The organism is Streptomyces sp. NPDC041940 (assembly GCF_055589465.1).
This window is the reverse complement of the sequence record NZ_JBVJBP010000002.1, coordinates 534,269-588,926: the sequence shown is the minus strand read 5'-3', so window position 1 is coordinate 588,926 and position 54,658 is coordinate 534,269. Positions and strand designations below refer to the sequence as shown.

The following is a 54,658-nucleotide window of genomic DNA, read 5'->3' as shown; positions in this document are numbered from 1 at the left end:
CCCTCCCCCCCCCCCCCCCCCCCCCCCCCCCCCCCCCACCCCCCCCCCCGCCCCCCCCCCCCCCCCCCCCCCCCCCCCCGGCGCCGTTTTTCCGAAATCACTTCAGCGTGTTCGTCAGCCGAACCGAATATCTTTGCCCGCGCACGTACGCTGCCGATGGTCCTTGCGCATGGGAAGCCTATAGCCGCAGAGGGCCGAATCTGCTCCACCGACCGACGAGTACCGTTCTCCTCATTTCGGAGGAGCGCCTCCTCGATCGGCTCAGCACTTAGTACCCTCTTACGGTCTGCGCCGCGTTTCAATGCCGAGCACCCCATACATTTTGCCCGACCCCTTCCACCACGAAAGGAGTTGGGCACATCATGTTCACTACGGCGGATCATCTCCCACGTGGTGAGGCGGAAGTCTTCCCGGCATGGCAGACCTGTAGCTCATTCGTTCCGGACGGCTTGTGGGACCTGGCTAAGCCACTGATTCCGGAACAACAGACGCGGCCGCAGGGAGGTGGTACGGCGAATACCCCGGATGAGACCTTGTTCGCGGCCATTGTCTACGTACTCGTCAGCGGTTGCGCCTGGCGGGCCCTGCCGCCGTGTTTCGGCATCTCGAAGTCAACGGCTCACCGTCGGTTTGTGATCTGGTCCAAAGCCGGATTGTGGGGCCGGCTGCACGGCGCCGTTCTGCGCAGACGCGCCGACGCGCGCCTGATCCATATCTCTCGCCTCGTTCTCAACTCCGCTCGTGTCCGGGCTGAGAAGGGGGCGAACACACAGGTCCGAACCCCGTGGGCAGGGGTGAGAGGGATTCCGCGATGCGCCTTCTGCGGGACGCGGCCGGACTGCCCCTCGTCGGCAGGACGACCGGAGTGAGGAGCGCCGGAGGGGCCTCCTCTTTAGCTGGGCCTTCACTCCTCGCCGTATGCGGCTCCTCCGGGGATTCTCAGGAGATCGGTGGCCCGGAGGTCGCCCGCTGCATCTGTGCCCGGATCCTGGCGCTCGGCCTTCTGGGCGTGGGGCTCATCCCACCGCGGCTCGGCGGCGGCACGGGATTCGTCACCCGCCGCCTTGCCGAGGTGGCCCCGCGCCGTGGCGGAGCCCTCAGCGCGGCTGCCTGTCGATCAGTCCCGCCCGGCTGGCGATGAGTGCCGCTTGGACCCGGGTGCGGGCGTTCAGCTTCGTGAGCAGCTTCTGGACGTGGGACTTGACGGTGCTCTCTTCGATGTGAAGGTGGTGCGCGATCTGCGTGTTGCTCAGGGCGTGGCCGAGGAGAGCGAGGACGTCACGCTCTCGCGGTGTCAGCTCGGCAGGCAGTTCGTAGGGGACGCTGTCTCCGCTGGATATGCGCGCGATCAGCCTTCCCGTGGGCCCGGGTGAGACGAAGCCGTCTCCCCTGGCGGTCGCCCGGATGCCGTCGAGCAGGGTGGCGGCGCTGTCTTTCTTCAACACGAAGCCGGCGGCTCCCGCTTGCAGGGTGCCGTACAGGTACTCGTCGAGGTCGAAGGTCGTGAGCGCGAGTACGGCCGGCGGGTTCGGGGCGCTCATGATGCGGCGCGTGGCCACCACCCCGTCCATCTTGGGCATCCGGATGTCCATGACGACCACATCCGGGTGGAGCCGGGCGGTCATCGACACCGCCGCTTCCCCGTCGGCGGCTTCCCCGACGACCTTGAGGTCGGGTTCGACGTCGATCATGATGCGCATGCTGGAGCGCACCATGTCCTGGTCGTCGGCCAACAGTACGGAAAAGGTCACGGGACATCCTTGTGCAGGGGCAGGGCCGCCTCGACCGTCCAACCACCCTCTGGTCTAGGCCCCGCTGCGGCCCAGCCGCCACACTGCGCCGCGCGTTCACGGATTCCGATGATCCCATGGCCGGACGAGGTCATGTGCGAACTGGCGCGCAGGACGCCGTCGTCATCGATGCGCACATGCAGGTGATCACTGCCGAAGGCCAGGTGGACGGTCGCGTGCGGCGGGAAGGCGTGACGGGTCACATTTGTCAACGCCTCCTGAACGATGCGGTAGGAGGCGTGATCGACCAGGCTGGACAGCGGGGAGGAGTCGCCGCTGATGACGATGTCCACATCTGCGCCGGCCCGGCGGGCTTCCTCGGCCAGCAGTTCGATGTCTCTCAGCGACGGCGGGGTGGCGGTACCGATGTCGCCGTCGTCGTCCCGCAGGGTGCCGAGCATGCTGCGCAGTTCACTCAGCGCGGTACTGATCTCCTGGCCGATCTCAGCGAGAGCCTCACTTTCGGGGGTGGTGCATCCGTGCTTGCGGACATGGCCTTCGGCCGTGATCCGCATGGTGACCGCGCTGAGCCGGTTGGCCACCACGTCATGGAGCTCCCGGGCGAGGCGCAGCCTCTCGTCGCGGACTGCGGCGCGGGCGTCCAACTGGCGCAGGTGTTCGGCCTGTTCGGCCTGCGTGGTGGCGAGCTGGACGCGGCCGCGTACTGCCTCGGCGACTGCCACCACCACGACGGGTACGAAGCTGACGCTCACCGTGCTGTAGATGAGGAACGCAGGATCGAAGGCATCCGCATCGCTCATACGGATGCTCTGATACGCATCCAGGGCGACACACGTCCCGAGCGTGACGATGGCGGTCAGCCGCAGGCGGCCCGTTCCCGTGGCGATCGCGCTGAACACGGCCACCCACAGGGCGGCCTGCGCCGTGGTCGGAAGGGGGCGGTCGGAGAACAGGATGGCAGACGCGACGGCGTAGCCCAGACCCGCGATGGCGAGCGCCGTCGCCGGGCGGGTGCGGCGCAGGGTCACGGACGCACCGAGCGCGACGGCGGTGATCAGGATGGCCAGTAGCCATCCCGTGGTGTAGCCGATCCACAGCAGGTCACCCACGTCGATCACCGCAGTGACCACGCCCAGGCAGGCGACCGTGGCGAGGTGGGAACGGGACATGCTCGGCGGTCCGCCCGGTATGCCGGATCCGGGCTCCCCGCTACGTGGTGCTGACAAGGGTCTCCTTCGGGCATGTGCGGCCGGACCGGCGGAACGGAGCATCCACCGCGGCCCGCCACACCAGCTCGAACGGCCCCTGACGGAACCGTCGCAGCCACAACGACGCCGCGAGCATCAGCACGGCGCTGATCGCTGCCCACGCGACAATGGTGCCGACGCCGCCCAACGGTCCCATACGAAGGCCCCATTCGCTGAAAACCACCATCGCGATGACGTTCTGGAGCATGTAGCACGACAGCGCGGTACGGCCGACGGCGGCGAAGCACCCGGCGACGAACCCCGTACCGCCGCGCCACCGCAGCAGCACGAGAATGAGTCCCAGGTAGCCGAAGGCCACGATCGGGGCGATGGTGTACCGGGAGAACGCGCCGGCCACCTCCTGTCCGGCCAGGGGCAGAAACTCCCACAGCGTCAGCGGTACGCCCACGCCCAGGCCGATCAGAGCGAGCCGTCGGCTGATCGTTCGCGCCCGCGCGTCGCCCTTGAAGAGCCCGGCGCGCCACAACAGAGCCCCGGATAGGAACAGAAGCGCCGAAAGCGGCGGCGCTATGACGAACGCCTCGTACCGTGCGTCCCAGAAGACGTCCAGGCGTCCGAGCACCTCGCCGGCATATGTGCTCGGCGGCAGGTCCGGGAGCGGGGCCGCATCGGCGGCGGAGGCATCAGCGGATCCGAAGTCGTCCGAGGTGTAGCTCCGGTACCGACGCAGTTCCATGAACAGGTGCAGTGCTCCGGCGAGCACGGCTGCAACGACGAGCCAGCGAGTGCGCAGCAGCATCAGGGGGGCGACCACCATGGCCACGAGGGCGTACCCCATGAGGATGTCGAAGTCGATGACGAGCGCGAAATGCACGAACCCGTCGGCCAGCAGGAGCAGCGAACGCCATTCGTAACGCCAGATCCAACGGTGTCCATTGCGGAGCGCGGATTCGAACTGGATGGCCATCCCGACGCCGAACAATATCGACAGCAGCCCGAGGAACTTCCCGTTCGACAGTGCCGAGGATATCTGGTCAATGTACGCCGTCCAGCCCTCTGTCGGCCCATCGGTGGCGGCGTGAGAGTTCCAGTTCTCTCCTATGGAAGTGAATATCCAAATATTGGTCAACAGTGTTCCGACAATCGCGATTCCTCGGAGAACGTCAAGCGATTGGACCCGCCCAGCAGTACTCGTCTTTGACATCTTGTGATGCTAGGTCGGCGAAATCCCTGACCGCTTCGGCCAGGCGACGGGTTTCCAGCTCATCATTTCGGTGGAGAACTGCCATGGGCATAGAGCTCCCGGCCCGGGAGAACCGGGACCGGGAGCCTCAAGAGCGCCGTCGGACGCGTCAGTGAACTGTGGCAAGTCGGTAGGCCCGTATGACGGTCTGGGTGACGGTGTTGCCCGCCTTGTCCGCTGCGCTGATCCGCAGGGAGACGTATCCGGCGCGACTCGGGTGGTGGAGCAGGACACTGCCATCACTGCCGTGGCGGGTGACATGGACGGTCTTCCAGGTGTGGCCGTCATCGTAGGAGACCTGGAGGGCCAGCCGCTTCACCGCCGACCGTTGGGCACCCGTGGGGCGCTGCACAGTGAGTGGGACGCGGAAGGTACGGCCGGCACGGGCAGTGCTGTTGAGGTCGACGTCTCCCCCGGTGCGTACGGTCAGCAGCGGCAGCGCCGAGGACGTCGAGCCGCGGGGCCGTGCCGAGGTGAAGCCCCAGGTCACCGTGGAGCGAGTGCCGAGCGCCGTCCAGTCGGCCGTGCGCGTGGTGCGGGTGGTCAGGGTGTAGCGGCGCTTGGCGGCGCTGGGGACGGTGAAGCCGATGTTCGAGAGGTCGCCCGTTCGGTCGATGACCCGTCCACCGGAGGACAGCGCGACGTCGCCGTAGACCCCGGGGTTGGAGGAGCCGTCGAGGCGCTGCCCCGTGCCTGTGGCGGCATACGGCGCCAGGTCCAGGGACACGTGGTTGCCCTTGCGGGTGGAGCTGTAGACGGCTGGGCCGACGGGGGCCCGGTTCCAGTCGACGGTGTACGTGCGTCCTGCCTGGTAGCGACGGACCGCGGTCGTCTCGTCATGGTCCGGGAGAGTGCCGTCGGGCCTGTTGTCCGTAGTCCCGAAGAGGTCGAGGTAGTGCTTCCAGGTGAGTCCGGGGGCGACTGAGTAGTACTCGGTCACTCGGCTCGGCAGTGCGGTGGGCAGCGTCGGGATGAACGGCATCAACTCCGCCTCGTTCGTCGGCAGATCGGAGCGCACGGCTGCTACCCGCTTGCCGCCCTGGGAGGCGTAACTGGCATGCACGGTGGCTAGTTGCCGGTCGTGGACGACGGGGTTGGTGTCGGCAGGAATGCCGCCCTTGTGTGTCTGCCGCAAGGAGTAGCGGTAGGCGCCGCCCGAGTCCTTGCCCGTGAAAGTGGCGGAGGCGGCGTAGCGGACGCCCGGGGCCTGCGCGGTGGGCGTGGCGTACAGGGTGGCCTTGCTGCCGACGACGGCGGTGAGTGAGTAGCCGTCGATCCCCTGCCCCCCGGCCAGCGCGAGGGTGGCCGAGGTGGACATTGCTCTGGCGTCGCGGTGGTCGACGCGGGCCGAGACCTTGCCGGCCTTGCGGCCGTCGAGTGTCACGGTGCGGTCCTGGTCGGTGCGGATGCCGGTGGCGGCGAGCAGGGTCCGGGTGCCGGTCCGGGTGGCGGAACCGTCGAGCTTGGCAAGGCTGTCGTCGACGCCGAGGATGGTGTAGTCGTCCTTCGGCAGGCGCAGCCGGAACGTGCCGTCGCTCCCCAGCCGGATCTCCTGCTGGATGCCGGTGCGCGGGCCGAAGACTGTCAGCAGTGCGCCTGCGGCCGGCCTACCCTGAGGGTTGAGGCCGGTGACGGTCAGTGTGTGGCGTTCGGGTTCGGCGAACAGGCCGAACGCGGTACGCACCGTGGTGTCTCCGGCGGTGGCGAGGACGGCGCCGCCGTAGCGGCCGACCTGGGCCTTGGTGGTACGGCCGGTGACGTTCGCGGTGGCGGTGCCGTGCGCGGGGACGGTCACGCTGGTGGCGCCCAGGGAGAACATGCCGGCCGGGGCCCGCTTGCCGCCCGGGCCGTAGGTGTCCAGGGCGAGCTTGAGAGTGACCGCCTGGTCGCCGTCGTTGCGGTAGGTGATCTGCCGAGTGGCGGTGGCGTCGGCGTGCGGCCAGGCGAACAGGCCCAGGTTGGCGGCGCCGGAGGTGGCGTGGACCTTCTGCTTCAGGGCGCGCACGATGTCGAGGCGGCCGGAGCCCTGTTGGAAGGCGGTCAGGTTCTTCAGGCCGTGCGCCGAGGAGGTCAGGGCCCGCTTGAAGTCGGCGGCCTTCCAGGTGGGGTGGGCCTGAGCGAGGAGGGCCACGGCACCGGTGACGTGCGGAGCGGCCATGGATGTGCCGGACGCCTGCTCGTAGCGCAGGTTGGGCATGGGCGTGTCCATGTTGGTGCCGTCGGCGCGGGCGCCGATGATGTCCGAGCCGGGTGCCACCAGGTCGGGTTTGACGGCGGCGTCGCCGAGTCGAGGGCCCTGGCTGGAGAAGTCGCTGAGGGTGTCGCGCTTGGTGGTGCTGCCGACGGTGAGCGCGGCGTCCGCGCTGCCGGGGCTGCCGATCGTGCCGTCCACGCCGTTGCCCTTGGGCCCGCCCTCGTTGCCGGCGGCCACCACGAACAGAGTGCCCGTCTGTGCGGTGAGCCGGTTCAGGGCGGTGGCCACCGGGTCGGTTCCGTCGGTGACGGTGTCGCCGAGGCTCATGTTGACGGCGACCGCGTGCTGGGCCGCGGCCCACTCCATGCCCGCGATGATCGCACTGTCCGGGCAGGTGCCGTTGTCGTCGCAGACCTTACCGATGAGCAGTTTGGCACCCGGCGCGACGCCCGCGTACTTGCCTTGGGACGCTGCGCCCGTGCCGGCGATGGTGGAGGCGGTGTGGGTACCGTGCCCGTATCCGTCCTTGAGGCCGGCGCCAGTGAAGACCTTCGAGGCGGCGATGCGGCCCTTGAAGTCGGGGTGGTTGGCGTCGATGCCGGTGTCCAGATCGGCGATCAGCACGTTCTTGCCGGTGATGCCGGACTTCCATGTGGCGGGGGCACCGACGATCTTGTTGCTCTCGTCGTCCAGGACCCTGGCCTTGCCGTCCAGCCAGAGCTTGCTGACACTGCTGGACAATTGTCCCTTGAGCAGTGACTGCCACAGACCACTGGTGCTCCTCTTGGGCTGGGTGAGGGTGCCGCCGTTCAGAGCGCGCAGGGTGCGTCCGAGGTCGGCTCCGTGTGCGGTGAGTGCGGGCCGGGCGGCCGCCTTGCCAGCCCGTGCCATGACGATCAACGGCAGTGAGCGCGAGCGCGCGTCGTCCCGACCGATACGGATCAGCTCCGTGACGTCGAACAGCCGCGCGTCCAACTTCCCGGTGGACAGGGGGTACTCGGCGTCCTGGGGAATCACGCTGATGTGCTGTGTCCCGGCTCGGAGGGTGCGTACGAGGCGGAAGCCCATGTCCTCCCGGCCCTTGTCGGGCAGCACGGACACGGCGGGAGCCTTTCTGCCGGGCTGGGGGCGCAGAATGACCCGGTCCCCGGTGATGAGAGTGACGGTTCTGGCGGTCTCCGTGCGCTGCCCCACCGACGCTGCTTCGGGGGCGACCGCCTGCGCGACCGGTCCCTGCACGGCGACCGAGACGGCCACCACACCTGCGAGGGCGGGGAACATCCCCCATCTGACTGGCTTGGGCAGCAATGCGTACTCCTTCGGTGTCCGGCTCCACGCCGGAATCTGACGGTTCAACAACTGGGTGGCCGACAAGCGGACTCGGGCCGCCGTTGGCCACTCGAGGCAGGAGCTCGATCACGCCGTACGCGACGCCGGAGCTGAGATAGGCGGTGGCGCCGGCTCCGCTGCCGAGGTCGAGGGCGGGTGCTCAGAGGCTGGCGCGCAGGTGGCTGACCGTGACGAAGTGGTAGCCGCGGGCGGTGAGGGTGCGCAGGATCTGCGGGAGCGCGGCGACGGAGGTGGCGTGGATGTCGTGCATGAGGACGACGCTGTTGCGCTGCGCCTTGTCGATGACGGTCTGGGCGACCTTGGCGGCGTCGGGATACCTCCAGTCCTCGGTGTCCACATCCCAGAGCACCGGCGAGAGGCTGGTGGCCGACCGGACCGTCGAGTTGACGGCGCCGTAGGGCGGGCGGAAGAGGGTGGGCCCCTTGCCTGTGGCGGCCTTGATTGCGGCGCTGGTGCGGTTGAGTTGGGAGGCGATCTGCTCGGGGGTGAGCTTGGTGAGGTCGGGGTGGTTCCAGGAGTGGTTCCCGACCTCGTGTCCGGCGCGGGCCTCGGCGCGCACCAAGTCGGGGTGGGCGGCGACGTTCTGTCCGGTGGTGAAGAAGGTGGCGCGTGCCTTGTACTGCGCCAGGTGATCCAGCAGGGTCGCGGTCTCGGGTGCCGCCGGCCCGTCGTCGAAGGTCAGCGCGATGCACTGGACCTGCTTGCAGTCGGTGTCGTCGTCGCCGGAGGCGGTGTGGGTGGGGACGGCCGGGCCGGGGGTGTTCGGCGCGCCCAGGTCGAGCGAACGGCCGGGGGTCATGGTCTGCCGCTGGGCGCGCTTGCCGAACGCGGACAGCCAGGGGGTGACCGTCTTCTTGGAGAGGGTCACCAGGAAGGTTCCGGCGGGCGGCGCGCCCACCTCGCCGCTGTCGAAGCTCACCTGCAGCCCGCCGTCAGCGGTGAAGGCCATGTTGTCCAGAGCGGTGGCGCGGGAGGCCGGATCGGAGAGCGTGCCGTCGAAGGTGGTCGGGTCGAAGCCTTCGCGCCCCTTGAGCTCGTCCTTCAAGGTGGAGATGAAGGCGTTCCGGGAGTCGTCGGCGATGAGTCCGAGAGCAGTGCGGTAGTCGCCCGCGTCGCCGTCGTACCAGTACGCCCTGGCCGACAGCCCGGACCCGGCGCCGCTGCCGTCCTGTGTGGTGAGCCGGACGCCGAGTACATCGCCGGAAGCCACCAGGAACCTGTGGCTGACGTTGAGCTCGCCGACTGAGCCGTTACACGCCCCGTCCCCCTCACGGAATGTGGCCAGGCGCTGCTCCACGTCCTTCTTCATCGCGACCGTCATCGCCTCCGCGCCGGGTACGTCCGGGTAGCTCGTGGCGAAGGGACAGGAGCGCTGCTCGCTGCTGTTGCCGACGATCTGCAGGCCCTTGATCTTCGACGGGTCGACGCTGCGGACGGGTGAGGGGGATTCGGCAGCGGCATGTGGCGGGCCGGCGGATCCCGGCTCCGAGGAACCGGAGGAACAGGCCGTTGTTGTCGAGAGTGTGCCGAGCAGCAGAAGCGAGGGCAGCAGGGTGCGAGTGCGCATGTGTGACCAGAACCTGGGAGAGGGGAGGGCGGACGCCGTCGGCGGGCGCCGCGGTCGTTCTGGTCACGAGCGTCCAGGTCAGAGGCGTTTTTCAGCGACCCTCGACGCCACTCTGAAAAATCCGGTCCTTGTAACCCGCCGCGTCAGCTGCTTGTGGAGCAGACGCTCTCGTACGGCGCGTCGGGGACGTAGGTCCGCCATTCCGCTGCGGTCAGTCCGCCACCGGCGCGCGCGCAGACGGTATCCACGACCTGGTCCGGGCCGACAGGGAAACGCAGGAGCGGCACGTGAGGGCTGCTGGCAAAGACTGTGCTGCCGTCCTCGGCGAAGGCAAGGGAGTGGATCTCGTCGCCGGGCGTGGGCAGGTCCGTCCCGAGAAGCTGATGTCCCTCGGTGTCCCACAGTCTCAGCGTCCCGTTCGCGCCGCCCACGGCGAGGGTGCCGCCGTCGGAGGAGAAGGCGAGCGCCCCCACTGCCTCCGGTTCGCCCCGGGTAACCGTGTCGGAGGTGCCGGTCAGTGCGCCGGTGCGGTCTCGGATCGCGCCGTCCCAAAGGGTGACGTGCCCGGTGGAATCGCCGACGGCGAGCTGGGTGCCGTCGGGGCTGAAAGCGAGCGAGGTGACCTGGCGGCCGTCGGCAAGCGCGCGTCCACTGACCCTTTCGGCCCCTGGATCGACGTACTGATCGTCGGAGCTCACGAGCAGACCTCCGTCCGGTCGCCCGGCCAGTGCGTTCCCGGAGAAGCCACGCACGGTCCTCGATCGCCGGTGGTCGCGGGTGTTCCAGACCTCCGTAGTGGAGGTGCCGGCGGCGGAGCGGACGGCCAGCAGGGTGCGGCCGCCGGGTCCCAGGGCGAGGGCCGTGGCAGGGCGGTCGGCCGCGCCGGAGGTGTCGAAGAGCGTACGAATCCTGTGTGTCCGTACGTCCCACACGGTGAAGCGCAGCCGCAATGAGCCGTGAGAGGACGCGGTGTCGGCGAGGGCCAGGGCGCGGCTGTCCGGGCTGAAGGCCGGCAGGGGAACGTCCTCGTCTGAGGTGCTCGGCAGCGGGCCGAGCTTCGCGTGCGCGAGGACCCTGCCCGTGCGCGTGGCCCGCAGCTCGAAGCGGTAGCCGGCGCCAGAACGGGTGACGGTGGCCAGGGTGGTGCCGTCCGGGCTGAGCACGCTCGCCTCGGTCGGTGTGTTGTGCCACCGCGGGGTGAGACGGGCGGTCAGGTCAAGGGTGTGGACCGTGGCGCCGTCGAGGTAGCGCAGGAGGTCAGGCTTTCCCGGATCCCACGTCAGCCCAGTGGCCGCGTCCTTGGACATCGGCCGGTCGAAGACCTGGGTCCCGCCGGTGGCCAGTCGCCAGACAGCCAATTCGTGGTCGTCCGCCGTGGCCAGGAACTCGCCGTTGGCGGAGAGCGCCGCCTGTGTGAAGCCGGTGCTCCCGTCACTGGCGAAGTCGGCGAGCGTGCGTCCGCTGCGGACGTCCCAGACAAGGGCCCGCGTGCCGTAGACGGCGGCCAGCCGCCTGCCGTCCGCGCTGAACCGCAGCAGGCGGGAGCCGTCGTCCGCACCGGAACCAGTTCCGCAGACGGTCCTGTCCGCCTTCTCCCAGGCTCCCGGCAGCCGATTGCGGCCGGCGGTGTCCCACAGCTGGAGTGGCCCATCGGCGGGACAGAGGGCGAGCAGACGTCCGCCTGGGCCGACCGCCGCCGAGGAGAGCGTGCGCGCGAGGTCGGTGGTGAACAGGACCTGGCCGTCGTCCGTCCGGTGCAAGGCGGCTGCGCCCGGGCCGTCCGGCGGTCCAGTGAGGTACGTTTTCCCGTCCGACGAGCCGCCCCACCGTGACGCATTGCCCAGCTCGGCCTCGGATCTTCCCTCCGGAAGGTTCCACAGCCTGCCTCCCCCGTCAGACCCGATGACGTCGAGGAACCGGGAGTCGGGCCCGACATCGCCCACCTCCGTACCGCTCGGCAGGCGGTAGGTGGCGGTGACCTTGTGGTCGGTCACATTCCGGGTGGTTACCGTCGTGCCCTCTACGCTGAGCAGCGTCCGGCCGCTGTCGGAAAGGAAGCGCCGCACATCCTTTCCGGCCAGAGGGTCGGTGAAAGCGTCGCGTTCCGGCTGTGCCAGGGACCCCAGGAGCGCCGAGCGGGACTCGGTGAGCGGGGCCATCTTCCATGCCGCCACCCCGAGCAGGGCGGCGGCGTGCGGATCGGTGGAACGTAGACTGCCGGCCACGGTGGCCAGGCGGCGAGCAGTGGCCTTGGCGGATTCCTCCCGGCTGACCTCATTGCGCTGCCAGGCGACCAGCCCGGCGGCGAGCGCCAAGACGAGGAACACGGACAGACCGACGGCCAGGGATCGTGTCCGACGCGCGGCGCGGGTCTCGGCCTCCCGTTCGGCGTTCTGAGCGGCGAGGGAGGCCGTGAGGAAGTCCCTTTCCAGATCGGTGAGCTCGTCGTTTTCCAGATGGGTGAGCTCGTCTTTCGGCTGACCTGCGAACAGTTCCGCGGCACGAGCCAGCCTCGTGCCCCGGTACAGAGCTCCGGGATCACGCGCCAACTCCTCCCAGGCGCGCGCCGCCTCACCGAGTCGGCGCTGTGCGCGCAGCCTTTCCCGGCTCTCCTCGATCCAACCGGCCAGACGCGGCCAGCCGGTGATCAGCGCCTCGTGCGACAGCTCCACCATCTCGCCGTCCAGGGTGACCAGACGGGCGGCTACAAGGCGCTCCAGCACCTCCTGCGTACCGCTGCCGAGTTCGGCGCGCGACGCAGGACGACGCGTGTCGGCCGTGCCGTCACCAGGAGCGATCAGCCTCAGCAGGATGCGCCGCGCGATACGGCTCTGCTCCGCCGACACCTGGCCGTATGCCTCCTCGGCGGTGGCGGCGATCGCGCCTCGCACTCCGCCCGCCTCCTCGTACGCCGCCAGAGTCAGCAGGCGGCCACGCCGACGGTGCCAGGTCTCCAGCAAGGCATGAGAGAGCATGGGCAGCGCGCCCGGCTGGTCGACCACCTCGTCGATGATGCCGGCGGTAAGGGTGCGCTCCACGTTCAGTCCGGCGGCGGCAGCCGGGCCGGTGATCGCTTCGCGCAGCTCGTCCCGGCTCATCGGCCCGACCAGCAGGCTGGCCCGGCTGACGGCCGTGGCCAGCTCACGGTGTTCGGCGCAGTGGCCGTAGAAGTCGCCGCGGACCGCGACCACTACCCGCAGTCCGCTCTCCGGACGCCGGGCCGCGAGCAGCAGGCCGAGGAACCGGTCGCGTTCAGCACGGTCGTGGCACAGGGTGAACAGTTCCTCGAACTGGTCGACGATCACCCAGGTCTCCCCGTCACCGTGGCGCGGCACGAGTGCCTGCGCGTGCGTGCGCGCGGGCAGTTCCCCCGGGGCGAGCACGCGAATGACCGCAGGCCGCTCAGCCCCCGCCGCCTGCCGCAGGCTCGGAATCAGTCCCGCTCGCAGCAGTGACGACTTTCCGCTGCCGGACGGCCCGAACACCGCGGCGAACCGGTGCTCGCGCACCAGCTCCACCAGTTCGGCGAGGAGCGTCCCCCGGCCGAAGAACAGCTCACTGTCGTCCGGCTCGAACCGCGCCAGCCCCCGGTACGGCGGCTTCTCGTTCGGTATGGATGTGCGGACCTCAGCGTCCGCCTCCCGCCACTGGCGCTCCAATTCGTCCGGGTCTGCGTCCAGCGCTTCGGCATACGCCCGCACTACCGCCAGGGACGGCAGCTGATCACCGGCTGCGGCCTGGGACATCGCGGTAATGGAGTAGCCCGCCCGCGTGGCCATCTCCCGGTACGGCGGCTTTCCTGCCTTCTCACGGAGGAGCCGCAGTTCGTGCGCGAGCCGCTGCACGGGACCGGCGTCAGGATCGACCGGCTTCTCACGTCGTCCCACCGGGAGCACCTTTCACACACTTCACGCGGTCAAGCTACTCTTTCCACTTGGTCCCCCGGGTTGACGCCCAGGGCGTGTCCCCGGACCCGGACGTCGCCGGGGGTGGGACTGGGTGGTTCCCGGACCCGAAGCACTTCGCCGACAGCAGCCTTGGGGTGTCGTACGAAGCTGCCTTCATGTCATGCCTCTTCGGCGGACTTGTCGCCCAACGCCTCGCGCAGCCAGGCGAGTTCGGATCCGGTGATGGCGCGGGCGATGAGCAGCATGCCGCGCCGGTAGGGGTCGCCGGTCTGCTCGGCGCGGACGGGCTTCTCGTCCTCGTAGAAGAAGCTCGACGGGGCTTCGAGGAAGGCCAGGCGGCGGCGCAGGACCGCGTGCTGCTCGGCGGTGTCGGGCAGCAGGGAGAGGAACGCCAGGATGGTGAACCAGCGGGCGAGGTCGGTGATCTCGTGGTCCGCGGGTTCGCGCAGGCGTCGCAGCATGTCCTCGCGACCTGCGGCGGTCAGGTTCAGCACGTAGCGGCCGCCGCCCGCCTCCGGTGCGGGGTGCCGTTCGATCAGTCCGGCCTTGGTGAGCCGGTTCAGCGCCGGGTAGAGCGTGCCGTCGCTGACCGGACGGCTGTAACCGGTCAGCGCCGTGACCTGGCGGCGCAGCTCATGGCCGGGCAGAGGGCCTTCGGCGAGGGAGCCGAGGATCGCGAGTTCCAGCATGCCTCCAGCATCTCACATCGATTCGAGGCCCACATCGAAACGATGTTACGTTGGTGAGGGCCCGGACGCTTGTCCGAAGCGTCACCGCCCCTCTGGCATCACTATTCGTTGAAGGCAGTTCCATGGATTCCGCTGCGCCCACCCCGAGGACAGCCGCCCTTCCCCGTTCCTCGATCGCGGTGGCGACGCTGTCCACCGTCGTGGAGTGGTACGACTTCACGCTGTACCTCTACATGACCACGGTGCTTTCCCGGGTCTTCTTCGGCTCCGGTTCCTCCTCTCTACTGGTCACCCTCGCGGTCTTCGCCGTCGCCTACCTGATGCGTCCGCTCGGCGCGATGGTCTTCGGACATGTCGGGGACCGGATCGGCCGGCGCAAGGTGCTGCTCGTGTCGATGGCTGTGATGACCGCAGCGATGCTGGCCACCGCGCTGCTGCCCACCGATGCGCAGATCGGCGCCACCGCCGGAGCCCTGGTGCTGCTGCGCTGCGTGATGGGCCTCGCGGTCGGCGGTGAGTACACCGGGGTCACCGCCTACCTGGTCGAAGGCGCCGAACCCCGGCGACGCGGCCTGGTCGCCTCGCTCGCCTCCGCCGCCAGCCAGATCGGAGCGCTGCTCGCCGCCGCCGTGGCCGCCCTCACTGTCACCCTCACCTCCGCGTCCGCGCTGGACGCGTGGGGCTGGCGCATCCCGTTCCTGTTCGGCGCGCTCCTGGCCGGCACCGTCCTGATCGCCCGTTCCACCATGAGGGAGTCGCCCGAGTTCGAGAAGCATCGGGAAAATCCGCGGGAGCAGAGCACGCTGCGCACCCAGCGCCCCGCGCTCTACCGCACGTTCGCGATCTCGGCCCTCGGCTCGGTCACGTACTACGTCGGCATCAGCTACGTCCCCACCTACCTCGGCTCCGTCGGCGGCTTCCGCGAGTCCGACTCGCTGTGGCTGTCCACCCTCGCCGCGATCGCGGTCGTTCTCGTCACGCCGCTCGCCGGCACCTTGTCCGACCGCATCGGACGCCGCCCCGTGTTGCTGCTCTTCGGCGCCCTGGCGATGGTGCTGCCGCTGGCCATGTTCGGCCTGATGGCCCATGGCAGCTTCGCCGCCGCACTGACCGGGGCGATCGTCATGGCCTGCGTCGCGGGCGGTGTCAGCGCGGTCGCCTGCTCCGCGGTCGCCGAGCAGTTCCCGGTCGTGCAGCGCCTGAGCGGCCTTGCCCTGGGCGCCACCGCCGCCACCGCGATCTTCGGTGGCCTCACCCCGTACGCCTCACAGGCCCTGGTGAACTCCACCGGCTGGGCCCTCGTCCCCGGCGCACTGGTCGCTGCTGTCGCGCTCGCCGTCGTGCCCGTCCTGCGCGGCCTGCCGGAGACCGCACCGGCCGCGCGCCCGCTCCGATCCCGGGGCCGCACTCCCCAACCCCAGCCCCGCTGAGCTCGTCCCTGCCGCCTCGCTCGCTCTTCTGCATTCCCGGCAGTCCGTGCGGATCGTGCCGCGCAGGACGCTTCCGGCAACCGGCCGAAGACCGACGTGACGACGAGGACCGACTGACGCCGAACTCCGAACTCCGAACTCCGAACTCCGACCGCCGCCATTCGCTCGTACGCCGCGGGCGGGGCTCCCTCACCGGAACCGCCCGGCGACCACGGAACTGGGAGCCGAACTCGTCGACCAGTCCGACCACCTCATCCCGGGGCACCGCCGCGTGCGACTCCAGCCCCGGATGACAGGACCAATCGCAGAAAGGGACCACCCATGCACATCATGCCGACCGCGGAATGGCACACCTTTGTCACCCACAGCACGGCCACCGGCCGGTTCGCAACCGTCGGGGCCGACGGCCTCCCCAACATCAGCCCCGTCTGGTACGTCTTCGACGGCCAGGACTTCCTGTTCACCACCGGCGGGGGCACGGCCAAGGTGCGCAACCTGCGGCGCGACCCCCGGGCGTCGCTGTGTGTGTGGCCGAAGACGCCCCGCCGTTCGCCTATGCCGAGGTCCGTGGCGACGTAACGCTCAGCGACAACCTCGCCGAACTGTACGACGTCGCCTTCCGGGCCGGCGCCCGGTACATGGGCCAGGACCGGGCCGAGGAGTTCGGCAAGCGCAACGCCGTCCCCGGCGAACTCGTCGTCCGCCTGCGCCCCACCAAGGTCATCGCCTTCGGCGGCGTCACCGACTGATGAGCACCCTGGCCCTGTCCACACCCGACATGCGCGGGCCCTTGCGGAAGGGACCCTCCCAAGTTGCCCACGCCCGCGGTACTGCCCTCGTTGCCGCCCGCGTCGGACCCCCAAGAGGGCCCCGTCAGGCCGTCAGCCACGACAGCCTGACGGGGCGGCGCTCACGTAACCCCCTACACATCCCGTCTACCGGAGCCCCCTCATGCCCATAGCCGCGCTAGTCGCGCTTGCCATCGTCGCCTTTGCCATCGGAACCACTGAGTTCGCCGCCATGGGCCTGCTGCCGCAGATCGCCCAAGGCGTCGATGTCTCCATCCCTCAGGCAGGCTGGCTCGTCTCCGCGTACGCGATCGGCGTCCTCATCGGCGCCATGCTCCTCACTGTGGTCGCGGCCCGGATGACCCGGGTCTCCCGCAAGACAGTCCTGATCGGATTCGCCGCACTCTTCACGCTCGGGAACGTGCTGTGCGCGATCGCCCCGGACTTCTGGTCTCTCGCAGCGGCCCGGGTTGTCGTAGGCCTGCCGCACGGCGCGTTCTTCGGCGCGGGCGCCGTCGCCGCCGCCGAACTGGCCGCCCCGCACCTGCGGGCCCGCGCCGTCTCCATGATGTTCGCCGGTCTGACGGTGGCGACCATCATCGGCGTGCCCGGCGCCACCCTGATCGGCCAGCAGTTCGGCTGGCGCGCCACGATGCTCGTGGTGGCCGCCATCGGCGCACTGGGCACCTTCGCCATCTGGCGGATGATGCCCGAACTGGGCCCGCGGCCGCAGGGCGGGCTGCGCGGCGAGCTGAGCGCGTTCCGCAACGGCCAGTTGTGGCTGGCGCTGGCTACGGTGCTCGTCGGCTGCGGCGGCTTCTTCGCCTCCTACTCCTACATCACGCCGATGATGACGGACGTCGCCGGGTTCTCGGACTCGACGGTGCCGCTGATCCTCGCACTCTTCGGCGTCGGCATGACGCTGGGCAACATCGTCGGCGGGTACGCGGCGGACCGCGCGCTGCGGCCGAGCATCTGCGCGGCGTTCCTGCTGCTGGCAGCGGTGCTGGCGCTGTTCACGGTGACCGCGCACGCGCAGTGGGCGGCGGCGCTGACGGCCGTCGCGATCGGGTTCTTCGGGTTCGCGATCGTGCCGACCGTGCAGACCCTGGTGATGGAGAAGGCCGGGCACGCGCCCACCCTCGCCTCCGCGGCGATGCAGGCCGCGTTCAACCTGGCGAACGCGGCCGGCGCATACCTCGGCGGGCTGGCCATCGCCGCAGGCTTCGGGCTGACTTCCCCGAACCTCGTCGGCGCGGCCCTCGTCGCCTCCGGCTTCGCGGTCGCGGCCGCCTCCTGGGCAGCGGACCGCCGCCGCGGGACGGACCGAGTCGCGTCGACAGTGGTCCGGACAGCCGAAGCAGCTTCCGACCGGCAACTCACGGCGGGCGCGCGGACCGACTGACTGGCCGGTGTTCGTTCCGGCGTGGAGCGAGGGGAGTGACGTGAGCGACGAAGCGTCACAAAGGAACGGCTGCTCATGACGAGCCAGATCGCCGCCCCTTGACTCCTCACGAGTCGTCCCGCCTCCCTGGACCTGCCCAGCGACCAGCGCTTCTGGCGCGCAGGAGCGAAACCCATCGCTTCCGCGGCATTCCGGCAGGTACGGGTGGTCTGGAAGACGCCAACGGAAGATTCAGGGCCGGTTCAACGGCTGCCCGGCATTGCCCGTGGCGGTCGCGTCGCTGTCCACTTCCTCGGCTTCGACAGTCCGTTCGCGTTCCCGCTGCGTGCCCTTCTTGGGTTCCTTGCCGGCGCGATGGTGTTCGCGATGCTATGTGGAAGACATACGCGGTCAGGGACATCGAGCCAACTGCGATGACCGGGCGGATGAGCCTGCCGAATCGAGGGAAGACGCCGATCGCGGCGAGGCAGGACGCCCGGACGACGATCGCCACGCCGGTGTTGGCGACGATCGGCAGGGTCGTCTCACTGTGCGTTGAAGCGACCAGCAACTCCGCCCGGTACTTGCCCTCCGGGTAGCCCCAGAAGTCGGACCACCAAGCGGACACGGCTGAGCCGCCCCAGCCGCTCAGCTTCGACAGGGCGCCGGGAACCAGGTGCAGGGCCGGCCAGGAGCCTCCGTAGCCGATCACGCCGAGGCACGCTCCGGTGAGCGCCAACCGGGTCCGGACTACGGCGGAGGTCAGGTCCAGGCGGGAGACTCCGACGGCCCTCGCGGTCCGCGACGGCTGGATCGTGTTCGTCGGCTCGGACGCCGCCGCGGTCGGTTGGATCGGCAGCGGCACCGAAGTGAGGGTCGCGGATGCCCACCATCGACGAGCTCGACGCCGTCGCTCCGGACGTGCCCGTACTCCTGCGCTGCGCTGTTCGGTGGTGGCCTGCTTGTTGCGGTCTCCCGCGGCACGTCCCACTGCCCACCAGCCGCCGTCGTCGGGGATGTTGCCGAGTTTCTTGATCGAGGCGGGCCAGATCAGCGAGCGGTTTCCGGCGCGGTCAATCGCAAGGCGGAGGGTTGGATGGAGGTGCCGACGTTTTCGCCGGCCGTCTCTTCAGCTGTTACAGCCGCCGAGGAAATCGAGGAGTACGCGGTTGAACCGAACGGCCTCGTTCATATGCGGGAAGTGCCCACTGTTTTCGAAGACCTCCAGCCGACCCTCTGGCAAAGCCTCAGCGAACCAGGCCTGCCCCTCGACCGTGTAGAACGGCGACCTCCCGCCGACGGCGACAAGCGCGCGAACCGGGATCCGGGGAAGCACGTCGCGCCAGTCCGCCACGTAGTGGTCGACGAGCAGGGGGCGGGCCCGATCGTGCGGGAACGTGGCGAAAAGGTCGTACGCCGCCTTGACCTCCGGCGGCATCGGAGGCTCCGCGTCACCGCTGGCCCAGTCGATCCTGAAGGTCGCAGCGTCATAGGCGTTGGTCCAGTCGACGAATCGAATGCCGTATGACCAGGTTTCATCGTTGATGATTTTGGGGGTCTGCTCGATCGCGACGAGGGCGGTGACTCGAGCAGGGTGCGGCTGAGCGAAGTACGACAGTGCGACCGATGTGCCCATCGAGTGGGCGAGGATGGCCACATCGGAGAGGTCGAGGTGTTCGAGAAGCTCCGCCAGATCCTGACCGAGCCTCGACATCCGCATGCCGTGATCGGGGAGCTCCGAGTCACCGTGCCCGCGCTGGTCGAGGGCGATGAGCCGAAACCCGTTACTGAGCAGCGCATCGCGCTGGAGCAGCACCTGGTGGCGATCGCCGGTGTACCCGGGCAGGTACACGACCGGGCGGCCGGCGCCATCGTCGTCGTAGGTGAGGGTGACGTCGTCAGAGGTGACGAAGGTGTTCATTGCGTTTGTCTTCCCTCTCTTGGTGAATCTCTTTCAGCCTGACTCTGCGGAGTGAGCCGTGCAGATCAGGAGGGCTCGCGACGTGACCGGGCCCTTTCGTTGTCCGTGGTGACTCCACTCAACACCGGCGTCAGAGGACCCTGATGGTTCCGTGTCCTGCCACGCTCGACCTCCCGCACGAGCTCATCGAGCACGTGTCATGGCTCATCTACGCCCGGCCCTGGGCCGGTGAGGCGGTGTGCTCGGTGGCGATCCGGTCGAGCCATTCGCTGACGAGTGCGGTGAACAGCTCAGGCTGCTCGATCTGCAGGTTGTGGCCGGCCGTATCGAGGACCGCGTAGGTGGCGCGCGGGTAGTGGGGCAGGAGGTCGAACTGGTCGAGGTAGCCCACGCTGTCGTCCTGCCGTCCCGCCAGGATCAGCGTGGGACGCGTGAAGGGGTCGCCGTCCTCGGGTTCCCGGGTGAGCTGCCAGTGGCGGCGGATGCGTTCCAGGGCGGTGGTGTCGGCGATGTCCAGGCCCGCCTGGATCTCCTCGCGAAACCGTCGCAGAACCTCCGGCGTCTCGACGACCGCGAGGGAGGTGAAGACCTCGGCGACGTGCTCATCCAGGGAGGCGATCAGATCCGGGTCGGGACGCAGGACCAACCGCTCGGCCGGGCGGCTCTCGGCGGTTTCCACGCGTCTGGCCGAGGGGCAGATCAGGGCGAGCCCGAGAACTTGATCACGGCGGGTCCGGGCCAGCGCGCGAGCGAGGTAGCCGCCGTAGGACTCGCCGAGGAGCAGGAACGGCTCGTCACCGATCTGGTCGTCCACAAAGTCCTGTACGGCGGCGAGCATGTCGTCGGAGCTTGCGATCCGGGCGGGCGCCGGGGACTTCCCCATGGCGGGCAGGTCCGGGTACAGCCGCCGGTACCCGGGGCGCTGGGCGAAGACCGGCTCCAGACAGCCGAGCATCAGACGGTGGTCGGGTTCCCACCCATGCAACGCGAGCACCGGTGTCCCTTCGCCCCGGTCCACGAAGTTCAACTCCACCTGAGTGCGCTGCGGCATCTCCATCACTTCCTTAGGGTCATCCCGCGTCGCGGAGGGCTACAACGGGCCCCGAGTACGCCCGTCCTGTGCAGCACGGGCGTACTCGGCGTACCCCCTTGGAGGGGCAGGGTGCGTCAGGAGACGGCGGCGATGGCCGCGGCGCCCTGCAGGGTGAAATTGTCGAAGACAATCCGGCTCTCGACGATCTTCCCGTTCTCGACCCGGAACCACTCGCCCACCGGGGAGTAGGGCACGGGGGCCGTCTCGGCGTCGTAGTACATCAGCGCGGTGTTCTCGTCCCCGAACGCTGAAACCAGCTCCGCCTTCTTGAGGATCCCCAGGAATCCGCCGAGGAAGGACCGGTACGCCTCGGCATCCAGGGGCCCGACGGGGGTCCGGCTGGTGAAGCCGTCTTCGAAGTACGACAGGGCCTCATCGATGTCCTTGTTCGACCAGGCCTTGTAGTAGGCGAGGGCGACGTCCAGGGCAGGGCTGTTGTTGCTCATCGTGATGGCTCTATTTCATCAGGGTTCGTGCGGGCACTCCGGCAGCGGCGTGGCCGTCCGCCGGGACTCGAACGAGGCTACATCGTTTCGTAGTAGTGCGCATCGTGGCACTTCGTGTCGATGTACTGCGGCGTGTTGTGTGACCATAGAGGGGTGCTGGAACTTGCGATCTTGGGAAATCTCGCCGATGGCCCGCTCCACGGCTACGAGCTGCGCCGCCGGGTCGAGCGGCTCTCCGGCTATGCCCGGTCGGTGAGCGAGGGCAGCCTCTACCCGGCGATCAACCGCCTGGTGAAACGCGGCCTGCTCACCCGGCACACCGAACCGGGCGCCGGGGCCACCCAGCGCTACGTGCTGACCCTGACCGACGCAGGACGCGAGAATCTCCTGCAACGCCTGCGCGACCCCGCTCAGCAGGAGATCACCGACTTCAACCGGTTCTTCACCGTCCTGGCGTTCCTCTCCCTCCTCCCCGAGGTCAAGGAACAACACGCCGTACTCCGCCGCCGCCTGGAGTTCCTGGAAACCCCCGCGAGCTTCTTCTACGAAGGCGACCGACCACTGCGCGCGGAAGAAGTGAACGACCCCTACCGGCGCGGCATGATGCTCACCGCCCGAGCCGTCACCCGAACCGAATGCGCCTGGATCCACGAGATCCTGGACGACGGCCAGGACCTCGACATGCCCCGGCAATCCGCAGCGCCACAGGATGCCCAGCCACCGCGGTGATGTGGCGATGACCTGTGGTCAGCAGCGCTGCCGGGCCTCGGTCCGGCGGCTGCCGTCGCCGGCCGGTGGGGCTTCACCAACGTGGGGCGTTTCGCTGCCGGTCCCTCCAGCGGATGACCGAGAGGACGGGTCCGAAGATCTCCTGTTGTGCGATGCGGGAGGTGTTGTCCGTCTCGAAGATCGTCGGTTCGATGAACCAGCCGGCCTCGCTCCCGGATACGGTGGCGCGCGATCCTCCGGTGACCAGGGTGGAGTCCTCCCTGCCCGACGCGATGAAGTCGAGAACTCGCTCGCCCTGCGTCTGTGAGACCAGGCAGCCCAGCCGCGTTGCCGGGTCCACCGGCGAGCCGACGGCGATCCGGCCGAACACGCCGGTCAGCCGGCTCAGGAACTCGTCGTAGAGGTCGTCGTGCAGGAAGAGCCGTGTGCCCGCGAGGCACGACTGGCCGTTGCAGTACGTGGCCGCGAAGGCCGCGTTGTCCACCACTCGGTCCAGGTCGTCGATGTCCGGGAAGACGATGTTCGGACTCTGCCCCCGAGTTCGAGGGATACCGGAACCAGCCGGTCGGCCCCCGCATGCGCGATGATCCGGCCGACCTCCGCCGAGCCGGTGAAGGCGAGCTTTACGACGTCGGGGTGGGCGGTCAGCGCGGCGCCCGCCTCGGTCCCCAGGCCCGGGACGACGTTGACCACTCCGGGCGGGAAGATCTCCGCGAGCGCCGCACAGAGTTCGAGGGTGGACAGGGAGGCGTTCTCGTCCGGCTTGAGCACCAGCGTGTTTCCGGCAGCGAGCGCCGGCGCCAGCTTGAAGGCCGTCATGATGGCCGGCACGTTCCAGGGGATGATCTGGCCGACGACCCCCAGGGGTTCACGTTTCGCTACCGCCCAGCCTCCCGGTACCGAGCTGTTCCACCCGGTGTGCGTGACCGCGGCCGCGGCGAAGAAGCGGTACTGGTTGATCGCGATGCGGTGATCGATCGGGGTCTCCCCGATGGTGCGCCCGATGTCCATCGCGTCGATCAGGGCCAGACGGTCGAGGTTCGCCTCCACCCAGTCCGCGAGTCGGTGCAGCAGTGCGGCCCGCTGCGCCACCGGCGTCGCGGCCCAGCCGGGGGATGCCGACTTCGCGGCTGCCACCGCGGCGTTGATCTCGGCTGCTCCCCCACGTGTGATCGTCGCGAGCCGGACACCGGTCGCCGCGTTCACAGCGTCGAACGACTCCGTCGAGATCGACATGCGCTTCCCGCCGATCAGCGGCTCGTAATGGTCGGCGAGCCCTACGTCCACGTTCATGTGATCCCTCCAAGACGTCGCACGAACCGCACTTCGACGGGAGGAGCGTAAGAACCCAAGCTGCTCGTCGGGCAGCCCATGGAACGCACACCGACGGACACTCGACGCACACCGTTCGCCCTGCTCCATCAGGCGCTCTTCGGGCTCCACCTGGGAAAGGCCTTCGCGCCCGACCACAAGGGCATGGACATGCCCGACCCGGCGGGCGAGCGCTGGGGCCATCTGCGCCGCCAGGTCCTGACCTCGCGAAACGTCCGGGGCCGACCGGTCACGGACTGGCGCGGTGCCGAGGTTGTGTCCGAGAAGCCATCGCCGCAGTACACACAGGCAATGCAGTCGGGCCAGGCGCTGCGGACCTTCCGTAGAACTACCTCTCGGGAACGCCACGGACAGGGAACAGCGGCAACGTTAACATTGCGACATACGCCGGGGCAGGCGTTCAGGAAGTGTCTGTACAGAGGGAGGAACGGTCATGGGCGGTCCGAGCGGAGTCGCCCCCGCGCGTCGCCGTGGGCTGGCGGACGAGGTGGCGGACAGCGTTCGCGAGGCCATCTTCGACGGGTCGTACGCGCCGGGAGCGCAGCTGCGTGAGGTGGAGCTCTCCGGCGCGCTCGAGGTCAGCCGCGGGCCTGTGCGCGAGGCGCTGCTTCGCCTGGAGCGGGAAGGCCTGGTCCGCAGCACGTGGCACCGCGGTGCCACGGTCACCACGCTGACCCGCCAGGACGTCGCCGAGCTGGACTCGTTGCGCGGCACGCTGGAGTCCCTCGCCGTCCAGCGGGTAGTCGCCGAGGCGTCGGACACGGACATCGACGGCATCGAGACGGCCGCCCACCGGATGGAACGCGCCGCGGACGAACACGAGATGGTGCGCCGCGACATCGCGTTCCACGACGCCGTGTACGCGGCCGCCCGCCATCAGCGCCTCGAAGACGCCTGGCGGGCGATCCGCTCCCAGGTGCACCTGTTCCTGCTCACGCGGGTCCGTATCAGCACCGAGGGCTACCTGGCGCACCTGCCCGGCGAGCACCGCGAACTCTCCGCCGCCCTGCGCGCCCGCGATGCCGCCACGGCCCTGGAGCTGTTCGCCGCACACCGGCGCCACGCCTTCGACGTCCTCACCGGGGCGGACTCCCCTCCGACGCAGGACACTCCACACTGACGCGACGTGCCCCGCCTCACTGTGGCGCGGCACCGCCCGTCGGGGATGCCGGGGCCGCCGGACGATCTGCGGCACCGCGGCGGACCGCCCAGGTGATCGCCCACAGTGCGACTCCGACGGCCAGCAGGACGCCCGCGATCTGGTACTGAGCGAGGGGACGCCCGGACGAGAAGGGCAGTACGAGATACAGGCAGCACCCCGCCCCCAGGACAGGCAGGACACGGCCGGCCCGGAAGTGCCGCTCCGCCACCCGCTCCTTGCGCAGGACGAGCACCGACACGTTGACGACGACGAAGACCGCGAGCAGGAGCAGCGACGTCGTACCGCCGAGGAGCGCCACGACCGTGCTGTCCGGGTTCAGCGAGACGAAGGTGATGAGCCCGAATGCGAGGACCGTGGTGAACACCGCGGCCGCCCAGGGTGTGCGCCGGACCGGGTGCACCTTGGAGAGGAAGGACGGCAGGACGCCCTCGTTGCTCATCCCGTAGAGCAGGCGGCTGGCCATCAGCATGTTGATGAGTGCGGAGTTGGCCACGGCGAACATCGAGATGAACGGCAGCAGATCAGCGATCGGGAAGCCGGGCGCGGCGGTCTGCACCACCGTCACCAGCGGTGTGTCGCTCGCGGCCAGCTGACCGACCGGCACCACGGCGACGGCGCAGACGGACACCAGGACGTAGATGAGGCCGGTGATCCCGAGACCGGTGAACATCATGCGGGGAAACACCCGCGCCGGATCCTTGGTCTCCTCCGCCATGTTCACGGAGTCCTCAAAGCCGACCATCGCGAAGAAGGCCAGCGAAGTCGCCGCGCTGACCGCCAGAAACGCGTGCTTGTCGGACCCGGTGTCGAACGTGACGACCCGGGAGAAGTCGGCGTGCCCGCCGGCGATGAAGTACATGCTGAGCAGAATCACGAGCAGCAGTCCTGACAGCTCGACCGCGGTGAGCACGATGTTGACCTTGAGGCTTTCGCCGACGCCCCGGAGATTGATCACCATCACGAGCAGCACGAAGCTGAGGGCGATCAGGAGCAGGACGCCGTTGCCGAGGTCGAGACCGAACCCGGCGGCCAGGTTCGCGGCGAACGCATGGGAGGCGGCAGACGCCGAGGTTATCCCCGAACACATGACGGCGAAGCAGACCAGGAATGTCACGAAGTGCTTGCCGAACGCCTTGTGGGTATAGAGCGCCGCCCCAGCGGCCTGCGGATACTTCGTCACCAGTTCCAGGTAGGAGCAGGCCGTGACCAGGGCGACCGCGAAGGCGATGACGAAGGGCAGCCATGCGGCGCCCCCCACCTCGCCGGCCACCCGACCGGTCAGCGCGTAGATGCCGGTACCGAGGATGTCGCCGACGATGAACAGCAGCAACAGGCCCGGACCCATCACCCGTTGAAGCGTGGGCGGGCCGTCCGCTGCTGACGTGCTGGGCGGGTTCTGGTGGCCGGTCCGAGACATAGGGCAGGGGTCCTTGTCGTCATCGTGGGAAAACGAGGGTGGGAGCGGGAGCGCGGAAACGAGGGCGCCACCGGGCTCAGGTACAGGAACGGGACCGGACGGCGGCAGGCCGTGACGGTCCCGGACAGCGGGCGATCGGGAAGTGGCCTCTCACTGGCCTCGCGGGGTGAGGTCTTCCACGCGGAAGAACCTGGAAGAAGTACGTGCGCACCCAAAGCGCACAGGGCGGACGCACCGCTCGTTCGTCAAGCTGACTATCCGATACGGGTCCGGGGCACGTCGGCGCGTTGCAACGCGCTCCCGGACTGGGCCGTACCTCGCTACTCGAATCAGGCGGCGAACACCTGGTCGTCGTCGGCGAACGCCTTGAACTCCAGGGCGTTGCCCGCTGGATCGAGCAGGAACATTGTCCACTGCTCGCCGGTCTGCCCCTCGAACCGGACGTAGGGCTCGATCACGAACCGGGTGTCCGCGGCGCGCAGCCGGTCGGCGAGCTTCTGGAACTCCGGGACGGTGAGGATCAGACCGAAGTGCGGCACAGGCACGTCGTGGCCGTCGACCGGGTTGTGGATCTGCTGCGCCTTGGCCGGGGCAAGGTGGGTCACGAACTGGTGGCCGTGCAGGTTCCAGTCGACCCAGGTGTCGGCGCTGCGGCCCTGCTCCAGACCGAGGACCTCCCCGTAGAAGCGGCGCGCGGCGGCGATGTCGTCAACGGGCATGGCCAGGTGGAAGCGAGGGATGGGGGAATCGAGAACGGTCATGGCAGAGGTCGCCTTTCTGGTGTCTTCCGATGGTCAAACGTCAGTGAGGCCGGATCAGCGAGCACTGCAGTGCCGCAGCACCGGAGCCTTCGAGCGACTGTCGTAATGTTGACATTGACTCAATAGTTGAAGTTAACATCGCGACAAGCGTTTGAGGCAAGGGGAACGCCAGGTCTGCTGGCTTGCGCGCTGCGGTGCGGGCGACAGACCGGAGCGGCGCAGAACGCGTCGGATGGTCGCAGCTGCAGCCCGATGACCGAGCTGCCATCGAGGACGCTGCGGCAGCGGTTGCGTGGTACGAGCGACTTGGCTTCGCCAAGCAGTGGGAACACCGCTTCGAACCGGGACTTCCCGCGTTCGTCGAGATCGCCCGGCGCGGGGTGCGGTTGTTCTAGTCGGAGCACACCGGAGATGCCCGCCCTGACACGTTGGTCTACCTCCGCATTCGTGATGTCGAGGCCATCGCCTCCGAGTTCGGTGTGCAGGTGAAGGATGCTCCGTGGGCGCGTGAGATTGAGCTGCGCGACCCTGACGGCAACCGGCTTCGGATCGGCACGCCAACGGAATGACACTCGCCGGCAGCGCACGGCGGGGAAGCTGTGCCGGTGGCTGAGCGAGTACGCGTCCGCGAGATCGATGACGACAAGGGACAGCGCCTGCTGCGGGTCGGTGGTGACGTGGCGGCGGGCCCAGACGGTGCTGCTGTCCGCATAGGGCATGCCCGTGGCGAAGATCGCCGAAGTGACGTTCACCAGCACGGGCCGGGTCCGGGATGTGATCCACAACTTCAACGCCGACGGCTTCGACACCCTCTACCCGAAGTACAAAGGCGGTCGGCCCAGGACATTCACCCTGCCCGAGCGGCGCGAGATCAAGAAGATCGCCAAGTCCAGGCCGGCCGAGCACGGTCTGCCGATGTCGACCTGGAGCCTGGCCAAGCTGGCCGACTTCCTGGTCGCCGAGGGGGCGACGACATCAGCGACGAGGGCCTTCGGGTCCTGCTCCGCGAGGAGGGCGTGTCGTTTCAACGCATGAAGACCTGGAAGACCTCCCGCGACCCCGACTACGCCGCCGAGAAAGCCCGCGTCGAGCACCTCTATGCGATCGCCGACGGCGAGGTCATACGGCGAAACCGTCACGCCGACGATCAACGGCTACGAGTCGTGGTCGACAGGGCGAACGTTGCCTGATGCGGCACTGGTTACCAGCGATACCCGCCTCACACGGGAGGGGAGATCCGCCGCGGTCGCCAGCCGGGCCTGGGCACGGAGTCCAGCAGAGCCTGGGTGTAAGGGTGCTGGGGCGCGGTGAAGACACGGCCGACCGGTCCGGCCTCGACGACCCGGCCCCCGCGCATGACCACCGCCTCCTGGCACAACTGCCGTACGACGGCCAGGTCGTGGGTGACGAACAGCAGTGTCGTGCCCGTGCGTTCGCGCAGGTCGGCGAGGAGGTTGAGGATCTGCGCCTGGACGGAGACGTCGAGCGCCGCGACGGCCTCGTCCAGGAGCAGGATCTGGGGTTCCAGCGCCAGGGCGCGGGCGATGGCGACGCGTTGGCGCTGTCCGCCGGACAGCCGCGCGGGCCGGGCGTCGGCGAGGCCGGGCAGACCGACCGTGTCCAGCAGAGCGGTGACCCGGTCCCGTCGTGCGGACCGTTCGCCGAGGCCACCGGCCAGCCGGCCGGCGTGCAGGCGCAGCAGTTCCGCCAGTCCGTCGCCGATGGGCTGACGGGGGTCCAGGCTGGAGTACGGGTCCTGGTGCACGATCTGCACGGCGGCGGCACGGGCCAGGCGGGCGGATCGGCCCCGGGGGCGGTCGCCGGTGTGGTGGCCGTGGAGACGTATCTGGCCTGAGGTCGGTTTCTCCAGGCCCGCGATCAGGCGGACGACCGTGGACTTGCCCGCGCCGGACTCGCCGACCAGCGCGAGAGCGCCGCCCGGGGTGATGCGGAAGCCGACGTCCTCGCAGGCTGTGACCTCGCCCTGGCGCGTGGGGTATCGCTTGGTGAGGCCGTGGACGTCGAGAAGTGGTGCGGCCCTCTCGGGCGCGGCCGCGGTCATGAGGCGGGCTCCTTCGGGCGGTCCAGGTCGCCGGCGAGTTCGTGGGCGCGGTGGCAGGCGACCGCGCCGTCCTCGTCCGGGCGTAGTACGGGACGTTCGAGACGGCAGCGGTCCTCGGCGAAGGCGCAGCGGGCGGCGAAGGGGCAGCCTTCGCCGGTCTCGTGGGCGGCGGCCGGGCGGCCGGGGATGACGGGCAGCCGCTCCCCCGGCTCGCCGAGGCCCGGCCGGGCGGCGAGCAGTCCGGCGGTGTAGGGGTGGCGGCGGCCCGTGTGCAGCCCTGCGGCTGGGCGCTGTTCGACGATGGTTCCGGCGTACATGACGGCGACGCGGTCGCAGGCGGCGGTGGCGAGTTCCAGGTCGTGGGTGACGAACAGCATCGCCAGTTCCCGCTCGCGGCGCTGTTCGTCGAGGACGGCCATGACGTCCTGCTGGGTGGTGACGTCGAGGGCGGTGGTGGGTTCGTCGGCGAGGAGAAGCCGGGGTTCTGTGATCAGCGCGGAGGCGATCATCATGCGTTGCAGCAGTCCGCCGGAGAGCTGGTGGGGGTACTGGCAGAGGCGGCGCGGGCCGTCGGGGACGCCGATCTGTGCGAGGAGCGGGACGAGGCGTTCCTCGGCCTGAGGGCGTGTCAGGCCGTGGTGGCAGACGAGTGGTTCGGTGAGGAAGTCGCCGAGCGTGTGCACCGGGTTGATGTGGGCCCGGGGGTTCTGGAAGATCATCGCGGCTTCGCGGGAGAGGTAACGGGTGAGCCGCTCCCCATGTATCGCCTGGATGCTCTCGCCCTCGAATTCCGCGGTGCCGTGTGTCCGCGTGTCCTGCGGGAGCAGCCGGATGACGGCGCGTGAGGTGAGCGACTTGCCCGAGCCGGACTCGCCGACCAGGCCCAGGGCCTCCCCGGGTGCGAGGTCGAAACTGACGTCGCGGACGAGCGGCCGGGGCTCGCGCCTCCGGCGGTGCAGGTCGATGCCGAGGTGGTCGAGCCGCAGGAGTGGGGTGGCGGTCATCGCGCGTCCTCCTGGCCGGTGCGGGCGATCAGCGTGTCGCCGAGGAGGTTGAAGACGACGACGGTGACGACGATCAGTCCGCCGGCCATCAGGCTCTGCCCGGGTGCCCCGGCGAGCAGCGACGACTGCCCCTCGGAGACCATCAACCCCCAGTCGGAGATGGGTGGTTGGACCCCCAGTCCGAGGAAGGAAACGCCCGCGAGGTCGATCAGGGCGGAGCCGAACGCGGCGGTGGCCTGGGCGACGATGAACGGGGCCAGGTTGGGCAGCAGATGCCGCAGGTTGATCCGCCAGGCGGACATGCCGGAGGCCTCCAGGGCGGCGATGTAGGGCATGCGGCGTTCGCGTACGGCGACGCCGCGCACGATACGCGCCATGTAGGGCAGGTACGCGACGGCCAGGGCCGCCACGGGCGCGGTGAGGCCGGGACCGAGGACGGCCACGGCGAGGACCGCGAGCAGCAGGCCGGGGAAGGCGAACAGCACGTCGTTGACGCGGCTGATCACCCGGTCGAGCCAGCCGCCGTGCCAGGCGCAGGCCAGGGCGACGGCGACGCCGCCCACGGTGGCTCCGGCGATGACGAGGGCGGGCCCGAGCAGGCTGATGCGGGCGCCGTACAGCAGCCGGGAGTACAGGTCGCGGCCGAGGGCGTCGGTGCCGAGCCAGTGCGCGGCGGACGGGTCCTGGCTGGCGGCGGCCATGTCCACGGTGTCGGGGTCGTGTGTGGCGAGGACGGACGCCAGGGCCGCGAGGAGCACGAGGAGCCCGGCGAGCGCGGCCAGGGCGGTGGTGGAGGGCGCGAGGCTGCGCAGGCGGATGCGCAGGGACAGGCCGCGGGTGCCGATCCTGACGGCGTGCGCGGCGCCGGAAGCGTTGCTCATCGGGAGCTCACCGCCCGGATTCTCGGGTCCAGTGCCGTCTGGAGCACGTCCGTGGCGGCGTTGACGACGATGAAGACGGCGACCATCAGCAGGCCGACCGCCTGCACCACGGGGGTGTCCTTCTGGGCCACGGCGGAGACCAGGGCCGCGCCGAGGCCGTTGAGGCCGAAGGCCTGCTCGACGACCACGTCCGCGGCGATCAGTCCGCCGACGGTCAGTCCGGCCGCGGTGCTGATGGGGATCATGGCGTTGCGCAGGATGTGGTGGCGCAGCACCCGCCGGGCGGGCAGGCCGCGGCTGCGGGCCGTCTCGACGTACTCCCGGCCGGCCTCCTCGCGGACGGAGGCCCGGGTGATCTGGGCGAGGTAGGCGGCCCAGGCGAGGGCGAGGGTGATGGCGGGCAGGGTCAGGTGGTAGAGCCGGTCGGCGAGTGACGGCCCGCCGCCGCCGAGGGCGGGGAACCAGTGCACCTGCACCGACAGCAGGGCGACCAGCGCGGAGGCCGCGACGAACGCCGGGACGGCGAGGCCGACGCTGGTGAAGGCGGTGATGACCCCGCCGGTGCGCCGGGACAGTGCGGACCAGACGCCGAGGCCCACACCGAAGACGACGATCAGGACGGCGGCGTATCCGACGAGGAGCACGGTGTCGGTGACGCGGGGGCCGAGGAGGGAGGAGACGGACTGGCGGTACGTGAGCGAGGTGCCGAAGTCGCCTTGGAACAGGCCGCCCAGCCAGTCCCAGAAGCGGGTCGGCAGGGGCTGGTCGAGGCCGAGTTGGTGACGGACGGCCTCCAGGGTGCGCTCCGAGGCGCGTGGTCCCGCCAGCCGGGTGGCGGGGTCGCCGGGGGCGAGGTTCAGCGCGGCGAACAGGGCGAAGGCGGCGACCAGCATGGTGGCGGCCAGGCCCAGCAGCCGCAGCGGCCAGGTGAGCAGGGAACGGGCGAGAGGTGGCATGCCGCTCACCTGCGTCCGATCCGGGCGAGGGACGGGGAGAAGATGTAGGCGAAGGAGGTGGGGGCGCCGGTGATGCCGTTGTTCATGTAGGTCACCTCGTGCAGGGAGAGCAGCGGGACGGCCAGCGTCTTGGCCTCCCACCGGCGCTGTGCCCCGATGATGAGGGCGGCGCGGGCTTTCGGGTCGCTGGTCTGCTGTGCCTTGGCCAGCGCGGAGTCGACGGCCGGGTCGGAGTAGCCCGCCCAGTTGAAGATGCCGTCGGTGAGGGCCAGGTTGGGGACCCAGTCGAGCGGGTCGGGGATGTCGAGGAACGTCTCGGCCAGCGCGAAGTCCAGGCCCTTCCGGTAGGAGGGGTCGTAGAACACGCTGGAGAACTGGAGCGCGGGCAGCTGGCGGACGGTGAGCTTGATACCGATGGACTCGGCGGCCTGCTGGATGACGGTCGCCGTGTTGATGAGGTCCTGGGAGCCGGCCTGTACGGCCAGTACGGCGGGGCGAAGGTCGTCGCGGTGCTTGGCGACGAGGGCCCTGGCCTCCTTGAGGTCCGCCGCGGTGGGGACGTCGTGGGCGAGGGGCATCGACTTGGCGGCGGCCCGGTAGGCGTCCTCGGCCTCGGGGTCCCAGCCGGTCTCCGGGAGCACGGTGGTACTGGGGGCGGCGGCGCCGCGGTAGACGGTGCGGGCGAGTTCCTCGCGGTTGACGGCGAGGCTGAGGGCCCGGCGGATGTCCGGGTTGGCGGACATACCGGTGGGCTGGATGGGGATCATCTGCAGCGACTTGAGGCTGGGGCCGAAGTACAGCTGTCCCCTGGGGCTGCCCTTGAGGGTGGGCAGGGCGGAGTTGGGGACCTCGTAGGCGCCGGCGATGGCGCCGCTGGCGAGGGCCTGGGTGAGGGCGGTGGTGTCCGTGACGAACAGCAGGGTGACCTTGTCGGCCCGGGCCCGGTAGGCGGCGTCCCAGTAGTGGCGGTTGGCCTTGAGTTCGATCCTGGAGCCGGAGGTCCACTTGGTCAGTTCGAACGGTCCGGAGCACATCATGCCCCCGGTGGCCGTGCCGAACTTCTTGCCCGCCCGCCGGGCCTGGCGGGCCTGGACGACGGTCCCGGCGGTGGTCGCGAGTTCTTTGAGGAACAGTTCGTCGGGCTTGGTGAAGCGGACGGTGACGGTGTGGCTGCCGGTCGCCTCGATCGTCTTGACGTTGACGAAGAAGGAGCCGGCGACGGCGCTCGGGTCGAGCTGCCGTTTCAGGCTGTAGACCACGTCCGCCGAGGTCAGGGGGGTGCCGTCCCAGAACGTGACGTCGTCGCGCAGGTGCAGCACCAGGGTGCGATCGTCGGGCTGCTCCCAGGACCTGGCGAGGCCGGGTGAGGTGCTGTAGTCGGGGTTGAGGCGCAGCAGGCTGTCGCAGAGGTTGCTGACCACGTGGTACGGGGAGAAGTCGCCGGCCTGCTGGTAGTCGAGGGTGGTGGGCTCGCCCATCGGCAGGTCCCACACCAGCGAGGACAGCCGCCCGCCGGCCGGGTCCGAGGTGGACCGCAGGGCCTCGCTGCCCAGGGTGGCGGGAGGCAGTCCGGTGCAGCCGGCCACGCCGAGGGCCAGGGCCGACGCTGCCACGGTCACGGCGAGCAGGCGCCGCCACCGGGCCGGGGCGCTCATGACGGAACCTCCGAGCCGACGACGGTCAGGGAGAGCCGGGAGGGCTGTTCGCCGCCGACGGTGAGTGTCTGCGTGGTGGGCTTGCCGGACGCCGCGAGCCAGGGGTTCTCCTCCGTACCCGGGTGGGGCACATAGGTGGGGTAGTCGCTGGAGGCTATGTGCAGGCGCAGGGCGTGCCCGGGCCGTACCCGGTAGCCGGTGTGGGTGAGGTCGAAGTCAGCCGGGGCCGGCAAGCCGCCCGGTATCGACCGCTGCCCTCGGACCAGGACGTGGGCGGAGCCGTCGGGAGCGACATCCAGCAGCTTGAGGTAGACGTGGGCGCCCGGTCCGTCGGTGCCGACGCTCAGCGTGGCGCGGACCGGGCCCGCCAGGTCGAGCGGGTCGGTGAAGGGCGCGGTGGTGAAGGTGAGCACGTCCGGGCGGCTGTGCAGCGGCGACTCGTCCAGGTGATGGCGGACCGCGGAGAAGGAGTCCTCCAGGAGGCTGGGCACGAGATCCGCGGGGTCGTGCACCCAGCGCGCGGAGTGCTCCCCGACCGGCGTGTCCGCGGTCAGCGCGCCGCCGCGGTCGTCGAGGGACGCCCTCGTCGCTTCGGACAGGTAGAGCCGGAGCGTACGGGCTCCCGGGGGCGGCCAGGACGATGCCGTGCGGTCGCCGACATGGCCGTGGTGCCAGCGCACCCGCGGCAGCCCTGCGGCGGGCCGCCGCTCCTTGACGAAGACGTCGAAGAACTCCACCAGCGGATCGAGGTGACGCGGCAACAAGCGCTCCACCGCCGTGTCCTCGATCGCGTGGTCCAGTTCCGGCGGCACCGGGACGTCGTCCAGGTGGTATCCCTCGTGGTCGATCGAATCGACGTGCAGGTACTGAAGCGGCGCCCACTGCGGGCGGGCAGCCAGCTCCGCCCAGTCGTTGATGCTCGGCTGCAAGCAGTTGTCGAACCAGCCGGCCTGGTGCAGCACCGGGATCGGACGGCCGTCGAAGGGGTGCCCGTCGGGGAACGCGGGCAGCGTCCTGACCTCGGGGAAGAAGGCGTCCCACATCGCGGGCCTGGCTCCGATGCCCTCCGCGATCGCGTCCATCACAGCGGCCAGGGGCCGCCGGGTCAGATCGGGCGTGAACTCGTAGGCCCACCGGTCGGTCCAGTAGGCGGCGAAGTAGAGCGCGCCGAACAGCTGGGTGATCCCGTCCTGCTGCCAGTAGTCGGGGCGGATGCCGTCGGCGCCCGTGACCCGGGGGGCGATCGCCCGCAGCGCCGGATGGCCGGCCGACACGGCCGCCCACTGCGTCGCGCCGTAGTACGAGTCGCCGAACATGCCCACCCGGCCGTCGGACCAGGCCTGTCCGGCGATCCAGTCAAGGGTGTCGTATCCGTCGGCGGCCTCGTGCACGAACGGCATGGTCTCGCCCTCGGAGCGGAACTTGCCGCGCACGTCCTGGACCACCACGGCGTAACCGCGTGCTGTGAGGTAGGCGGCGATGCGGTCCATGAAGACGTAGCGGCTGTTCTTGTCGTAGGGCAGCCGGACCAGTGCCGTCGGCAGCCGGCGGCCCGGGGCGGGGCCGGGCGGCAGGTAGACGTCGGTGGCCAGCCGTACCCCGTCCCGCATCGCGACCATGACCTGGGTCGCGGTGTCGGGGACGGGGGCGGGTTCGGCGCGCTGTACGGGAATCGGCATCGCTGCTCCAGCGTGGCGGTGGGGCTTGGCTTGCCGAGGATTGAACAGTGATGTGAACACTGTTGTCTAGACTGTGTACTCACCTTTTCCCTAGGATCACCGACAGCAGCGAAGGTCGGCACGGCCGGGGCAGGCACCGGGAGGGACAGCACGTGCGGGAAGCAGGAACCGTTCGAGGGCGTGGCCGGGGCAGCACGCTCACCCGCGAGGAGATCATCGAGGCCGCGGTGGAGATCAGCACCGCCGAAGGGCCGGCGGGGGTGACCTTCCGCGCCCTGGGCAGCCGGCTGGGCGTGGTGGCGACGGCGCTGTACCGGCACTTCCGCGACAAGGACGAGCTCATGCTCGCCCTGGCCGACCAGATCTTCGTGGAGATCGCCGACCGCTTCACGCCGGGGGAAGACTGGGCCGCCGATCTCCACCGCATGGCCGATCTCGGCCGCGAGGTGGGCCGCCGCCATGCCGTCACCCTCGCCTGGCTCGGTTACCGCAACACCGGGGGCCCGGGTGACCAGGCTGTGGCCCTCGCCCTTCTCCGGGTGCTGCTGGACGCCGGACTGACGCAGGAGCAGGCTCTCTTCCACTACCAGCTCTTCACGGACACGCTGATGGGGCTGCTGACGGTGGACGCCATGCGTGAATCCCTCGACGCGGACATCCGCCGCAAGGACGACGCCGCGCTCGCCGCCCTCTACGCCAATGTGGCCCGTGAGGAACCAAGACTGAACCGGGTGCCGGCTCTCGCCGTCACGTCCGACGACGACGCCCTCTTCACCGCCCAGATCGAACTCCACATCCAAGCGATTCGCGCGACGGTGTCGGGTGCGCCGGTCATGGAGGTCCCCTCACCGGAAAGCTAGGTACTGGCGGACTGCGCGAAAGAAGGAGCACCCCGTGACGATTCAGCGGATGGACAACTTAGGCATCGTCGTCGACGACCTGGAGGCTGCCGTCCCCTTCTTCACCGAGCTCGGCATGGAGCTGGAGGGCGAAGCGCAGATCGAGGGAATGGGTGCGGACCAGATGCTCGGCCTCGACGGGGTCCGCAGCGCCATCGCGATGATGCGCACCCCGACGGCCACGGCAAGCTCGAGCTGACGAAGTTCCTCGCCCCCGAGGCGATAACCGCCGGACTGCTCAACCCGCCACCCCACACTCGGGGCCTGCACCGCGTCATGTTCGCCGTCGACGACGACACGATCAGCCGCCTGCGTCGGCATGGCGCCGAACTCCTCGGCGAGGTGGCGCGGTACGAGAACGTCTACCGGCTCTGCAACCTCCGCGGCCCCTCGGGAATCATCGTCGCTCTGGCCGAACGGACCGGCTAGGGCGAGACCGCCGACGTCGCCGCGTTCGCGAAGCGGCGGCCGTCGCCCCGGAGCAGCGTCGAGGTGTGGTCGATACGCGCTACCGCCCCAGCGCGGTGAGCACCTCGTGAGCGGCCCGCTCGCCACTCTCCACGCCACCGTTGAGGTAGCCCTGGCTGTGAGTGCTGGTGTGTGTGCGCCGGCGGTGCCGGTCTGCTCGGCCGCCACCTGCTCAGCAGCACCGCGGTGGTCGGCGGCATCACCAGCGGCCCGCCCAGCCCGACCGGGATCAGTAGCAGGGCACTCACCCACACCGGCACCGGGGCCGGCAACACGGTCAGGACGATCGATCCGGCCGCGACGTGCAATGTGCAACCCCTGCAGACCGTCGATCTGCAGGACATCGAGAACGATCAGGTGGGCGGGCCCGTCGAGCCGGCGCGCGGTGCGGTGGAAGGCGGCCGCGTGCGGCTGCGACGCCTCGAACGACGTACGGTCCCCCGCCCCCACGACCAGTTCGCCATCGGGGACTCGTGGCGCCGGGCAGACGAAGGTGCCCGGCCGAATGCGGGCCGGGCACCGAGTCGGCGTACGCGTCGGGCGTGCGCCTGCCCGGGCCTGGCGCGACATGAAGCCCGGGACGTCGTGTTCCTGGTCAGACCTTGGAAGGCAGCTGAGCGGGAAGGCTGGTCGACGGTTCTGCTTCCGGTTGAGGTTCCTGCTCGGGAACAGGACAGGGCTTGCCCGTGCGCAAAACGGTGTTGGCGTGTGCGGTGTCGAGTGCCTTCTCCCAGCGGGCGACGACGAGGGTGGCGACCGCGTTGCCGGCGAGGTTGGTCAGGGCGCGGCATTCGGACATGAACTTGTCGATGCCGAAGATGAGCATGATGCCGGCGGCGGGCACGGTGCCGACGGTGGTGAGGGTGGCAGCGAGGGCGATGAAGCCGGCGCCGGTGATGCCGCCTGACCCCTTGGAGGTGAGGATCATGACGGCGAGCAGGCCGAGTTGCTGGCCGAGGCTCAGGGGGGTGTCGGTGGCCTGTGCGATGTAGACGGCGGCGAGGGAGAGGTAGATGGAACTGCCGTCGAGGTTGAAGGAGTAGCCGGTGGGGACGGTGAGTCCGACGATGTCGCGGCGGATGCCGAGTCCTTCGAGCTTGACCATCAACCGTGGCAGGGCGCTCTCGGAGGACGAGGTGCCCAGTACGAGGACGAACTCCTCACGGAGGTAGCGCAGCAGCCGGAAGATGTTGATGCGCAGGGCTGCGGTGACCGCGCCGAGGACGGCGATCACGAAGAACGCGGACGTGCCGTAGAAGAGTCCGATGAGCTGCCCGAGGCTTGTCAGGGTGGAGATGCCGTACTTGCCGATGGTGAAGGCCATGGCGCCGAAGGCGCCCACGGGGGCGGCCAGCATGACGTAGTGAAGGATCTTGAAGACGACGGTGCTGAGGCGCTGGATGCCGTCGACGAGGGGTTCGCCGACGGTGCCGACGGCCTTGAGAGCGATGCCGAAGAGGACCGAGAAGAAGATGACCTGGAGGATGTTGCCCTCGGCGAAGGCACCGACGGCGCTGGTGGGTACGAGGTCGGTCAGGAAGTGCCACCAGTCCTGGTTCTGGCCGTCCTTGACGTACTGGCCGGCGGCTCCTTCCAGGCGAAGGTCACCGGGGTGGGCGTGGACTCCGGCGCCGGGCTGGAAGACGTTGACGGCGATGAGGCCGAGAAGCAGGGCGACGAGGGTGCCGGCCTGGAAGTACAGCAGGGACTTGAGCCCGACCCGGCCGACCCGGCCGAGGCTGTCGACGCTGCCTATGCCGGCCACGATGGTCAGGAAGACGATCGGCGTGATCAGCATCTTGATCGCGGCGACGAAGGTCGTGCCGACCGGTTCCAGGGCGGTGCCGACGGAGGGCCACAGCCAGCCGGTGAGGATGCCGGTGACGATGGCGGTCAGGACCCAGAAGTACAGCTGGCGATACCAGGGTTTCCTGGTTGTTCCGGCCTGGTCTGATGCGGAGGTTGCGGGTGCTGCCATGACGTTCTCCTCGTTGAGGAACGGGGCGCAACCGGGACGCGGGCGGGACCGACACGAAGGTGGGACCGGTGGGGCGCGCGGCTCGGGGGTTCGGACAGGCCCGGGGGACGGCCGGTGCCGTGTGTGGGGCGGCGTCGTCCACGCTGCCCGGTGGCTGATGTGCCGCGGGTCTCCTGGCAACCGACCTTGCTTCGGTCCGCGCCCCACGTCAGCCCGGTGGGTGGGTCAGAGCAGTTCGAGGAGCTTGTCGGTGAACTCGGCCGTGGTGGCGGTGCCCCCCAGATCACGGGTGCGCACGTCGGTCTTGGCCAGGACCGCGGCGATGGCGCCGGTGATGTCCTTGGCCGCGTCCGGGTGGCCGAGGTGATCGAGCATCATGGCGGCCGACCAGATCGCGCCCAGCGGGTTGGCGATGCCCTGCCCGGCGATGTCGGGAGCCGATCCGTGCACGGGCTCGAACATCGAGGGGAACTCCCGCTCGGGGTTGAGGTTGGCTGCCGGCGCGATGCCGATGGACCCGGCCACCGCGGCGGCGAGGTCGCTGAGGATGTCGCCGAAGAGGTTGGAGGCGACGACGACGTCGAACCGGGCCGGGGCGAGCACGAACTTCGCCGCGAGGGCGTCGATGTGCTCCTGGTCCCAGCTGACCCGCGGGAAGGAGGCGGCCCGTTCGCTGACGAGTTCGTCCCAGAACGGCATGGTGTGCACGATGCCGTTCGACTTCGTCGCGGAGGTCAGCCGGCCGTCGCGCTGCCCGGCGAGCTGGAAGGCGTAGTCCAGCACACGCGTGACGCCGACCCGGGTGAAAACGGCTTCCTGTACAGCGATCTCGTCCGGGAATCCCCGGTTGAGCCGCCCACCGACCTCGCTGTACTCGCCCTCCACGTTCTCGCGGACGACCACGAAGTCGACGTCTCCGGGCCGCGCACCCAGCACGGGGCTGTCGATGCCCTCGAAGACGCGGATGGGCCTGAGATTGACGTACTGCCGGAAGCCGCGGCGAATCGGGATCAGCAGCCCCCACAGCGAGACATGGTCGGGCACGCCCGGGTAGCCCACCGCACCCAGCAGGATGGCGTCCTTGTCACGGAGCTGGTCTATGCCATCGGCGGGCATCATCGCGCCCTCGCGCAGATACCGCTCGCACGACCAGTCGTAGGAGGTGTAGGAGAGGCTGAAGCCGTGCCGTCGGCCGAGGGCATCGAGGACCTGCTGCGCCGGGGGCAGTACCTCGGCGCCGATGCCGTCACCGGGGATGAGGGCGATGCTGTGGTTCGTCATGCCCTTGATTGCAGCAACACGCACGCCGGCGCGTCCAAGACGCAAACCGGATTTCCCTTATAAGCAGATCCTATTAGAGGGCGGGGGCGGCCATCGCCCAGAACGAGGCGGCCGCGGGGGACAGGACACCTCGGCGGCTGATCAGTGCGATGTGCAGCGTGGTCGCGGGTTCGATGTCGAGCACCTCGGCTCCTGTCTGCCGGGCGATCTCCCGCCAGGAGTCCGTCACCACCGCGAGCCCGACGCCGGCAAGCACCAGAGGCAGAAGGGACACCCGGTGCTCGGTCTCGGCCGCCACGGTGAAGTCGACGCCCTGCTCCCGCAGAGAGTCGACGTACGCCCGCATCCCGGTCCCGGGCTGCCCCACGATCAGCCGCTGACCCGCCAACTCCTCGTACCCCACGACCTGCCGGCCGGCGAACGGACTTCCAGGCGGCACCACCAGCACGAACCGTTGCTCGCCCAGCACATGCGCGCAGACCTCCGTGTCCGGAACCGTGCCGGAAGAGGCCAGCAGGCCCAGTTCCGCAGCCCCTGTCCGCACCGCGTCGATGACGTCGCGGGCAGTGAAGGCGGCCTGGACAACAACCGTCACGCCCGGATGGCGCTGTGCGAAGGAACGGATCAACGTCGTGAGAGGCTCCACCGCCTGAGACGGCATCGACGCCACATCCAGGCGCCCCTCCCGCAGTTCGTGCACGGACGCCACGCTCGCCCGGGCGACCTCCAGGCTCCGCACCGCCGCACGGGCCGGTTCGATGAGCGCCTGGCCTGCCTCCGTCAGCACCGCCCGACGCCCGATCCGATGGAACAGCTCCGTTCCCAGATCACGCTCCAGCGCACGCACAGCCTGCGACAAGGACGGCTGCGACACATAGAGCACCGAGGCCGCCCGATTGAAACCGCCGCGGTCGACGACGGCCAGGAAGTACTCCAGCTGCCGGATGTCCATGCTTCCCCTCTCCGCGCCGCCAGCGGCTTCCTCGGGCCGCCACCGCGCGTGCGCAGCTTCTCACGCGGGTCACTCCGTAGAAGCGCAGCAATGCTCCTGCACGGCCCCGGCACTCGCAGGCAGGCCGTGCAGGGGGGGGGAGCCATGCACCGGTTCGCCGATACGATGATCCGGTCATCGACCGCGCCGGCCGGACCCTACTGATCCGGATGGCCTGACCGGACCGCTGAGTACCACACCGTGTGCTTCATGCCCGTCCTCAGCTCCGTGCCGAACTCGAAGTCCGCACACCCTCCGACCGCGGCCCGGGTCGCGCGTGGGAAACGGGCCCCGCGGTCGAAGCCGTCCTACCGGAGGCCACCACGAAGCCCACGAGGGTGGGTTACGCACATTGCAGGCCACGCCAGGGCGTTGTGGGCTGGTAGACGGCCGCGTTGAATGGGCCCGCCCCGCCGCCTTCAGCTTGCCGAGCGCCGTGGCGAGGCGTTTCACGGCGTTGGCGACGTCTTCGGGCTGGTGGGAGGTGAAGGAGGGTGGTCGGGGCAGCGGCCGAGGTACTTGGTGAGGTCGAGCCAGAAGCACTGGGCGGCATTGTCGCCGGGCTGGTGGAGTACTCGATCCCGGCGGCGTCCGGAGTGGCCTTGGTCTTCTCGGGGCGCTCAGCAGGTACTGGATGGTGAAGGTTTTCAGCGAGTCGAAGGGGCTGAACCAGGGCAGCGGGTGGGTGGCCTGGGCCGGGTTCTTGGGGTACGTCTTCAGGGCCACGGCGCTGGTGAACTTGGTGGTGCCGATGCAGCCGCTCGGCCGTGAGAGTAACGAAACTGTGTCCAGTTCCCGCAAGAATGATGAAGAAACCAGGTAGATCGGCCGCGTGTTCTTCAAATCACCGGGCACGAGGAGCGACGGAGGTTGATAACTATGGTTCCCCTGATTCTCGTCCTGCTTCTGGCCCTGGTCCTCTTCGGCGCGGGATTCGCGCTGAAGGCACTCTGGTGGATCGCCGTCATCGTGCTGGTCGTCTGGCTGCTGGGCTTCGTGCTGCGCAGCGCGAACGCAGGAGGCCGCAAGGGCCGCTGGTATCGCTGGTAACCCACCGAACAGCAGCCAGCCTGTGGGCCCCGGGAACACCCGGGGCCTCAGGCATGTCCCGCCTCAGGACGTCTCCTCGGGCAAACGCGCCGAGTCCCGTCACCCCGACGCCTTCCCCGAACTCCTCCAGCGCCGGATACGCCTTCGCAAGCCGACACCGATGTTCCCCGGTTACGCCGTCGGTGACGAGCAGCCAAGGGCCGTGTGAGCGAACGAATGGCGGCGCTTCAAGGCGTCACACGTCGAGGGCGTCGATCAGCGCCTTGGTCACTTCCTCGGTCGTGGCCGTGCCGCCCACGTCACGGGTGAGGATGCCCGCACCGGTCGTGACCTCGATCGCCTTGTTCAGACGGGCCGCCTGGTCGGGCAGGCCGAAGTGCTCCAGCATCAACGCGGCGCTGCCGACCGCGCCGATCGGGTTGGCCAGACCCTGGCCGGCGATGTCCGGGGCGGAGCCGTGGACCGGCTCGAACATGCTGGGGAAGCGGCGCTCGGGGTTGAGGTTTGCGCTCGCCGCCAGGCCCAGGCTGCCCGCCAGCGCGCTCCCCAGGTCGGAGAGAATGTCCGCGTTCAGGTTGGAGGCGACGACGACCGACAGGTCTTCCGGCCGCAGGACGAACTTGGCCGACATCGCGTCCACCAGGACGCTCTCCGTCTGCACGTCCGGGTAGTCGAGCGAGACCCGCTTGAAGACGTCGTCCCACAGGACCATGCCGTACTGCTGGGCGTTGCTCTTGGTCACCGAGGAAACCTTCTTGTTCGTCCTGGTCCGGGCCAGGTCGAAAGCGAACCGCATGATTCGCTCACAGCCCACCTCGGTGAACAGGGCCGACTGGACGGCGACTTCACCGCCCGGCCCGCGTCCGCCGAGGTTGCGGCCGCCGAGACCCGCGTACTCGCCCTCGCTGTTTTCGCGGACGACGACCCAGTCGAGCTCCGTGTCATCGGCCTTGCGCAGCGGGCTCTGGACGCCGGGCAGGAAGTGCACGGGGCGGACGTTGGCCCACTGGTCGAAGTTCTGGCAGATCTTCAGGCGCAGGCCCCACAGGCTGACGTGGTCGGGGACTGTGGGCCAGCCGACGGCACCGAAGTAGATGGCGTCGAAGTCTTTCAGCCGCTCCAGGCCGCCGTCGTCGATCATCTTGCCGGTGCGCTCGTAGAAGTCGCAGCCCCAGGGGAACTCCTCCCAGGCGAAGGCGAAGGGGTCCGCCGAATCACGGGAGCTGTCCGCCAGGGCGTCCAGGACGGTTCGCCCGGCGGCGACGACCTCCTTGCCCACCCCATCGGCGGGGATGGCGGCGATGCGGAACGTGCGGGGTGCGGCTGTCATGGATGCCTCCGGCTCGCTGTCGTGCGGTCGGTTCGAGTCAACACACCAGCGTCACAGCGCGTCCAAGACCTGCTTTCGATACGACGTATAGGCCTGGCCGATCGGTCTCGCGTCAGGCGGACCGCGCCCGGCGCTCGGCCAAGGACTTGGTGAGTACGAGGAACGCCCGCGCGGCCGGCGTGAGGTGCGCGGGCAGGCTGACCATGGCCACGTGGAGGTGAGCGGTCGGCTCGATGGGCGCGACCACGGCACCGCAACGGCGGGCGAGCCGAGTCCAGGAGGAGGGCAGCACCGCAACACCCACCCCGGTGAGAACCAGCGGCAGGATCGACGTCCGGTGGTCCACGACCGTCACGATCTCGGTGCCGGTGCCGCCCGTGGTGATGTCGTCAACGATGCTGCGCATGAGGCTGCCGGTGCGGGAGGCGATGAGCTTCTGGCCGGCCAGGTCCTCGGGCCGGATCGTGACGTCGTCCTGGATCGTCCCGCCGGGTGCGGCGACGACGACGAACGGCTGGTCCTCGACGTGCAGGACGTCAAGCCCGGAGGGGTGCACGGGTGCGGCGCTGCCGAGCAGGCCCAGTTCGCAGGCGCCGCTGCGCACCAGGGAGACGACCTCGTCCGGGGTGAAGGCGGCCTGAGTGCTCACCGTCACCGACGGGTGCAGTTCGGTGAAGCGGTGGATGAGGGTGGTGAGCGGTTCGATGCCGGGCGAGGGCATGGTGGCGACCTCGACGCCGCCGCCGTGCAGCCCGGCGAGCGCGGCCGCGGTGTCCCGTACGGCTGTCATGTCCCGCAGCACGCGCCGACTCGGCTCCAGCAGTTCCGCACCGGCTTCGCTCAGCACGACGCCCCGCCCCACCCGGTGGAAAAGGGCCAGCCCGAGATCGGCCTCCAGGTTCGCCATTGCCTGGGACAGCGACGGCTGGGCCACGTGGAGGGCGGCAGCGGCCTTGCTGAAACCGCCGTGCTCGACGATGGCGAGGAAGTACTCCAGCTGCCGGGCGTCCACGGCGTCTCCCCGCTTTGTGCTGGTACCACAGGCGGAGCGAGCCTACCTGTTGGTTTGCGTCGCTTCGCGTCCGATCCAGCGGTCGGCAATCATCCGACCGCATTGGGCGAGGAGTCGCGCCGACAGGGCGCCGTCGTTCGCACAGTCCTGGGCAGTCAGGTCCGTCAGGGCATGGACGGAGCGGAAGTAGGCAGCGGTCCTGTCGGTAGGCAGAGTGCAGCGGCCGGCCACGGCATCGACCGGTGTGCCCTGCCGACGCGCCCGGCGGGCGAGCGCGACCGGCAGCTTGCCCGACAGAGACTGCTCGTCGAGGCTGCCTTCACCGGTGATGACGAAGTCGCTCCCCGCCAGCAGTTCGTCGGCACCGAGCAGGGTGAGGAAGTAGTCCGCTCCCGACCGCACCCGTCCGCCCAGCAGCATCCCGGCGTATCCGAGCCCGCCGGCCGCGCCCGCACCTGGGGCATCGGCGAGATCTGCCGCCTCGGCGACACCCGCCGCTGCCAGTCGCCGTACGAAGCCGGCCAGCGCGTCGTCCAGTTCCCGCACCTCGCGTGCGGACGCCCCCTTCTGGGGACCGTAGACGGCGGCCGCGCCCGCCGTCCCGAGCAGCGGATTGTCCACGTCGGTGGCGAGGACGAGGTCGACTCCCGCCAAGGCCCCGCGGGCGCCCGCGAGGTGGGCCGTGCGCAGGGCGGCCAGTCCCGCGCCACCCGGGCCTATGGGGCTACCGTCCTCCCCAGCCAACACCGCGCCCAGGGACTGCAGCATGCCCGCGCCGCCGTCGGTGGTGGCGACTCCGCCGAGCGCGAGGACGATCGTGTCCGCCCCGCCGGCCAGCGCGTACCGGAGGGCCTGGCCGATACCCCGGCTGGTGGCCGTGAGCGGCACCTTGCGCCCGCCCGGCAGAACGCCGAGTCCACAGATGGCCGCCGCCTCGACGAGGACGGTACGGCCGCGCAGCGCGACCTCGGCCGTGACGGGGCGGCCGGTCGGCCCGGCCACCGTGATCTTCTCGGGGCTGAACGGGCCCGCGCAGGCGGCGGCCACGCTCCCCTCTCCCCCGTCCGCCAACGCGAGTCGGTTGACCAGAGTCAGGGGGGCGGCCTCCAGCAGCCCGCATTCCAGTGCGCGGGCTGCTTCGTCGGCGCTGAGGGAGCCTTTGAACTTGTCCGGGGCGATCAGAACGGCCACCATCAGGACGTCACCGGAGCGGTCTGCGGGGCAGGAGCCGCGGCGACCGGCCGGGCGTCTTCAGCGTCGGCTTGGGCTTCGGTGATGACGTCATCGGCTTCGGTGGTCAGGGGCGGATCGCCCGCCTTGCCGGCCAGCACCAGCCGGGCCCGCTCCAGGTCCAGGCCGTTTTCCCACTTGGCGATGAACAGGGTGGCGACGGCGTTGCCGAAGAAGTTCACCAGCGCCCGGCACTCCGACATGAACTTGTCGATGCCGAAGATGAGCATGATGCCCGCGGCCGGGACGGTACCGACCGTCGACAGCGTTGCTGTGAGCGCGATGAAACCACCGCCCGCGACGCCTGCCGCGCCCTTGGATGTCAGCAGCATGACGGCGAGAAGCCCAAGTTGCTGCCCGATGGAGAGTGAGGTGTCGGTGGCCTGGGCGATGTACAGAGTGGCCAGCGAGAGGTAGATCGCTGCGCCGTCGAGGTTGAAGCTGTAGCCGGTCGGCACCACCAGGCCGACCGTGGACCGCTCCGCCCCCATGAACTGCATCTTGCGCATCAGTCCGGGCAGCGCGGGCTCGGCCGTCGAGGTGCCGAGGATCAGCCAGAACTCCTCCTTGAAGTAGCGGAAGAGCTGGAAGATGTTCAGCCGCACATACAGGGCGAGCACGCCGCCGAGCACGAGCACGACGAACAGCGCCGAGGTGACGTAGAAGAGGAGGATCAGTGAGCCGAGGCTGGTCAGCGTGGACAGCCCGAACTTTCCGATGGCGTACGACATCGCGCCGAATGCGCCCAGAGGCGCGGCCTTCATGACGAAGGACAGGACCTTGAAGACGACCTCGGTCAGGCGCCCCACGGCGGCGATGACCGGTTCGCCGGTCTTGCCGACCATCTTGATGGCGATGCCGAAGACCACAGCCAGGAAGATGACCTGGAGAATGTCCCCCTCGACAAAGGGGCCGAAGAAACTGTTCGGCACGATGTTGGTGAGGAACTCCCACCAGTGCTGGTGTTCTCCCTGGGAAACATACTGGCTCGCGTCGCCGGACGTCCTCAGGGTCGCCGGGTCGGCGTGCACGCCGTCGCCGAGGCGGAAGATGTTAATGGCGACCAGTCCGGTCAGCAGCGCGACCAGCGTGCCGATCTGGAAGTAGGCCAGTGCCTTGGCCCCGGTGCGTCCGACCTTCTTCAGGTCCGCGACGCCCGCGATGCCGCCGATGATCGTCAGGAAGACGATCGGACCGATGAGCATCTTCATCGCGGTGATGAACGTCGTGCCGATCGGCTCCATGTCAGTGGCCAGATCCGGCCACCGCCAACCCAGCACGATGCCGATCACGATCGCCACCAGCACCTGGACGTACAACTGCCGGTACCACGGCTTCGCCGCGATACGCGCGGCCTGTCCGGCTCGTCCGTTGCCCGGGGTATGCGTCATTGCAGCCTCCCTGATCGCGCGACACCGAGCCCGATCGGCGCACGCCAGCTTGCGCCACAGTGAACCGGGCGGCCGGGCAGAGGGTCCACGACCAAAAATCGATGCCCTGTATAGGCCAGGCCTATCAGTACCGGCGCAGGCCACCAGTAGTGCTTCGTTGGGTTCTGGGCTGTCTGTGGCTGCTCCGAGGGCTGGGCAGGCGCCGTCCGCAGATGGTGTAAGTACCGGTCCACCACCTCAGCAGGTCCTGAAGAAGCGGTGACGAGGGTGACGTGGTGGTGCCAGCCGCGCCAGGTACGGCCCTCGAAGTGGTCCCGGCCTGCCGGCGGCGGCTACTCGGTCAAGACCGCACAGACCGAGCACCGGATCAGGGCGGTCGCGGGCGTGAGCACCTTCGACCTCGGCCGCGCCCGGCGCAACGGCGTCGGAGACACCCAGTCGCCGAAATATACCCGCGACCTCCTCGACCGGTCGGGCAAGGCCCGCACGAGGGAGGCGGCCGGTGGGGCCAGTCTCAGCCAGCAGATGGAGTACTTCCCGTTCGAGGGGGTCGAGATGATCTCTCCGCGCCCGCGTCCCGCAGGTCGCAGCCAAGCTCACGGACTTCTACGCCAAGCACCTGCGGCCGACACTCGCGCCAGGTCCACGAAGCGGAAGAGGAGGGAAGTATTCCGCAACCGTCATCGCGTTTGCCCAGTTCAGCAGGGCCGCAGCTCACCCCCAAGCCGTCACCGGCACGAACGAACTGTCCTGACGGAACAGGTCCGTCCCGTTCGAGCGTTCCACGCGGAGCTGGTACGCGTAGTGGCGCAGGTAGTGCCCGGGGTAGTTGTACGACTCGAAGCGGACGGAACCCGTCGCCGTGCCGGCCCGGAGGACGAACGTGGCGTCCCTGGCGAAGGTGCTGGTGCCGTCGTTCGGGTCGAAGCGGGCGCGGAAGTCCCAGTGGCGCAGGTAGTTGCCGGCCGTGTCCCGGAGGGAGCAGCCGTTCGCGTCGGCCAGGCCCGCGACGACCGTGAAGGTGGCGGCCTGCTTCTCGGCGGTGGTGCTGGAGCCACTGACCACGGGCAGGTTGAGGAGCGCCGACTGCTGCTGCCAGTAGCGGGTGGAGTAGTTGGCCGACCGGAAGGAGCGGGTGGTGTTACGTGCCAGGCTCGGGCCGCCCGGGACCGTCTCCTTCACCACGGTGAAGTGCCGTGCGGTGCCGGAGATCGCGGGCAGGGCGGCCGGTGCCGACCAGGTGGCGAAGGTGTCGTGGCTGTCGCTGTAGTAGTAGTTGCCGTCGCCGTAGCCGTCGAAGAAGATCCGCCAGCCCCCGTTGTCCAGCTGGACCAGCGCGGGGCCCTCGCGGTAGCCGCCCCAGCCCGCCCAGTCGCCGGTCCGGCGGATCGTGTAGGGGCCGGTGAGGTTCGAGGCGGTGGCGTACTCGATGTACTTGGTCGTCTCGTTCTTCGGGAAGGCGTGGTACGTCGAGCCGATCCTCACGATGAACGTGTCGATGTGGTTGGCGCCGATGCCGGACAGGGCGACCGGTGAACTCCACGCCGTGAGAGCGGAGTTCGTGGCCCTCAGCCGGTACGGCGTGAAGATCCACTCGTCGTTCGTGGTGGAGCAGGACACGATGACGTTGACGCTGCCGTCGCTGTCGACGAACCATTCGGGCGCCCAGGCGCGGGAGAGGTTCGCGACGGGGACGGTGTAGTCGTACAGGAACGTCCAGTTGGCGCGGTCGGAGCTGCGGGCGAAGCCGATGGTCGAGCTGGTGTCCTGCCAGGTGTGCGTGGTGTAGGTGACGTAGTAGAAGCCGTCGGTGTGTCTGAGGACGCTCGCGTCGCGGATCCGGCCCGCCGGTGGTGTGTACGCGGAGGAGCGCAGCAGCCGGAAGTCGGTGGCGTCGTCCGACTGGTAGACGTTGACCGTGCCGTCGTCGCTGTTGAGGAACGGCACGATCGTGTAGCGAGTGGCCGAGCCGTTCGGGGGTGCGGCGGCCAGGGCGCTGCCGAGCAGTCCGGGGGCTTCGCCGAGCAGCAGCGCCGAGGCGGGCAGGGCGGCCAGGGCGCGCAGCAGGGTACGGCGGGACTGGCCGGCGGGTCGGGGGGTCATGTGGGGCTCGCTCTCGACTCAGAGGGTCGAAATACCGAACAAGGTTCGGAAAGTCGGTCAGAAGGTAGAGCTGAGGCAGAAGTGCGTCAATGGTTTGTACGAGAGCCGCCACGAGAGTCACAGAGCCCGGAGAGGATCGGTGGACATCCACTTCCGTCGCCGCTGTTCCGCCACCGGCCACCGGACGTTACCGTTCGGTAGACCGCACGCTTCCGGAGGTGTCCGCATGACGCTCGACCGCGCCGCAGGCCTGGCGGAGACCGCCCGTGCGCTGGCCGCAGGGGAGGTGACGTCCCGCGCCCTGGTGGAGCTCACGCTGGCGCGGATCGAGGCGACGCAGGGCAGCCTCAACGCCTTCCGGATCGTGCGGGCCGAGGCCGCGCTCGCCGAGGCGGAGGCGGCCGACCGGGAGCTGGCCGCCGGGACGCGCAAGCCGCTGCTCGGTGTCCCCGTGGCCGTGAAGGACGACATGGACGTGGCCGGCGAGCCGACGGCCTTCGGCTGCTGCGGGGAGTTCCCGCCGGTCGCCGAGGACGGCGAGGCGGTACGGCGGCTGCGCGCGGCCGGAGCCGTGATCGTCGGCAAGACGAACACCTGCGAGTTCGGGCAGTGGCCCTTCACCGAGGGGCCCGCCTTCGGCGCGACCCGCAACCCGTGGAGCACGGAGCACACGCCCGGCGGGTCCTCCGGCGGGTCGGCCGCCGCGGTCGCCGCCGGGCTGGTACCCGCCGCGCTCGGCTCGGACGGCGCCGGCTCGGTGCGGATCCCGGCCGCGTGGACCCATCTGGTCGGCATCAAACCGCAGCGCGGCCGGGTCTCCACCTGGCCGCGCGGCGAGTCCTTCCAGGGCATCACCGTCAACGGCACCCTGGGCCGTACGGTCGCCGACGCGGCCCTGCTGCTGGACGCGGCGAGCGGCAACCACGCGCAGGACCCGCACCGGCCGCGGCCCGTCGACGCCTCGGCCGCCGTCGGCCGCGACCCCGGGCGGCTGCGGATCGCGCTCTCCCTCAAGCCGCCGTTCACGGCGGTGCCCGCCCGGCTGCTGCCCGAGGTACGGACCCGGATCGTCGAACTCGCCGAGCGGCTCGCCGCGTTGGGGCACACGGTCGAGGAGGCGGATCCGCCGTACGGGCAGATCGGGCTGACCTTCGTGCCGCGCGCGACGGCCGGGATCGCCGAGCGGGTGGGCGAGGCGCCCTTCCCTGCGCTGCTGGACCGGCGCACCCGGGACGCGGCCCGGCTGGGCCGGCTGCTCGGCGGGGCCCCGCTGCGGGCGGCCCGGCGGGCGGAGGCCGTCCTGCACCGCCGTATCGGAGGGTTCTTCACCTCGTACGACGTCGTCCTCGCGCCTACGACCGCCGCTCCCCCGCCCCGTATCGGCGCCCTGCTCGAACTCAGCGGGTTCGCCACCGACCGCGCGATGATCGCCGCGTGTCCGTACGCCTGGCCGTGGAACGTGCTGGGCTGGCCGGGGGTCAATGTGCCCGCCGGGTTCACGGCGGACGGCCTGCCCGTCGGGGCGCAGTTGCTGGGGCCGGCCGACAGTGAGCCGCTTCTGGTGCAGGTGGCGGCGCAACTGGAGGCGGAGCTGCGCTGGTTCGAGAAGTGGCCGTCGCCGCCGGTCACGGCACGTTCCGCTGCCGTCTGAGCGACCGTAGGCTGTCTGTCATGGCGGACGCGTCGATGGTCGGGCTCGTGGGACGGGTCACCGGAACGATCGGGCCCGGGCTGGTCGGCGAGGTGATCGTCCGGGTGCGCGGCGGCGCCGAGCACTTCCTCGCCCACCCCGCCACCGCGACCGACCGCATCGAGCCTGGCACGGTCGTGACGGTGGTCGAGTACCTGCCTCCGAGGACCGTCTACGTCATGGCGGCGTACGACAGTTGAGCCCGCTGCGACGCAGGTGAGGGCCGTACGCGTCAAGGTTTGGACAAGGATGCGCCGGTGTCTGTACCCGGGCCCCGCGCAGGAGCACACTCCCCTTCGTTCGGTGCCGAGAGGGCACCATCCAAAGGGGGCGAATGCCGATGGTCGTCGGCGTCGTGGCAGGGGCGGCGGTTGCCGCCGTGCTCGTTGTGATCGGTCTGTTCAAGCTCATGTGGCGGGTCGCCGAACCCAACGAGGCACTGATCATCTCGGGTTCCAAGCACCGCACGGAGGGCATCGAGGAGGGGATGGGGTTCCGCATCGTCACCGGGCGCGGCACGCTCGTGATGCCCGGTGTGCAGGCGGTGCGCAAGCTCTCGCTCGACCTGAACGAGACCGAACTCCAGGTGGACTGCGTGACCCACCAGGGCATTCCGCTCAGGGTGCGGGGCGTGGTCATCTTCAAGGTGGGCGACGACTTCGTGTCGATCGCGAACGCGGCCCGCCGCTTCCTCGACCAGCAGAAGCTGATGTCGGAGCGGGTGCACAACGTGTTCGCGGGTCATCTGCGTTCCATCGTGGGCGGGTTGACGGTCGAGGACATGATCCGGGACCGGGAGAAGCTCACCGGGCAGACGCGGGCCGCGTGCGGCACGGAGATGGAGAAGCTGGGTCTGATCGTGGACTCGTTGCAGATCCACGAGATCGAGGATCCGACCGGGTACATCCGGAATCTGGCCATGCCGCACGCGGCGGCCGTGCAGCGGGACGCCCGGATCGCGCAGGCGGAGGCGAACCGGCTGGCCACGGAGGCCGAGCAGCAGTCGTTCGCCCGGATGGCGGAAGCCACCCGGGACAGCGAGATCCTCCAGGCCGGCTATCAGGCCGAGCGGGACAAGGCCGCCGCCAAGGCCCGGCAGGCCGGTCCGCTCGCCGAGGCCGGGGCGAGGCAGGAGGTCGTCGTCCAGGAGACGCGGGTGGCGGAGCTGGAGGCGCACCGGCGCGAACAGCAGCTCCAGGCCGATGTCCGCAAGCCCGCCGACGCGGCGGCCTACGAGACGCGCACCCTGGCCGAGGCGGAGCGCGACGCGCGGATCTCGGGGGCCGAGGCCCAGGCGAAGGAGACGGAGCTGGCGGCCGCCGCCGAGGCGACCCGGGTCAAGACGGCCGCGGGTGCCGAGGCCGAGGCGACCAAGGCGCGGGGCGAGGCGGCCGCGCAGTCCACCCGGGCCACCGGTGAGGCCGAGGCGGCGGCCGCGCGGGCCAGGGGGCTGGCCGCGGCCGAGGCCGCCAAGGCGAAGGGTCTCGCGGAGGCCGAGGCCATCAAGGCCCGCGCCGCCGCCCTCGCCGAGAACCAGGAGGCCGTCGTCGCCCAGCAACTCGCCGAGAACTGGCCGGAGATCGTCAAGGCCGGAGCGTCCGCCTTCGGCAACGTCGACAACATGGTGGTCCTCAACGGCGCCGACGGCATGGCGGACATGTTCGCCAAGGCGCTCACCATGGGCGGCACGGGTCTTGGCCTGGCCCGCCAGCTGCTCGCGTCGATGGACCGGAACGGGCAGGCGCCGCAGGGCACCTCACCCCTCAACGGGCAGGCCCAGAAAGTACCCGTGGACGACAGGTGACCCGCCGGGTGTGACCACGGGGGCAGCCTCTAGGGTGCCCCCGTGACCCCGTTTACCGATGAGAACGTCCCGGGCCGCCACGGCCCCTCCGCCACCGTCCAGGCCGACCCGCGCGAGGTGGGCCGGGTCCGTACGGAGTACTCCCCCGCGCACGACGGCGACCCGGACCCCGGGGAGATCGTCTGGACGTGGGTGCCCTTCGAGGAGAACGACGGGCGCGGCAAGGACCGCCCGGTGCTCGTCGTCGCCCGCGAGGCCGGCGGCACGTTCCTCGCCGTGCAGTTGTCCAGCCGGGAGCACGACGGCGACCGCGAGTGGGTGCCGATCGGCAGCGGGCCGTGGGACCGGTCGGGCCGGTTCTCGTGGGTCGGCGTGGACCGGGTGCTGCGCCTGCACGAGGACGGGATGCGCCGGGAGGCCTGCGCGGTGGACCGTATGCGGTTCAACCGGGTCAGGCGCCGGCTGCAGGAACGCTACGGCTGGACCTGAAAGGTCTTCTCGAAGGCACCCAGTACCGCGCGGTCCCGGGTCCGGTCCAGGATCCCGAACGCCACGTGCTCGAAGGTCCGCGCGAACCGTCCGCCGGGCTCCAGCAGCGCCCGGAACGCCCCCGCCACCTGGGCCGGGTCGTTGCGGAACACCCCGCAGCCCCAGGCGCCCAGCACGAGCCGGCGGTAGCCGTGGGCGGCGGCCGTCTCCAGGACCCGTTCGGCCCGGACGGCCAGGGCTCGCGGCAGCTCGGGGGCCCGTTCGGGTGCCGTGCGCAGCACCACGCCCGCGTTGGGCGCGGGCGAGGTCAGGAAGCCGGCGGTGTACGGCTCGTCCAGCAGCTCGCCCCGGTCGTCGCGGAAGACGGGCACGGCGGGTGAGTGGATGACACGGTCCGTGTAGAACGGGTCGCGGTGGGCGCGGTGGTGGTCGTAGTAGGCGCGGGCCTGGAGCAGGCAGGCGTACAGCGCGGAGGCCCGGCACAGGGCCTCCTCCTGGGCCTGGGCGCCGTTCAGGTAGCCGCCGCCGGGATTGCGGGCCGAGGCGAAGTTCAGCACGGCCACCTCCCCGCCGAGCCGGCGGGCGGCCTCCAGGCTGCTCTCGCCCGTGACCTCGATCCGCGTCTGCGCCTGTGTCACCCGAACGGAGGGCACCGGTACCGGTTCCGGGCCGTACAGGCGCGTGCCCTCGCGCGCCGCACGCAGTTCCCCGGCGATCGACACCTCGCGGCCGTTCGGCGCCCGGTAGGCCCCCGCCGCCACGATCTGCTCGGTCTGCCGCGCGATACCGCGCAGGCGCGCGCTCACGGCGCCACCCCCGTATGCGCCGTGACCGCGCGCCCCGCGGTCTTCTTTGTCGTGCTCACGCAGGCATGGTGGGTGATGCCGGATCCGCGGCGCAACGGAGTTTCCGTCGTCGGAGAACGCCGGGGAAAGCCCCGGGAAACGTCCGGTCAGCCCCGACGACCGGCCCGGAACGCCCCGGTTAGCCCCCTTGTGCCGAGCGGCATGAAGGTCTTGGGTGGAACGAGTGATCCCGGCCCGGGCCGCCAAGAGCCCGGACCGATGGCATGGTGGAATCTCAGGAGGATCCCGACATGTCCGATTCGGTCAGTGGCTGTACCGAGCCACCCACCGCTCTGTCCGCCGCAGACGTCGAGGCCCTGGTCCGCGGCATCTGCTTCAAAACCGGCCCGCCACGCCGCCTCGGGGTCGAGGTGGAATGGCTCGTCCACGAGCTGCGCGCACCGCAGCTCCCCGTCACACCCGAACGGCTCGAAGCGGCCTACGCCGCAGTACGGAACCTGTCCCTGAGGTCGGCGCTCACCGTGGAGCCCGGCGGCCAGCTGGAGCTGAGCTCGCCCCCGGCCGCCTCGCTGACGGAGTGCATCGCCACCGTCTCCGCCGACCTCGACGCCGTCCGAGCGGTCCTGCGTGAACAGGATCTCGCGCTCGTCGGCCTCGGCCACGATCCCTGGCACGAACCCCGCCGGTTCCTGCGCGAACCGCGCTACGACGCCATGGAACGCTGCCTGGACCGCACGGGCCCCTCCGGCCGCGCCATGATGTGCACCACCGCCTCCGTGCAGGTGTGCCTGGACGCCGGCCACGAGGAGCCCGGGCCCCTCGGCCTGGTGCGGCGCTGGTGGCTGGCCCATCATCTGGGCCCGGTCCTGGTGGCCGCGTTCGCCAGCTCCCCGCTCGCCGGTCACCGGCCGACCGGCTGGATGTCCACCCGGCAGCTGCTGTGGACGCGGATCGGCGCCGGCCGGGCGGGCGGACCGCCGCTGGACACCGACCCGCGCGGCGCCTGGGCCCGGCACGTGCTGGACTCCCCCGTGATGTGCGTCCGGCTGGACGGCGAGCCCTGGGACGTCCCCAAGGGGCTCACCTTCCGGGAGTGGATCCGCACGGGGGTGCCGAGACCGCCCACGAGGGAGGACCTCGACTACCACGTCACGACACTGTTCCCGCCGGTCAGGCCCCGCGGTCACCTGGAACTGCGCATGATCGACGCGCAGCCCGGGGACGACGGCTGGATCGTGCCGCTGGCCGTGACGGCGGCGCTGTTCGACGACCCGGAGGCCGCCGAGACCGCCTACCGGGCCGTGAAGCCGCTGGCCGAGCGGACGCTGGGGCTGCCCGCGCCGCACAACCCGCTGTGGCTCGACGCGGCCCGCGGCGGACTGGCCGACGCCGAACTGCGCGAGGTGGCCGTCACGTGCTTCACGACCGCGCTGGACGCCCTGCCCCGGGGGGGGGGGGGGGGGGGGGGGGGGGGGGGGGGGGGAGCGGGGGGGGGGGGGGGGGGGGGGTTGGGGGGGGTTGCGGCC

General features: G+C 69.9%; 40 protein-coding genes and 7 pseudogenes. 18 read left to right on the top strand and 29 right to left on the bottom strand.

Features of this window, described 5'->3' with window-relative positions:
- Positions 1-362 precede the first annotated feature (362 nt).
- A pseudogene (locus ACZ6I3_RS07245) lies at positions 363-850 on the top strand (transposase); the annotation flags it as partial.
- Between the two features lie 247 nt (positions 851-1,097).
- On the opposite strand, the gene ACZ6I3_RS07240 reads toward ACZ6I3_RS07245, so the two are convergent.
- The 7 genes from ACZ6I3_RS07240 to ACZ6I3_RS07210 form a co-directional block, all read right to left on the bottom strand.
- Positions 1,098-1,751 carry a response regulator gene (locus tag ACZ6I3_RS07240; RefSeq protein ID WP_469412455.1) on the bottom strand — a complete coding sequence of 218 codons (654 nt, stop codon included), beginning with the start codon at positions 1,749-1,751 and terminating at the stop codon, positions 1,098-1,100.
- Positions 1,748-2,881, bottom strand: a complete 1,134-nt coding sequence (locus ACZ6I3_RS07235) for a sensor histidine kinase (protein ID WP_469412454.1) — start codon at positions 2,879-2,881, stop codon at positions 1,748-1,750. The genes ACZ6I3_RS07240 and ACZ6I3_RS07235 overlap by 4 nt, the downstream gene beginning before the upstream one ends.
- Before the next feature lie 79 nt (positions 2,882-2,960).
- Positions 2,961-4,163, bottom strand: coding sequence for a DUF418 domain-containing protein (locus ACZ6I3_RS07230; RefSeq protein WP_469412453.1), 1,203 nt, complete (start codon positions 4,161-4,163; stop codon positions 2,961-2,963).
- A 148-nt stretch (positions 4,164-4,311) separates the two neighbouring features.
- Positions 4,312-7,704, bottom strand: coding sequence for a S8 family serine peptidase (locus ACZ6I3_RS07225; RefSeq protein ID WP_469412451.1), 3,393 nt, complete (start codon positions 7,702-7,704; stop codon positions 4,312-4,314).
- Between the two features lie 181 nt (positions 7,705-7,885).
- Complete coding sequence (locus tag ACZ6I3_RS07220; protein WP_469412450.1) at positions 7,886-9,313, bottom strand: polysaccharide deacetylase family protein; 1,428 nt, start codon at positions 9,311-9,313, stop codon at positions 7,886-7,888.
- A gap of 143 nt (positions 9,314-9,456) precedes the next feature.
- Positions 9,457-13,200, bottom strand: a complete 3,744-nt coding sequence (locus ACZ6I3_RS07215) for an nSTAND1 domain-containing NTPase (protein WP_469412448.1) — start codon at positions 13,198-13,200, stop codon at positions 9,457-9,459.
- Positions 13,201-13,379: 179 nt separating this feature from the next.
- On the bottom strand, positions 13,380-13,910 hold the full coding sequence (locus ACZ6I3_RS07210; RefSeq protein ID WP_469412446.1) for a PadR family transcriptional regulator: 531 nt from the start codon (positions 13,908-13,910) through the stop codon (positions 13,380-13,382).
- Positions 13,911-14,032: 122 nt separating this feature from the next.
- On the opposite strand from ACZ6I3_RS07210, the gene ACZ6I3_RS07205 reads away from it, so the two are divergent.
- The 4 genes from ACZ6I3_RS07205 (at position 14,033) to ACZ6I3_RS07190 (ending at position 17,533) form a co-directional block, all read left to right on the top strand.
- The gene (locus ACZ6I3_RS07205; protein ID WP_469412444.1) at positions 14,033-15,340 is read left to right on the top strand and encodes an MFS transporter; all 1,308 of its coding nucleotides are present in this window, start codon (positions 14,033-14,035) and stop codon (positions 15,338-15,340) included.
- A 321-nt stretch (positions 15,341-15,661) separates the two neighbouring features.
- Positions 15,662-15,919 (top strand): pyridoxamine 5'-phosphate oxidase family protein, encoded by a 258-nt coding sequence (locus tag ACZ6I3_RS07200; RefSeq protein ID WP_469412443.1) that lies wholly within the window; start codon positions 15,662-15,664, stop codon positions 15,917-15,919.
- A complete protein-coding gene (locus tag ACZ6I3_RS07195) occupies positions 15,868-16,089 on the top strand; it encodes a pyridoxamine 5'-phosphate oxidase family protein (protein ID WP_469412442.1) in 222 nt (73 codons plus the stop codon). The genes ACZ6I3_RS07200 and ACZ6I3_RS07195 overlap by 52 nt, the downstream gene beginning before the upstream one ends.
- A gap of 202 nt (positions 16,090-16,291) precedes the next feature.
- The gene (locus ACZ6I3_RS07190; protein ID WP_469412441.1) at positions 16,292-17,533 is read left to right on the top strand and encodes an MFS transporter; all 1,242 of its coding nucleotides are present in this window, start codon (positions 16,292-16,294) and stop codon (positions 17,531-17,533) included.
- 1,108 nt (positions 17,534-18,641) lie between these two features.
- Here ACZ6I3_RS07190 and ACZ6I3_RS07185 read toward each other — a convergent pair.
- The 3 genes from ACZ6I3_RS07185 to ACZ6I3_RS07175 all read right to left on the bottom strand — a co-directional run bounded on the left by ACZ6I3_RS07185 (position 18,642) and on the right by ACZ6I3_RS07175 (position 20,972).
- Complete coding sequence (locus ACZ6I3_RS07185; RefSeq protein ID WP_469412440.1) at positions 18,642-19,433, bottom strand: alpha/beta fold hydrolase; 792 nt, start codon at positions 19,431-19,433, stop codon at positions 18,642-18,644.
- A gap of 208 nt (positions 19,434-19,641) precedes the next feature.
- Positions 19,642-20,484, bottom strand: coding sequence for an alpha/beta fold hydrolase (locus ACZ6I3_RS07180; RefSeq protein ID WP_469412439.1), 843 nt, complete (start codon positions 20,482-20,484; stop codon positions 19,642-19,644).
- 116 nt (positions 20,485-20,600) lie between these two features.
- Positions 20,601-20,972 (bottom strand): nuclear transport factor 2 family protein, encoded by a 372-nt coding sequence (locus ACZ6I3_RS07175; RefSeq protein ID WP_469412437.1) that lies wholly within the window; start codon positions 20,970-20,972, stop codon positions 20,601-20,603.
- Positions 20,973-21,092: 120 nt separating this feature from the next.
- Between ACZ6I3_RS07175 and ACZ6I3_RS07170 the strand changes: the two genes are divergently transcribed.
- A complete protein-coding gene (locus ACZ6I3_RS07170; protein WP_469412504.1) occupies positions 21,093-21,701 on the top strand; it encodes a PadR family transcriptional regulator in 609 nt (202 codons plus the stop codon).
- A gap of 73 nt (positions 21,702-21,774) precedes the next feature.
- On the opposite strand, the pseudogene ACZ6I3_RS07165 reads toward ACZ6I3_RS07170, so the two are convergent.
- Positions 21,775-22,937, bottom strand: a pseudogene (locus tag ACZ6I3_RS07165) (aldehyde dehydrogenase family protein).
- A 171-nt stretch (positions 22,938-23,108) separates the two neighbouring features.
- Here ACZ6I3_RS07165 and ACZ6I3_RS07160 point away from each other — a divergent pair.
- Positions 23,109-23,273, top strand: a pseudogene (locus tag ACZ6I3_RS07160) (acyl-CoA desaturase); the annotation flags it as partial.
- Positions 23,274-23,466: 193 nt separating this feature from the next.
- Positions 23,467-24,153, top strand: coding sequence for a GntR family transcriptional regulator (locus tag ACZ6I3_RS07155; RefSeq protein WP_469412435.1), 687 nt, complete (start codon positions 23,467-23,469; stop codon positions 24,151-24,153).
- 16 nt (positions 24,154-24,169) lie between these two features.
- Here ACZ6I3_RS07155 and ACZ6I3_RS07150 read toward each other — a convergent pair whose 3' ends face one another.
- Positions 24,170-25,540: an APC family permease gene (locus ACZ6I3_RS07150; protein WP_469412502.1), complete on the bottom strand. Its 1,371-nt coding sequence runs from the start codon at positions 25,538-25,540 to the stop codon at positions 24,170-24,172.
- A 401-nt stretch (positions 25,541-25,941) separates the two neighbouring features.
- On the bottom strand, positions 25,942-26,373 hold the full coding sequence (locus ACZ6I3_RS07145) for a VOC family protein (RefSeq protein WP_469412433.1): 432 nt from the start codon (positions 26,371-26,373) through the stop codon (positions 25,942-25,944).
- A gap of 242 nt (positions 26,374-26,615) precedes the next feature.
- Between ACZ6I3_RS07145 and ACZ6I3_RS07140 the strand changes: the two are divergent.
- Positions 26,616-26,942 (top strand): annotated as a pseudogene (locus tag ACZ6I3_RS07140) (glyoxalase superfamily protein).
- A 36-nt stretch (positions 26,943-26,978) separates the two neighbouring features.
- A pseudogene (locus tag ACZ6I3_RS07135) lies at positions 26,979-27,497 on the top strand (helix-turn-helix domain-containing protein); the annotation flags it as partial.
- 95 nt (positions 27,498-27,592) lie between these two features.
- Here the strand turns inward: ACZ6I3_RS07135 and ACZ6I3_RS07130 are convergent.
- The 6 genes from ACZ6I3_RS07130 to ACZ6I3_RS07105 are packed head-to-tail and all read right to left on the bottom strand — an operon-like array spanning position 27,593 to position 34,610.
- Positions 27,593-28,435 carry an ABC transporter ATP-binding protein gene (locus ACZ6I3_RS07130; RefSeq protein ID WP_469412431.1) on the bottom strand — a complete coding sequence of 281 codons (843 nt, stop codon included), beginning with the start codon at positions 28,433-28,435 and terminating at the stop codon, positions 27,593-27,595.
- On the bottom strand, positions 28,432-29,439 hold the full coding sequence (locus ACZ6I3_RS07125; RefSeq protein WP_469412429.1) for an ABC transporter ATP-binding protein: 1,008 nt from the start codon (positions 29,437-29,439) through the stop codon (positions 28,432-28,434). The genes ACZ6I3_RS07130 and ACZ6I3_RS07125 overlap by 4 nt, the downstream gene beginning before the upstream one ends.
- Positions 29,436-30,320, bottom strand: a complete 885-nt coding sequence (locus ACZ6I3_RS07120) for an ABC transporter permease (protein ID WP_469412428.1) — start codon at positions 30,318-30,320, stop codon at positions 29,436-29,438. Before ACZ6I3_RS07120 ends, ACZ6I3_RS07125 begins: the two co-directional genes overlap by 4 nt.
- On the bottom strand, positions 30,317-31,276 hold the full coding sequence (locus ACZ6I3_RS07115; RefSeq protein WP_469412426.1) for an ABC transporter permease: 960 nt from the start codon (positions 31,274-31,276) through the stop codon (positions 30,317-30,319). The genes ACZ6I3_RS07120 and ACZ6I3_RS07115 overlap by 4 nt, the downstream gene beginning before the upstream one ends.
- Positions 31,277-31,281: 5 nt before the next feature.
- Positions 31,282-32,931 (bottom strand): ABC transporter substrate-binding protein, encoded by a 1,650-nt coding sequence (locus ACZ6I3_RS07110; protein WP_469412424.1) that lies wholly within the window; start codon positions 32,929-32,931, stop codon positions 31,282-31,284.
- Positions 32,928-34,610, bottom strand: a complete 1,683-nt coding sequence (locus ACZ6I3_RS07105; RefSeq protein WP_469412422.1) for a CocE/NonD family hydrolase — start codon at positions 34,608-34,610, stop codon at positions 32,928-32,930. The genes ACZ6I3_RS07110 and ACZ6I3_RS07105 overlap by 4 nt, the downstream gene beginning before the upstream one ends.
- Before the next feature lie 152 nt (positions 34,611-34,762).
- Here ACZ6I3_RS07105 and ACZ6I3_RS07100 point away from each other — a divergent pair, with 152 nt between their 5' ends.
- Entirely contained in the window at positions 34,763-35,470 is a 708-nt protein-coding gene (locus tag ACZ6I3_RS07100; RefSeq protein ID WP_469412421.1) for a TetR/AcrR family transcriptional regulator, read from the top strand.
- 34 nt (positions 35,471-35,504) lie between these two features.
- Positions 35,505-35,938, top strand: a pseudogene (locus ACZ6I3_RS07095) (VOC family protein).
- A 634-nt stretch (positions 35,939-36,572) separates the two neighbouring features.
- On the opposite strand, the gene dctA (ACZ6I3_RS07090) reads toward ACZ6I3_RS07095, so the two are convergent.
- The 3 genes from dctA (ACZ6I3_RS07090) to ACZ6I3_RS07080 form a co-directional block, all read right to left on the bottom strand.
- Positions 36,573-37,955 carry a C4-dicarboxylate transporter DctA gene (gene dctA / locus ACZ6I3_RS07090; protein ID WP_469412419.1) on the bottom strand — a complete coding sequence of 461 codons (1,383 nt, stop codon included), beginning with the start codon at positions 37,953-37,955 and terminating at the stop codon, positions 36,573-36,575.
- 225 nt (positions 37,956-38,180) lie between these two features.
- Entirely contained in the window at positions 38,181-39,236 is a 1,056-nt protein-coding gene (locus tag ACZ6I3_RS07085) for a tartrate dehydrogenase (RefSeq protein ID WP_469412417.1), read from the bottom strand.
- A 73-nt stretch (positions 39,237-39,309) separates the two neighbouring features.
- Positions 39,310-40,188: a LysR family transcriptional regulator gene (locus ACZ6I3_RS07080; protein WP_469412415.1), complete on the bottom strand. Its 879-nt coding sequence runs from the start codon at positions 40,186-40,188 to the stop codon at positions 39,310-39,312.
- Between the two features lie 918 nt (positions 40,189-41,106).
- Here ACZ6I3_RS07080 and ACZ6I3_RS07075 point away from each other — a divergent pair.
- The gene (locus ACZ6I3_RS07075; protein WP_469412414.1) at positions 41,107-41,277 is read left to right on the top strand and encodes a hydrophobic protein; all 171 of its coding nucleotides are present in this window, start codon (positions 41,107-41,109) and stop codon (positions 41,275-41,277) included.
- Positions 41,278-41,512: 235 nt separating this feature from the next.
- On the opposite strand, the gene ACZ6I3_RS07070 is transcribed toward ACZ6I3_RS07075, so the two are convergent.
- The 6 genes and pseudogenes from ACZ6I3_RS07070 to ACZ6I3_RS07045 form a co-directional block, all read right to left on the bottom strand.
- The gene (locus ACZ6I3_RS07070) at positions 41,513-42,607 is read right to left on the bottom strand and encodes a tartrate dehydrogenase (RefSeq protein ID WP_469412412.1); all 1,095 of its coding nucleotides are present in this window, start codon (positions 42,605-42,607) and stop codon (positions 41,513-41,515) included.
- 112 nt (positions 42,608-42,719) lie between these two features.
- A complete protein-coding gene (locus ACZ6I3_RS07065) occupies positions 42,720-43,619 on the bottom strand; it encodes a LysR family transcriptional regulator (protein ID WP_469412411.1) in 900 nt (299 codons plus the stop codon).
- A gap of 42 nt (positions 43,620-43,661) precedes the next feature.
- The gene (locus ACZ6I3_RS07060) at positions 43,662-44,813 is read right to left on the bottom strand and encodes a glycerate kinase (RefSeq protein ID WP_469412410.1); all 1,152 of its coding nucleotides are present in this window, start codon (positions 44,811-44,813) and stop codon (positions 43,662-43,664) included.
- Entirely contained in the window at positions 44,813-46,240 is a 1,428-nt protein-coding gene (dctA, locus tag ACZ6I3_RS07055) for a C4-dicarboxylate transporter DctA (protein WP_469412408.1), read from the bottom strand. Before dctA (ACZ6I3_RS07055) ends, ACZ6I3_RS07060 begins: the two co-directional genes overlap by 1 nt.
- Positions 46,241-46,410: 170 nt before the next feature.
- Positions 46,411-46,560: pseudogene (locus ACZ6I3_RS07050) on the bottom strand (IS701 family transposase); the annotation flags it as partial.
- Positions 46,561-46,954: 394 nt separating this feature from the next.
- Positions 46,955-48,343, bottom strand: a complete 1,389-nt coding sequence (locus ACZ6I3_RS07045) for a glycoside hydrolase family 43 protein (RefSeq protein WP_469412406.1) — start codon at positions 48,341-48,343, stop codon at positions 46,955-46,957.
- A gap of 226 nt (positions 48,344-48,569) precedes the next feature.
- Here ACZ6I3_RS07045 and ACZ6I3_RS07040 point away from each other — a divergent pair, with 226 nt between their 5' ends.
- The 4 genes from ACZ6I3_RS07040 to ACZ6I3_RS07025 all read left to right on the top strand — a co-directional run bounded on the left by ACZ6I3_RS07040 (position 48,570) and on the right by ACZ6I3_RS07025 (position 52,326).
- Complete coding sequence (locus ACZ6I3_RS07040) at positions 48,570-49,994, top strand: amidase (protein WP_469412404.1); 1,425 nt, start codon at positions 48,570-48,572, stop codon at positions 49,992-49,994.
- A gap of 20 nt (positions 49,995-50,014) precedes the next feature.
- Positions 50,015-50,233, top strand: coding sequence for a hypothetical protein (locus ACZ6I3_RS07035; protein ID WP_469412403.1), 219 nt, complete (start codon positions 50,015-50,017; stop codon positions 50,231-50,233).
- 134 nt (positions 50,234-50,367) lie between these two features.
- Positions 50,368-51,837, top strand: coding sequence for an SPFH domain-containing protein (locus ACZ6I3_RS07030; RefSeq protein WP_469412401.1), 1,470 nt, complete (start codon positions 50,368-50,370; stop codon positions 51,835-51,837).
- A 42-nt stretch (positions 51,838-51,879) separates the two neighbouring features.
- On the top strand, positions 51,880-52,326 hold the full coding sequence (locus ACZ6I3_RS07025; RefSeq protein ID WP_399017164.1) for a type II toxin-antitoxin system PemK/MazF family toxin: 447 nt from the start codon (positions 51,880-51,882) through the stop codon (positions 52,324-52,326).
- On the opposite strand, the gene ACZ6I3_RS07020 is transcribed toward ACZ6I3_RS07025, so the two are convergent.
- Complete coding sequence (locus tag ACZ6I3_RS07020; RefSeq protein WP_469412398.1) at positions 52,311-53,132, bottom strand: TIGR02452 family protein; 822 nt, start codon at positions 53,130-53,132, stop codon at positions 52,311-52,313. The genes ACZ6I3_RS07025 and ACZ6I3_RS07020 overlap by 16 nt on opposite strands.
- 290 nt (positions 53,133-53,422) lie before the next feature.
- Between ACZ6I3_RS07020 and egtA the strand changes: the two genes are divergently transcribed.
- Positions 53,423-54,658 (top strand): ergothioneine biosynthesis glutamate--cysteine ligase EgtA (egtA, locus tag ACZ6I3_RS07015; protein ID WP_469412397.1); only part of this gene is annotated, 1,236 nt, incomplete at its 3' end.

Excerpts from the sequence above, each read along its gene's own strand:
- ACZ6I3_RS07180 (WP_469412439.1), bottom strand. The coding sequence starts at position 20,484 with ATGCCGCAGCGCACTCAGGTGGAGTTGAACTTCGTGGACCGGGGCGAA.
- ACZ6I3_RS07205 (WP_469412444.1), top strand. The coding sequence starts at position 14,033 with ATGGATTCCGCTGCGCCCACCCCGAGGACAGCCGCCCTTCCCCGTTCC.
- ACZ6I3_RS07220 (WP_469412450.1), bottom strand. The coding sequence starts at position 9,313 with ATGCGCACTCGCACCCTGCTGCCCTCGCTTCTGCTGCTCGGCACACTC.
- ACZ6I3_RS07035 (WP_469412403.1), top strand. The coding sequence starts at position 50,015 with ATGGCGGACGCGTCGATGGTCGGGCTCGTGGGACGGGTCACCGGAACG.
- ACZ6I3_RS07145 (WP_469412433.1), bottom strand. The coding sequence starts at position 26,373 with ATGACCGTTCTCGATTCCCCCATCCCTCGCTTCCACCTGGCCATGCCC.
- ACZ6I3_RS07125 (WP_469412429.1), bottom strand. The coding sequence starts at position 29,439 with ATGACCGCCACCCCACTCCTGCGGCTCGACCACCTCGGCATCGACCTG.
- ACZ6I3_RS07170 (WP_469412504.1), top strand. The coding sequence starts at position 21,093 with ATGTACTGCGGCGTGTTGTGTGACCATAGAGGGGTGCTGGAACTTGCG.
- ACZ6I3_RS07155 (WP_469412435.1), top strand. The coding sequence starts at position 23,467 with ATGGGCGGTCCGAGCGGAGTCGCCCCCGCGCGTCGCCGTGGGCTGGCG.
- ACZ6I3_RS07230 (WP_469412453.1), bottom strand. The coding sequence starts at position 4,163 with ATGTCAAAGACGAGTACTGCTGGGCGGGTCCAATCGCTTGACGTTCTC.
- ACZ6I3_RS07190 (WP_469412441.1), top strand. The coding sequence starts at position 16,292 with ATGCCCATAGCCGCGCTAGTCGCGCTTGCCATCGTCGCCTTTGCCATC.
- ACZ6I3_RS07040 (WP_469412404.1), top strand. The coding sequence starts at position 48,570 with ATGACGCTCGACCGCGCCGCAGGCCTGGCGGAGACCGCCCGTGCGCTG.
- ACZ6I3_RS07200 (WP_469412443.1), top strand. The coding sequence starts at position 15,662 with ATGCACATCATGCCGACCGCGGAATGGCACACCTTTGTCACCCACAGC.
- ACZ6I3_RS07130 (WP_469412431.1), bottom strand. The coding sequence starts at position 28,435 with ATGACCGCGGCCGCGCCCGAGAGGGCCGCACCACTTCTCGACGTCCAC.
- ACZ6I3_RS07120 (WP_469412428.1), bottom strand. The coding sequence starts at position 30,320 with ATGAGCAACGCTTCCGGCGCCGCGCACGCCGTCAGGATCGGCACCCGC.
- ACZ6I3_RS07085 (WP_469412417.1), bottom strand. The coding sequence starts at position 39,236 with ATGACGAACCACAGCATCGCCCTCATCCCCGGTGACGGCATCGGCGCC.
- ACZ6I3_RS07175 (WP_469412437.1), bottom strand. The coding sequence starts at position 20,972 with ATGAGCAACAACAGCCCTGCCCTGGACGTCGCCCTCGCCTACTACAAG.
- ACZ6I3_RS07045 (WP_469412406.1), bottom strand. The coding sequence starts at position 48,343 with ATGACCCCCCGACCCGCCGGCCAGTCCCGCCGTACCCTGCTGCGCGCC.
- ACZ6I3_RS07150 (WP_469412502.1), bottom strand. The coding sequence starts at position 25,540 with ATGGGTCCGGGCCTGTTGCTGCTGTTCATCGTCGGCGACATCCTCGGT.
- dctA (WP_469412419.1), bottom strand. The coding sequence starts at position 37,955 with ATGGCAGCACCCGCAACCTCCGCATCAGACCAGGCCGGAACAACCAGG.
- ACZ6I3_RS07110 (WP_469412424.1), bottom strand. The coding sequence starts at position 32,931 with ATGAGCGCCCCGGCCCGGTGGCGGCGCCTGCTCGCCGTGACCGTGGCA.
- ACZ6I3_RS07075 (WP_469412414.1), top strand. The coding sequence starts at position 41,107 with ATGGTTCCCCTGATTCTCGTCCTGCTTCTGGCCCTGGTCCTCTTCGGC.
- dctA (WP_469412408.1), bottom strand. The coding sequence starts at position 46,240 with ATGACGCATACCCCGGGCAACGGACGAGCCGGACAGGCCGCGCGTATC.
- ACZ6I3_RS07080 (WP_469412415.1), bottom strand. The coding sequence starts at position 40,188 with ATGGACATCCGGCAGCTGGAGTACTTCCTGGCCGTCGTCGACCGCGGC.
- ACZ6I3_RS07185 (WP_469412440.1), bottom strand. The coding sequence starts at position 19,433 with ATGAACACCTTCGTCACCTCTGACGACGTCACCCTCACCTACGACGAC.
- ACZ6I3_RS07060 (WP_469412410.1), bottom strand. The coding sequence starts at position 44,813 with ATGGTGGCCGTTCTGATCGCCCCGGACAAGTTCAAAGGCTCCCTCAGC.
- ACZ6I3_RS07070 (WP_469412412.1), bottom strand. The coding sequence starts at position 42,607 with ATGACAGCCGCACCCCGCACGTTCCGCATCGCCGCCATCCCCGCCGAT.
- ACZ6I3_RS07105 (WP_469412422.1), bottom strand. The coding sequence starts at position 34,610 with ATGCCGATTCCCGTACAGCGCGCCGAACCCGCCCCCGTCCCCGACACC.
- ACZ6I3_RS07030 (WP_469412401.1), top strand. The coding sequence starts at position 50,368 with ATGCCGATGGTCGTCGGCGTCGTGGCAGGGGCGGCGGTTGCCGCCGTG.
- ACZ6I3_RS07210 (WP_469412446.1), bottom strand. The coding sequence starts at position 13,910 with ATGCTGGAACTCGCGATCCTCGGCTCCCTCGCCGAAGGCCCTCTGCCC.
- ACZ6I3_RS07115 (WP_469412426.1), bottom strand. The coding sequence starts at position 31,276 with ATGCCACCTCTCGCCCGTTCCCTGCTCACCTGGCCGCTGCGGCTGCTG.